The 57,671-nt window shown below is 64.2% G+C and carries 41 protein-coding genes (1 of these 41 running past the window's edge); 14 read left to right on the top strand and 27 right to left on the bottom strand.

The window, feature by feature from the left end; translation table 11 throughout:
* The 4 genes from VWZ81_RS09375 to VWZ81_RS09360 all read right to left on the bottom strand — a co-directional run.
* Positions 1-606, bottom strand: the 5' end (the start) of a protein-coding gene (locus VWZ81_RS09375; protein ID WP_340547847.1) for a hypothetical protein. The gene continues 693 nt to the left of window position 1, outside the view; the window shows 606 of its 1,299 coding nt (coding positions 1-606); it begins with the start codon at positions 604-606; the stop codon falls past the left edge of the window.
* A gap of 141 nt (positions 607-747) precedes the next feature.
* Positions 748-1,911, bottom strand: coding sequence for a UDP-galactopyranose mutase (gene glf / locus VWZ81_RS09370; protein WP_416535232.1), 1,164 nt, complete (start codon positions 1,909-1,911; stop codon positions 748-750).
* Positions 1,912-2,070: 159 nt separating this feature from the next.
* On the bottom strand, positions 2,071-2,727 hold the full coding sequence (locus tag VWZ81_RS09365; RefSeq protein WP_340547845.1) for an ABC transporter ATP-binding protein: 657 nt from the start codon (positions 2,725-2,727) through the stop codon (positions 2,071-2,073).
* Between the two features lie 17 nt (positions 2,728-2,744).
* Entirely contained in the window at positions 2,745-4,175 is a 1,431-nt protein-coding gene (locus VWZ81_RS09360) for a sugar transporter (protein WP_416537088.1), read from the bottom strand.
* A 116-nt stretch (positions 4,176-4,291) separates the two neighbouring features.
* Between VWZ81_RS09360 and VWZ81_RS09355 the strand changes: the two genes are divergently transcribed.
* A complete protein-coding gene (locus VWZ81_RS09355; RefSeq protein WP_416535230.1) occupies positions 4,292-5,200 on the top strand; it encodes an ABC transporter permease in 909 nt (302 codons plus the stop codon).
* 12 nt (positions 5,201-5,212) lie between these two features.
* On the opposite strand, the gene VWZ81_RS09350 is transcribed toward VWZ81_RS09355, so the two are convergent.
* Positions 5,213-6,253, bottom strand: a complete 1,041-nt coding sequence (locus VWZ81_RS09350) for a glycosyltransferase (protein ID WP_416542575.1) — start codon at positions 6,251-6,253, stop codon at positions 5,213-5,215.
* Positions 6,254-6,407: 154 nt separating this feature from the next.
* Between VWZ81_RS09350 and VWZ81_RS09345 the strand changes: the two genes are divergently transcribed.
* Both VWZ81_RS09345 and VWZ81_RS09340 read left to right on the top strand, forming a co-directional pair.
* Complete coding sequence (locus VWZ81_RS09345; protein WP_416542574.1) at positions 6,408-7,418, top strand: NAD-dependent epimerase/dehydratase family protein; 1,011 nt, start codon at positions 6,408-6,410, stop codon at positions 7,416-7,418.
* 334 nt (positions 7,419-7,752) lie between these two features.
* Entirely contained in the window at positions 7,753-9,057 is a 1,305-nt protein-coding gene (locus VWZ81_RS09340; RefSeq protein ID WP_260107657.1) for a UDP-glucose dehydrogenase family protein, read from the top strand.
* Positions 9,058-9,139: 82 nt separating this feature from the next.
* Here VWZ81_RS09340 and VWZ81_RS09335 read toward each other — a convergent pair whose 3' ends face one another.
* Together VWZ81_RS09335 and VWZ81_RS09330 are read right to left on the bottom strand one after the other, a co-directional pair.
* Positions 9,140-10,255: a ParB/RepB/Spo0J family partition protein gene (locus VWZ81_RS09335; RefSeq protein WP_416542573.1), complete on the bottom strand. Its 1,116-nt coding sequence runs from the start codon at positions 10,253-10,255 to the stop codon at positions 9,140-9,142.
* Positions 10,256-10,356: 101 nt separating this feature from the next.
* Positions 10,357-11,772, bottom strand: coding sequence for an AAA family ATPase (locus tag VWZ81_RS09330; RefSeq protein WP_340547839.1), 1,416 nt, complete (start codon positions 11,770-11,772; stop codon positions 10,357-10,359).
* Positions 11,773-12,269: 497 nt separating this feature from the next.
* On the opposite strand from VWZ81_RS09330, the gene VWZ81_RS09325 reads away from it, so the two are divergent.
* The gene (locus tag VWZ81_RS09325; RefSeq protein ID WP_340547838.1) at positions 12,270-13,286 is read left to right on the top strand and encodes a replication initiator protein A; all 1,017 of its coding nucleotides are present in this window, start codon (positions 12,270-12,272) and stop codon (positions 13,284-13,286) included.
* A 242-nt stretch (positions 13,287-13,528) separates the two neighbouring features.
* Here the strand turns inward: VWZ81_RS09325 and VWZ81_RS09320 are convergent, their stop codons facing one another.
* The 5 genes from VWZ81_RS09320 to VWZ81_RS09300 form a co-directional block, all read right to left on the bottom strand.
* Positions 13,529-14,932 carry an HlyD family type I secretion periplasmic adaptor subunit gene (locus VWZ81_RS09320; protein ID WP_416542572.1) on the bottom strand — a complete coding sequence of 468 codons (1,404 nt, stop codon included), beginning with the start codon at positions 14,930-14,932 and terminating at the stop codon, positions 13,529-13,531.
* On the bottom strand, positions 14,929-16,695 hold the full coding sequence (locus VWZ81_RS09315; protein WP_416542571.1) for a type I secretion system permease/ATPase: 1,767 nt from the start codon (positions 16,693-16,695) through the stop codon (positions 14,929-14,931). Before VWZ81_RS09315 ends, VWZ81_RS09320 begins: the two co-directional genes overlap by 4 nt.
* A gap of 162 nt (positions 16,696-16,857) precedes the next feature.
* Positions 16,858-19,182 (bottom strand): calcium-binding protein, encoded by a 2,325-nt coding sequence (locus VWZ81_RS09310; RefSeq protein ID WP_416542570.1) that lies wholly within the window; start codon positions 19,180-19,182, stop codon positions 16,858-16,860.
* A gap of 405 nt (positions 19,183-19,587) precedes the next feature.
* A complete protein-coding gene (locus VWZ81_RS09305; RefSeq protein WP_416542569.1) occupies positions 19,588-20,403 on the bottom strand; it encodes a hypothetical protein in 816 nt (271 codons plus the stop codon).
* Positions 20,400-21,593, bottom strand: a complete 1,194-nt coding sequence (locus VWZ81_RS09300; protein ID WP_416542568.1) for a helix-turn-helix transcriptional regulator — start codon at positions 21,591-21,593, stop codon at positions 20,400-20,402. The genes VWZ81_RS09305 and VWZ81_RS09300 overlap by 4 nt, the downstream gene beginning before the upstream one ends.
* A gap of 1,024 nt (positions 21,594-22,617) precedes the next feature.
* Here VWZ81_RS09300 and VWZ81_RS09295 point away from each other — a divergent pair.
* Complete coding sequence (locus VWZ81_RS09295; RefSeq protein WP_340547831.1) at positions 22,618-23,394, top strand: helix-turn-helix transcriptional regulator; 777 nt, start codon at positions 22,618-22,620, stop codon at positions 23,392-23,394.
* A 147-nt stretch (positions 23,395-23,541) separates the two neighbouring features.
* Here VWZ81_RS09295 and VWZ81_RS09290 read toward each other — a convergent pair whose 3' ends face one another.
* The gene (locus VWZ81_RS09290; RefSeq protein ID WP_340547830.1) at positions 23,542-24,786 is read right to left on the bottom strand and encodes a glycosyltransferase family 4 protein; all 1,245 of its coding nucleotides are present in this window, start codon (positions 24,784-24,786) and stop codon (positions 23,542-23,544) included.
* A 315-nt stretch (positions 24,787-25,101) separates the two neighbouring features.
* On the opposite strand from VWZ81_RS09290, the gene VWZ81_RS09285 reads away from it, so the two are divergent.
* The 5 genes from VWZ81_RS09285 to VWZ81_RS09265 all read left to right on the top strand — a co-directional run bounded on the left by VWZ81_RS09285 (position 25,102) and on the right by VWZ81_RS09265 (position 34,228).
* Positions 25,102-27,111 carry a polysaccharide pyruvyl transferase family protein gene (locus tag VWZ81_RS09285; protein ID WP_416542567.1) on the top strand — a complete coding sequence of 670 codons (2,010 nt, stop codon included), beginning with the start codon at positions 25,102-25,104 and terminating at the stop codon, positions 27,109-27,111.
* Between the two features lie 416 nt (positions 27,112-27,527).
* A complete protein-coding gene (locus tag VWZ81_RS09280; RefSeq protein WP_416542566.1) occupies positions 27,528-31,778 on the top strand; it encodes a non-ribosomal peptide synthetase in 4,251 nt (1,416 codons plus the stop codon).
* Positions 31,779-32,061: 283 nt separating this feature from the next.
* Positions 32,062-32,793: an amino acid ABC transporter substrate-binding protein gene (locus tag VWZ81_RS09275; RefSeq protein WP_374015690.1), complete on the top strand. Its 732-nt coding sequence runs from the start codon at positions 32,062-32,064 to the stop codon at positions 32,791-32,793.
* Between the two features lie 8 nt (positions 32,794-32,801).
* A complete protein-coding gene (locus VWZ81_RS09270; RefSeq protein WP_340547826.1) occupies positions 32,802-33,476 on the top strand; it encodes an amino acid ABC transporter permease in 675 nt (224 codons plus the stop codon).
* Complete coding sequence (locus VWZ81_RS09265) at positions 33,473-34,228, top strand: amino acid ABC transporter ATP-binding protein (protein ID WP_416542565.1); 756 nt, start codon at positions 33,473-33,475, stop codon at positions 34,226-34,228. The genes VWZ81_RS09270 and VWZ81_RS09265 overlap by 4 nt, the downstream gene beginning before the upstream one ends.
* 184 nt (positions 34,229-34,412) lie before the next feature.
* Here the strand turns inward: VWZ81_RS09265 and VWZ81_RS09260 are convergent, their stop codons facing one another.
* The 6 genes from VWZ81_RS09260 to VWZ81_RS09235 all read right to left on the bottom strand — a co-directional run bounded on the left by VWZ81_RS09260 (position 34,413) and on the right by VWZ81_RS09235 (position 42,033).
* Positions 34,413-34,619, bottom strand: a complete 207-nt coding sequence (locus VWZ81_RS09260; RefSeq protein ID WP_340547824.1) for a hypothetical protein — start codon at positions 34,617-34,619, stop codon at positions 34,413-34,415.
* Between the two features lie 181 nt (positions 34,620-34,800).
* Complete coding sequence (locus VWZ81_RS09255) at positions 34,801-35,538, bottom strand: YjbF family lipoprotein (protein WP_416542564.1); 738 nt, start codon at positions 35,536-35,538, stop codon at positions 34,801-34,803.
* Entirely contained in the window at positions 35,535-37,709 is a 2,175-nt protein-coding gene (locus VWZ81_RS09250) for a YjbH domain-containing protein (RefSeq protein WP_416535236.1), read from the bottom strand. Before VWZ81_RS09250 ends, VWZ81_RS09255 begins: the two co-directional genes overlap by 4 nt.
* A gap of 347 nt (positions 37,710-38,056) precedes the next feature.
* On the bottom strand, positions 38,057-39,931 hold the full coding sequence (locus tag VWZ81_RS09245; RefSeq protein ID WP_340547822.1) for a polysaccharide biosynthesis protein: 1,875 nt from the start codon (positions 39,929-39,931) through the stop codon (positions 38,057-38,059).
* Between the two features lie 513 nt (positions 39,932-40,444).
* Positions 40,445-41,056, bottom strand: a complete 612-nt coding sequence (locus tag VWZ81_RS09240) for a sugar transferase (RefSeq protein WP_416542563.1) — start codon at positions 41,054-41,056, stop codon at positions 40,445-40,447.
* Positions 41,053-42,033 (bottom strand): NAD-dependent epimerase/dehydratase family protein, encoded by a 981-nt coding sequence (locus VWZ81_RS09235; protein WP_416542562.1) that lies wholly within the window; start codon positions 42,031-42,033, stop codon positions 41,053-41,055. Before VWZ81_RS09235 ends, VWZ81_RS09240 begins: the two co-directional genes overlap by 4 nt.
* A 98-nt stretch (positions 42,034-42,131) precedes the next feature.
* Here VWZ81_RS09235 and VWZ81_RS09230 point away from each other — a divergent pair, with 98 nt between their 5' ends.
* On the top strand, positions 42,132-43,271 hold the full coding sequence (locus tag VWZ81_RS09230) for a polysaccharide biosynthesis/export family protein (RefSeq protein ID WP_416542561.1): 1,140 nt from the start codon (positions 42,132-42,134) through the stop codon (positions 43,269-43,271).
* Positions 43,272-43,487: 216 nt separating this feature from the next.
* On the opposite strand, the gene VWZ81_RS09225 is transcribed toward VWZ81_RS09230, so the two are convergent.
* The 5 genes from VWZ81_RS09225 to rfbC form a co-directional block, all read right to left on the bottom strand.
* Entirely contained in the window at positions 43,488-44,051 is a 564-nt protein-coding gene (locus VWZ81_RS09225) for a hypothetical protein (RefSeq protein ID WP_416542560.1), read from the bottom strand.
* A 212-nt stretch (positions 44,052-44,263) separates the two neighbouring features.
* Positions 44,264-45,136, bottom strand: a complete 873-nt coding sequence (rfbA, locus tag VWZ81_RS09220; RefSeq protein WP_340547817.1) for a glucose-1-phosphate thymidylyltransferase RfbA — start codon at positions 45,134-45,136, stop codon at positions 44,264-44,266.
* Positions 45,133-45,981 carry a dTDP-4-dehydrorhamnose reductase gene (rfbD, locus tag VWZ81_RS09215; protein ID WP_340547816.1) on the bottom strand — a complete coding sequence of 283 codons (849 nt, stop codon included), beginning with the start codon at positions 45,979-45,981 and terminating at the stop codon, positions 45,133-45,135. The genes rfbA and rfbD overlap by 4 nt, the downstream gene beginning before the upstream one ends.
* Before the next feature lie 265 nt (positions 45,982-46,246).
* Positions 46,247-47,299: a dTDP-glucose 4,6-dehydratase gene (gene rfbB, locus VWZ81_RS09210; protein ID WP_416542558.1), complete on the bottom strand. Its 1,053-nt coding sequence runs from the start codon at positions 47,297-47,299 to the stop codon at positions 46,247-46,249.
* Between the two features lie 3 nt (positions 47,300-47,302).
* On the bottom strand, positions 47,303-47,857 hold the full coding sequence (gene rfbC / locus VWZ81_RS09205; RefSeq protein ID WP_416535213.1) for a dTDP-4-dehydrorhamnose 3,5-epimerase: 555 nt from the start codon (positions 47,855-47,857) through the stop codon (positions 47,303-47,305).
* Between the two features lie 211 nt (positions 47,858-48,068).
* On the opposite strand from rfbC, the gene VWZ81_RS09200 reads away from it, so the two are divergent.
* Both VWZ81_RS09200 and VWZ81_RS09195 read left to right on the top strand, forming a co-directional pair.
* Positions 48,069-49,520, top strand: a complete 1,452-nt coding sequence (locus VWZ81_RS09200) for a M10 family metallopeptidase C-terminal domain-containing protein (RefSeq protein WP_416541044.1) — start codon at positions 48,069-48,071, stop codon at positions 49,518-49,520.
* A 425-nt stretch (positions 49,521-49,945) separates the two neighbouring features.
* A complete protein-coding gene (locus VWZ81_RS09195) occupies positions 49,946-51,292 on the top strand; it encodes a M10 family metallopeptidase (protein ID WP_416542557.1) in 1,347 nt (448 codons plus the stop codon).
* Positions 51,293-51,387: 95 nt separating this feature from the next.
* Here the strand turns inward: VWZ81_RS09195 and VWZ81_RS09190 are convergent, their stop codons facing one another.
* Positions 51,388-53,574, bottom strand: a complete 2,187-nt coding sequence (locus tag VWZ81_RS09190; protein ID WP_416542556.1) for a calcium-binding protein — start codon at positions 53,572-53,574, stop codon at positions 51,388-51,390.
* Positions 53,575-53,853: 279 nt separating this feature from the next.
* On the opposite strand from VWZ81_RS09190, the gene VWZ81_RS09185 reads away from it, so the two are divergent.
* The gene (locus VWZ81_RS09185) at positions 53,854-55,122 is read left to right on the top strand and encodes a DUF2793 domain-containing protein (RefSeq protein WP_340547857.1); all 1,269 of its coding nucleotides are present in this window, start codon (positions 53,854-53,856) and stop codon (positions 55,120-55,122) included.
* A gap of 16 nt (positions 55,123-55,138) precedes the next feature.
* On the opposite strand, the gene VWZ81_RS09180 is transcribed toward VWZ81_RS09185, so the two are convergent.
* Both VWZ81_RS09180 and fcl read right to left on the bottom strand, forming a co-directional pair.
* On the bottom strand, positions 55,139-56,560 hold the full coding sequence (locus VWZ81_RS09180) for a mannose-1-phosphate guanylyltransferase/mannose-6-phosphate isomerase (RefSeq protein ID WP_416542555.1): 1,422 nt from the start codon (positions 56,558-56,560) through the stop codon (positions 55,139-55,141).
* 126 nt (positions 56,561-56,686) lie between these two features.
* The coding region (fcl, locus tag VWZ81_RS09175; protein ID WP_416549205.1) for a GDP-L-fucose synthase at positions 56,687-57,671 on the bottom strand (985 nt) is incomplete at its 5' end.

The following is a 57,671-nucleotide window of genomic DNA, read 5'->3' as shown; positions in this document are numbered from 1 at the left end:
CTCGGCGAAATCATCCAGTACCGAACCGTTTTTCAGCTCCTTGCGGATCATCGGGCGCAGGGTGAACTCATCGCCGAACAGCGCCCGCCACTGGGCAAAGCGCGGCGCGTAATGGAACCGGCCATTTTGCAGATTGTGGTCAAAGAAGTCCTGCATGCTGTCGCGATACCAGCCGATCTTGATCTGCTCGGCATAGCTCGACAGGATCCGCTGCGCATGGGGGCGCACATAGGCCACGATATGGATGCGATCGGCGCAGCCGCGAAAGAAGGTCTCGACCAGATCGTGGAATTCCGGTGCCGGGATGTTTTCAAAGGCCTCGGCGGACAGCACCGCATAATCCGCATCCGAGGCCGCAATCTGGGCTGCCACCTCTTCCAGACCATCGCGATCCTCAAGATGCTTGGGCAGGGGGGTGCCCTTGCGATAGCTGGTGATGAACCCGGTCAGGTAATTATGGTTGAGCTTGGCCGGGTACAGCAGCTTGGCGTCATGCAGCTGAATGCTGCCAACAGCCAGCGCGTTCTGAATGGTGGTGGTCCCGGTCTTGTGGTCGCCGATGTGAATCACAAGCGTCTTGGGTCTGGCTCCGGTCTTGTCGCTCATCGGCTCCATCTCGTTTCTGCATCAGCCTTGTTTTCCAGCGCCCAAGCCCTACTCTAACATCCGGCACGGGTCCAGACCAAGCCGCCGCCCCGGCAGCGGCCCGCCCGGTCACATCCGCCTGTCACATCCGCTCCGATCCGCTCAGAGCGGCGCCACGAAGAACGCAGGCACCCGGGCGTTCTGCGCCTCAGCCGCCAGGAACCCGCGGGCGGTGTCCAGCGCCTCGCGGATGGTCACATCCATATCGAGATAGCGATAGGTGCCCAGACGGCCGACAAAGGTCACCCCTTGGGCCTGTTCCGCCAGCGCCACATAATCGCCCAGCAGCGCCTTCTCCTCGACCTGGCGGATCGGGTAATAGGGGATGTCCTCGGGCTCTGCGGCGCGGGAATATTCGCGGTAGCAGACCGAGCCGTCGTGGCTTTCCCAGGGCGCGAAATGCTTGTGCTCGGTGATGCGGGTATAGGGCACCTCTTCCTCGCCGTAGTTCATCACCGCGCAGCCCTGATAATCGCCCTGATGGGTGAAGCGTTCGAAATCCAGCGTCCGGTAGCCAAGCCGCCCCAGCTGGTAGTCGAAATACCCATCCAGCGGCCCGGAGTAGAACACATGGTCAAAATCTGCCGCCTGGGACTGATCAAAAACAGTCTCTAACTTGACCGTTATGCCCGGATGATCGAGGATTTTGGCGATCATCGCGGTATAGCCGTCCTCCGGCATGCCCTGATATTTGTGGAAGAAGTAATTGTCGTCGTAGTTGAACCGCACCGGCAGCCGCTTCAGGATCGAGGCCGGCAGCGCGCTTGGCGCCACGCCCCATTGCTTGATCGTATAGCCCTTGAAAAACGCCTCATAAAGATCGCGGCCGACAAAGCGCAGCGCCTGTTCCTCAAAGGTCTGCGGATCGGTGATGGAGGTATCGGCCTGTTCTTCGGTGATGAAATCATGCGCCTCTTCGGGGCGCAGGGTCTTGCCGAAGAACTGGTTGATCGTATGCAGGTTCACCGGCAGCGAGAACACGCCGCGCCGCCCCTCGGGGTCCAGGCTGGTGGTCTTCACCCGGTTCTTATAGGGCAGGAAACGCGCGAAACGGTTCACATAGTCCCAGACCTCGCCGTCATCGGTGTGAAAGATATGCGGCCCGTAGACATGCACCATGACGCCGGTCTCGGCGTCGCGCTCGGTATGGCAATTGCCGCCGATATGGCTGCGGCTGTCCATGACCGTGATCCTGTGGCCTGCCTCGGCCAGATGCCGTCCGATCACAGCACCCGAAAGCCCTGCGCCCACCATCAGTATATTCACCCCGGCACCCCGTCCTGTTTGCGTCCCCTGCCCTTTTTGTCAAACAATCCAGAGGCACACAAGGTTCGGTTTCCGCACAGGCGAAGAGCCGCATTTCCCTTTTGTTTCAGAATATTGCGACGACATAACCGCAGATCGGGCAGCGCCGCCAGACCGCCATCAGACCGCCATCAGGCGGTGATGCTCGGCAATGGCCTCATCCAGATCGCTGAAATAGCGCAGCCGACCATTGTCCAGAACCAGCCCCGCATTGCAGAACTGGCGCAGCTGGCGCATCGAATGATTGACCAGAATGGCGCTGGAGTGGCGCATCCGGTCGGTAAAGATATCGCGGCTCTTGCGCTTGAAGGCGGCATCGCCCACCGCCGTCACCTCATCCACCAGATAGGTGTCGAATTTGATCCCCATAGACGCACCAAAGGTCAGCCGCGCCCGCATCCCCGAGGAATAGCTGCGCATCGGCATATGGTAGAATTTGCCCAATTCGGCAAAATCCTCGACAAATGCCACCAGATCATCGGTATCGACCCCATAGATCCGGGCGATGAAACGGACGTTCTCCGCCCCGCTCAGATCGCCATGAAACGACGCCGCCAGCCCCACCGGCCAGGAGATCGACCCATCGGAGATGATCTCGCCATGATCCGGGCGCATGGTGCCCGCCACCAGCTGCAGCAGGGTGGATTTGCCCGCCCCGTTGCGCCCCAGAAGCGCCAGCGACCGGCCCGTCGGCAGCGTCAGGTTCAGATTGTCGATGACAACCCGCCGCTCCCCCTTGAGCCAGAAGCTCTTGGTCAGATTTTCAAACCGGATCACTGCCCTGCCCTCTCGCCTCAGCTGCGGTCGCGGATCGAATAATAGATCAGCGCCAGAATCGACCAGGTCAGCAGCAGGAACAGCCCGGCCAGGGCCGCCAGCACGGCGCGGCGCGGGTATTCCGGCTCCGTGGCGCGGGTGGGGTTGATATAGGTCGCCAGATAGCGGCTCTGACGGGCGGCATCATCGCGTGCCACCTCCAGCGCCGTCAGCGCGGCACGGTAGCTTTCCTCGGCATATTCGCGATCCACCGTCAGCCGTTCGAATTCGGCAATCAGCGACGGGTAATCCTCACCGACACCACCGGTGTCGGTATTGTCAGAGGTAAAGGTCTGCCGTTCGATATTGATGCGGTCGCGAATGACGTCGATGTGCTGCTGCGCCTTGGTCAGCCGCGGATCCGCCTCGCTGACCGTGCCCCGCAGAAGATCATATTGGATCAGCGCCTCGGCCAGCTGCTGCTGAAGGTTGTTCATCACCCCCATACGGCCCTGGATATCGGCCTCGGGATCGACGATCCGGGTGCGGGTGCGAAATTGGGTCAGCGCCTGACGCGCTTCCTTCAGCCGCTCCAGCGCCTCGTCCAGATCGGCGCGGGCATAGCGCATCGCATCGGCGCGCGCCTGTTCATTGAGCGCATTGATCCGGGTCTGGCTCTCGGCGACGATGGCTTTTGTGATCGCCTGCGCGGTTTCTGCGTCAAAGGCCAGCGCCTGCACCTCAATGAGCCCCGAGCCGCTGTCAAAGGAGATCCCGACAATGCGCTGCCAGTACCAGGTCAGATCCTCGATCGTCGCCTCCGGCCAGAGCGCAAAGGCCCAGTCGCGCGGCCAGAGCGCACTGTAATGCCCCTGCAGGTCCACCGCCGCATCGACCGCGGCCACCATTTCCTGGCTCTGGATGAATTCATAGAGGATGTCGCTGTCCGAGGCGCTGCTGTTGCCGGTAAATTGCGCCAGCCCGCCCAGAAGATCATTGGCGCCGCTGCTTTCCTGGCTGCGCACGGTAAAGCCTGCGGTGGAGGCATATTGATCCTCGGCAAAGGTCCAGAGATAGATCATCACCGCCAGGAGCGGCGCCAGCACCAAGGCCACAAAGCTGATCACCAGCCCCCAGTGGCGTTTTTTCATGCTGGCAGGCCGTGCCAGCGGATAGGCCGGGCGCTGCTCGGCCTCAGCGATACGCGCCTCCAGCTCGGCCACGGCGGCCTCGGCCTTGCGCGCCTTGCGCCGTACCCGTTTCAGCTGTTTGACCGGATCCGGCACCCGCTGGACAGGGGCGGCGGCCTCTGCTGCATCCGGGGCCGTGTCCGATGCTGTGGCAGCAGGAGAGGCCGCGGGTGTACCGGTTGCTGTGCTTGCTGCGGTATCTGCCGCAGCCGCCTCCTCTGATGTCGCCTCTTCTGAGGCGGGGCGTCCGGCCAGGGCCGACGGGGGCGTCTGTGTCATGATCAACCTGTCCTGGCCCAAAAGCACCCTGCCCCAAGCCGTTTGTCATTGTCTTTTGTTTCTCTCATAATACCGTTCGCGATCCGCGTTTCACAATGGGTATTCATGGGGTGTTCATGGCCAGCCTGTCTTCTTCTGCGCCCCCGGCTCAGCCCCGTCCGTTAAGCCCGCCAAAGACACAGGTTACGGCACAGGCTCCCGCCCAGACGCCGGCCCAGATCCCCACCAGCCCCGCCGCCAATCCGCATCGCCGCCACCGCCGCAGCATGGCGACGCTGCGCACCGTGGCCGCGCTGGTGCTGCGCGAGATGTCGACCCGCTACGGGCGCACCCCCGGTGGCTATCTCTGGGGGATCCTGGAGCCCCTGGCCGCGATCCTGTTCCTGTCGCTGGGCTTCTCGCTGGTGATCCGCACGCCGTCGCTCGGCACCAGTTTCCTGCTGTTTTACGCAACCGGATTCCTGCCATTTAACCTGTATCAGACTCTCTCCGGCACCGTTGCGCGGGCGCTTGCCTATTCCCGCCCCCTGCTGCGATACCCCGCTGTCACCTGGCTGGATGCGATCCTGGCACGGTTTGTGCTGAACAGCCTGACCAGCATTGTCATCACCACCCTGCTGATGACCGGTATCCTCGCGGTGATCGACAGCCGCACCGCCATCGACCTGCCCCCCCTGGTCGAAGCCATCGCCCTCGCCATGATCCTCGGGCTGGGGGTCGGCTGCATGAATGCGGTGCTGATGGGGCTGTTTCCCCTGTGGGATGTGGCCTGGTCGATCATCACCCGGCCGCTGTTCCTGGCCTCCGGCGTGATCTATATCTACGAGGACCTGCCGCCGGTGGCACAGGACATTCTGTGGTATAATCCGCTTCTGCATATCATCGGGCTGATGCGCACCGGATTTTATCCCACCTATAATGCCGATTACGTCAGCCATGCCTATGTGCTGCTGATCGGTATGACACTGACCGCCCTGGGCCTGATCCTGATGCGCCGCTATCACCGGGTGATCCTGAACCGCTGATCTGCGCCTTATTTATTCGCGAGCCTCTGCCAGCACCGCGGCATGGCGGCGCCCCAGACGCCGCAGCAGCCCGTCGCGCACCGCCAGCCAGGTGAGCCGCAGATAGGCGCGGCGCACGCCGGGGTGATGACGCACTTTCAGGATCCATTTCGGCAGGATCAGCAGCAGCACCGGCCAGAACAGCCAGCCCGCCGCCTGCCGATAAAGCAGCAGCAGATTGCGGTGGTGGTAATAGACCTTCCACAGCGGGCGAAAGCGCTGGCCGCTGTCGCCATTGCTGAAGGTGGAGAAATCATGCTCGAACCGCACATCGGCGGCAAAGCAGATGCGCCCGCCCGCCGCACTGAGCCCCAGCGTATAAAGCGCATCATCACCATAGATGAACAGGTCCGGATCCGGGTAGCCCACCCGCCGCACCGCCGCCGCCGAGATGAAAAACCCCACAAAAGACGTCACATCAATCGCGCTCAGCCCGCCGTCATAGGCGCTGCGCGGAATATGGAACCCATCGCGCCCTTTGCGCGCGGTGGACAGGAAATGCCCCAGGCTCCAGAACGGATTGCGCGAGGGGCGGTTCATCTCGCAGATCTCGCCGCTTGGGAAATAGACCGCCGCCGCCACCGCGTCCCAATGGGCCAGCTCACCGCTCTGCCCCATGGCGTGAAACGCCGCCAGCCCGCCGGGTTCCGGGCGGCCGTCATCATCCATCACCACCAGCCAGTCTGGTGTATGGGCCTCCATCGCGCGCTGCATCCCCAGGGCAAAGCCCCCGGCCCCGCCCTGATTGGTGGCACTGGTCACCACATCAACCCGCGAATGATCCGCGCCCCAGGTCGCCAGCCAGTCGCCGGTGCCATCGTCAGAGGCATTGTCCACCACCACCAGAGCGGCCAGCTCCGCGCCCGGGCTCTCCAGCAGCCGCGCCAATGTCACCTTGAGTTTCGCAAGCCGATTATAGGTGACCACCACCGCCACCAGACGTCCGGCACCAGCGGTAGCACCAGCGGCGGCCGCAGCCTGATGCGCGGGCTCGGGGATCAGGGTTTCAGTCACGGTGGCAAAGGCTCCTGTGGGCGGCGGCGGATCTGGTTCAGGGCGCAAAGCTCATAAATAGACCGTGCTGTCAATTCACCTGCCGGTCACAGGTCGCTTTCCCGCGCCACAGGAAGCATTTGACACCCCGCGTCCAAGCCGCCACCTAAGGGGCATGAAAACCGCTCTTATCACCGGATCGGCCGGCTTTATCGGCTATCACCTTGCAGACCGGCTGCTCGCCGCAGGCTGGCATGTCATTGGGCTGGATTGCCTCTCGCCCTATTACGACGTCACCCTGAAGGAGTGCCGCCATGCGCGGCTGGCGGACTACGCGGGCTTCACGCCAATCATTGGCAAGCTGGAAGATCCCGGCCGCCTGATGGGGCTGTTTGCCACCCATAAACCGGATGTGGTGATCCATCTCGCCGCCCAGGCCGGGGTGCGCCATTCCATCGATGCGCCGCGCGATTATCTTGAGGCCAATCTGATCGGCACCTTTGAACTGCTGGAGGCCGCCCGCGCCCATCCGCCCGCCCATATGCTGATCGCCTCCACCTCCTCGGCCTATGGCGCCAACACGCAGATGCCCTTTGATGAGCGCCAGCAGGCGGATCATCAGATGTCCTTTTATGCCGCCACCAAGAAGGCCGGCGAGACAATGGCGCATTCCTATGCCCATCTCTACGGGCTGCCGACCACGATGTTCAGGTTTTTCACCGTCTATGGGCCCTGGGGCCGGCCCGATATGGCGCTGTTCAAATTCACCAGGGCGATAGAGGCCGGTGAGGCGATCGATGTCTATAACCACGGCAGGATGAGCCGGGATTTCACCTATATCGACGATCTGGTTGCGGGCATCACCGGGCTGATCGACGCGGTGCCGGGGGATCAGCCGGTCTCGGAACAGGACAATCTCAGCCCTGTCGCCCCCTTCCGGGTGGTCAATATCGGCGCCTCCAGACCCACGCCGCTGATGGAGTATATCGCGGCGCTGGAAACCGCGCTGGGGATCACGGCCCGCAAAAACCTGATGGACATGCAGCCCGGCGATGTGCCTGCCACCTGGGCCGATACCAGCTTGCTGAGCCAGCTCACCGGATATGAACCGCAGGTCAGCGTCGCAGAAGGCGTCGCGCGGTTTGTGGCCTGGTACCGGGCGTATTACAGCGGCACCCAAGGCTGATCCGGGCAGGGCTGATCTGGCGCGACATGCGCTTCTGACCTGTCACCTTTCCCCAAATACTCGCGCCGCAGGCCTCCCGATTTCTGTAAAATCGGGATCAGGACATCCCCTCAAATTAGGTCAGCATAATTGACCAAATGTTTCGCGTGCGAAACATTTGGTCCGAACCGGACCTATTTCACTCCCCTCCCCATTGGGCCACTTCCGCACCCTGATCAGCCTGAGTCCTGACCAAAATTCCGGTTCCCGCTTCCCGCGCGCCCGTATATGTCTGATCCCCAACACTCCGCCCCTGCAAGCGGAGGATATGAGGCAACAGCAAAGGACCGCCCCCATGCGCATTGCAATGATTGGCACCGGATATGTCGGATTGGTCTCCGGCGTCTGTTTTTCCGACTTTGGCCATGATGTGATCTGTGTCGACAAGGATGCGGCCAAGATTGCGCGGCTGCAGGCCGGCGAGGTGCCGATCTACGAGCCGGGGCTGGAGGATCTGATGGCGCGCAATGTGGCTGCGGGCCGGCTGTCCTTTACCGATGATCTGGCCGCCGCCGTGGCCGAGGCCGAAGCGGTGTTCATAGCCGTTGGCACGCCCACGCGGCGCGGCGATGGCCATGCCGATCTCACCTATGTGATGGCCGCCAGCGAGGAGATCGCCGCCGCCCTTCAGGGCTATACCGTGGTGGTCACCAAATCGACCGTGCCCCTGGGCACCAACCGGCAGGTGAAACAGGTGATTGCCAAAGCCAATCCGGCGGCGGAATTTGACGTCGCCTCCAATCCGGAATTCCTGCGCGAAGGGGCGGCGATTGATGATTTCATGCGCCCCGACCGGGTGGTTGTCGGCGTGCAGAACGACCGCGCCGCCGAGGTCATGGCCGAGATCTACCGGCCGCTTTACCTGCGCGATTTCCCGATCCTCACCACCGATCTCGAAAGCGCCGAGATGATCAAATATGCCGCCAATGCGTTTCTCGCGACCAAGATCACCTTCATGAATGAAATCGCAGGCCTCTGTGAACGGGTGGGCGCCGATGTAAAGGAGGTCGCCCGTGGCATCGGGCTGGACGGGCGCATCGGCAATAAGTTTCTGCATGCCGGTCCCGGCTATGGCGGGTCGTGTTTCCCGAAGGACACCGCCGCGCTGGCGCGCATCGGGCAGGACCACGCCTATCCGATGCAGATCACCGAAACGGTGATGCGGGTCAATCAGGAGGTCAAGGCGCGGATGCTGGAGAAGCTGCGCGATGCCTGTGACGGCAGTTTCAACGGCAAGACCATCGCGGTGCTTGGCGTCACCTTCAAACCCAATACCGATGACATGCGCGAGGCCCCCAGCCTCACCATCGTGCCGGCCCTGATCGGCGGCGGCGCCAAGGTGCGGGTGGTGGACCCGCAGGGCGAGGCCGAAGGCCGCGATCTACTGCCCGGTGTCAAATGGGAAGACGATCCCTACAAGGCCGTGCGCAATGCCGATCTGGTGGTGCTGCTGACGGAATGGAATGAATTCCGCGCCCTCGACCTGAAGGCGCTGGGGCGCAAGATGGCGCAGCCCCGGATGGTGGATCTGCGCAATATCTACACCGCCAAAGCCGCCAAACGCGCCGGGTTCGAGACCTATATCGGGGTGGGCCGCTAAACCCACCCGGACATCGCCCCAAACACAAAAAGACCCTGATACAGCTGTATCAGGGTCTTTTCACATCATCCTCAGACTCTGTTCAGCGGTGGCGCAGCCAGGCCTTCAGATCCTCCATCAGGGTGCTGTCCACCGCTGTCCCGGTGAGTTCGATCCGCTGCTGGCCGGGGGTGAATCCCAGCCGCACGCCAGCGGCGGCCTGCACGCTCACCCGCTCATGTGCGCCGATGCTGTCCGCCGGATCCAGGCTGCGCACCCGTGGCACCGGAGAAGGACCCGGGGCAGAGGACGGAACCGGGGCAGGGGCCGCATCCGGCGGATCTGCCGGCGCGATCTCACTCCCCTCATGGGCCTCAAGCAGCTGGCTCAGCAGCGCCTGTTCCGCCTCCGCCGTGGGGCGGGTGGTGGCGCGCAGGGCCGCGACCACCGCATCGGCAAAGCCCGGATCCTGCACAAAGGCCCGCGCCAGCCCCAGCCCCAGTTTCTCGCGGATGGCGGTGGGAAACAGCAGCTCCTCATCCAGCGCCTCGACCAGGGTGACAAAGCTGCCGATCTTGGAGCGTTTGGCGCGGGTGGCATTGGCAAAGAGCGATTGCAGCGCGTATTTCTGGCTGCTGTAGACCCCTTCGCGCAGCGCCCGTACCGCAATGCGGGCGCGTTCGTAATGGGAGAGGTTCACCCGGATTTCGTTTTCCTCGACCATCGCCACATAGGCGCCCTCGGCCCCGTCGGGCTGGATCACCAGCGCCTTGATGGTGGCAAAGGCAGGATCATTGCTCTCGGCATATAGCCTGCGCATCGCGGTCAGACGGCGCCAGCCGGAGATCAGACCATGGGTCTTGCCCGCCGGGGCCTGCGCGCCCAGGGCGACCACCTCGATCGGGGTCTGCTGGCCACGGGCGCGCAGGGATCCGACCAGCGCCCCCATCTCTTCCTCGTCCTGCTCCAGCCGGTCGCGCACCAGATGGGTCTCGTCGATGGCGCCAAGCGCGATCTCCTCGATCATCAGCCCCTTGGCGCGGGCGGTCTCCAGCACCGCTGTCAGCTCCTGCAGCGCGCCCTCTGTGGCGGCTTCGGAGGCGACCTGCGCAATCGGCGGCGCTGACAGCGAACCGGGGCCGCCGAGGGCGGATTTGTTCTCAGGTGCCGTGCTGAGATAGGTCGGCTGTGCCGGTGAAAGCCGTTTGCGTTTTGCCATCTGCCTGTCCTCTTCCTGCGCCTGTTCTGATCCCTGCACGCCCTGTTTGCCCTTTGGGGGGTGCAGGGTCGCAGTATGAGGCGCTTTGCGTTTTTAGCCCGTTACTGCGCCGCGCGCTGCATCTGCAACTCATCCCGGCGCCAGACCGCCAGCAGGAGCCGCTTGAAGGCCGCATAGGTGGCGTCAAAGGTCTCGCGCCCCCTTGCGTAGGTCTCGCGGTTGAAATCGCGGTAATCGGCCTCGTAGATGCCATTGACCTGCTCGCCGGCCTGGCCGATCAGCGCGGTGTAATCCTGCCGGTGCGGCGACAGGGTGGGCCCCAGATAGGCCTGCATCAAGGCCGCCAGCTCGCCCTGCTGGGCGCCGTCATAGCGGGTGATCACCGTGCGCACCGCATCCCATTCAAAGGCAATCTCCGGCCGCCCCAGCGCGCGCGCCGCCAGATTCTCGCCCTCCTCGATGGAGGCGAAGGTGGAATGCAGCATATCGAAGAACCGCCCCGTACTGTCGAATTCCAGAAACGACGCGCCCATCGGCACCAGAAGGATATCCGCTGCCGACAGCCCGTTGATGGTGAGATAGCCAAGCGCCGGCGGCGTGTCGATGAAGATCACGTCGTATTGCTCCAGCACGCCATCAGCCTCCAGCCGCTCGGTGAGCGCATCCCAGAGCTTCCAGCTGCGCGCGGCCATCCGCCAGACCGGGATCTGGAACTCCGCCCAGTAGAGGTTCAGCTGCGCGCCGATCAGATCGATATTGGGCCAATGGGTAGGCTGGATCACATCCGCTGCCGTCATGCCCATCGCCGCCGACAGGCTGTCGTCCAGCGGCTGGGGCGCATCGCCGCGATCCAGACGGCGCTGGTTTTCCAGGCGCAGGTGATCGCCGTAATGGCGCGCCAGGAGCGGAAAGGCGGTCTGCCATTCATCCTCCACGCGGCCACCAAAGATCGAGGTCATCGAACCCTGGCTATCAAGATCGATCACCAGCACCTTGTAGCCATCCAGCGCCGCCGACATCGCCAGATGGGCCGCTGTGGAGGTCTTGCCGACGCCGCCCTTGAAGTTGGCCACGGCGACCATTTTGGCGGGCAGCCCTTCGGGGCGGTAGGGCTGGTAATCCTTCGCCTTGGATCCCTGGGCGGCAAAATGCGCGCGCAGGCGCAGCACCTCGTCGAGGGTGAACCATTTGGCGCCACCTTCGGTCTCGGAGCGGCCCTGCGGCAGATCTGGGTTGGCCTTCAGCACCCGGCGGAAATGGGCCTGGGCGACCGGGATCAGATAGCGGGTGATCTCCCAGGTGGAGAACAGGCGCAGCTCCTTGCGGCCCTCTTCGTTCATGCCCCGGCTGGAGAGATCGGCCCGGCCGCGCGCGCAGGCCTCGGCGATATCGGCAAAGCCGCCGGTGCTGGTGGGGGCCTCCAGATCGCCGAGGGCGGCGTCGGGGTCGATGTTGAAATAGGGGGGCAGCCCGGCCGCATTGCGGCCTGGATCTTTCTTCTGGATGTCTCGTGCCATTGCTCTCACGCCTCTGCCTGGGTCCGCCGGTGCAGGGAACCTGTAGGGCTCCCTGTTTGATGTGCGGCCTTTTGGAGATGATAGCATAAAACAGCGCACATGGAAGATATATGCGCATCTGTTTTGAATTTTCTAAGCAAATCCGGGAGTTGCGGTAAAAGAAACCGGCTGGATCCGGGGCGGGACCGGGGCAATTTCTGCCCTGTCGATTTTTTCTACCTGTTATAATTGAGTTATATATAAGTTAAGGCGCAACACCAGTGGCGGCAAAGCCCTTTTTTCATTGGCGTTTGGAGCCGATTTTCGGGCTGCTGCGATTCCGAAACCCCGAAAGACTGACTCTGAACCCCCGAACCAGTGACTCCGAACCCCCGTTGAGAAGTGGTGTGGATAACTTTAGGGTGGGCGTAATCAAAACCACGAAGACGCGAGTCACCCCGAAAGAGGCCATAAGGCCCGGATAAGCGGGGGGCGGGCAGAGCAGACGGGACAGCAATATGGCAGGCCAGATTTCGGGCCAGATGACCGCAGGGGGCAGCGCGGCGCAGGGGGGGGATTTCTTTCTCTGCGATATCTTCGATGCGATTCCGAAAAACGATCTCGCCTCGATGGAGCATCCGCTGTTCTCGCTCGGCACAAGACCGGACCGGCGCATCCTGAACTATGAACATAATGGTGCGGAGATCACCGTGGTGCCCTCGGTCAAAGGGCTGGCGACGATCCATGACAAGGACATCCTGATCTTCTGCATCAGCCAGCTGATGGCGGCGGTGAATGCCGGCCGGCAGGTCAGCCGCACGCTGCATCTCACCGCCCATGATCTGCTGGTGGCGACCAACCGCGAGACCTCGGGCGATGCCTACCGCCGCCTGCGCGAGGCGTTCGAGCGGCTGGCGGGCACCCGCATCACCACCAATATCGTCACCGGCGGGCAGGAGGTCACCAGCGGCTTTGGCCTGATCGAGAGCTGGGAGATCGTGCGCAAGGCGCGCGGCGGGCGGATGGTCAATGTGGTGGTGACGCTCAGCGAATGGATCTATCGCGCGGTGCTGTCGAAATCGGTGCTGACCCTCAGCCGCGATTACTTCCGTCTCCGCAAACCGCTGGAGCGGCGCATCTATGAGCTGGCGCGCAAACATTGCGGCCGCCAGGACAGCTGGCAGATCTCGGTGGAGACGCTGTTGAAGAAATCCGGCTCCGCCAGCCCGCGCCGGGTGTTCCGCAAGATGCTGCGCGACATGATCACCGCCCAGCCGCTGCCGGATTACGCGATGGAAGAGCTGCCGGGGGATCTGATCCGCTTTTCCCAGAAACATGCGGTGCTGGACAACAGCCAGCGCCCGCCGGTGCTGAGTGCGCGCGCGCTGGAACAGGCCCGCAGCCTGATCCCCGGCATTGACGTCTATGCGCTGGAGGCCGACTGGCGCGAAATGTGGGTGCGCTCCGGCGCGCCGCGGCTGCGCCGCCCCGATGCGGCCTTTCTGGGCTGGGTGAAGAAACGCGCCACGGAATAGGGCAGGGGAAAAGCCCCGTGTCAGAGACGGGTTTGCTTTTTGAAATAGGTCAGCATTATTGTCTAAATGTTTCGCACGCGAAACATTTGGGCCGAACCGGACCTAATTTGCACGACGGTGCCTGCCGGCGGTCTGCCCAGATAAAGACCCGCCCGGCCAGAGGCCGGACGGGCGAAAGGAAGTCTGATCAGGTCCCCCCCAGGTATGAAACGCCAGACGTCTTACCGGCCGCGCATCCCTGATCAGCCATTCCCCTCTCTCAACGCGTTCGACATGCTGCGCAGCACCGGGCTGAGCAGGTAATCCGCCAAGGTCTGCCGCCCGGTTTCGATCATCGCCTGGGCCGGCATGCCGGGCAGGGTCTTGACGTTGGGCAGCGCCGCCAGCTCTTCGGGCGGAATGCGGATGTGAACGCGGTAATAGGGAATGCCGCTGTTGAGATCGGCAATGCTGTCGGCCGCCACCATCACCACCTCGCCCCGGACCGGCGGGGTGGAGCGGAAACTATAGGCGGTGAGCTGCACGCGGGCCCGGCCACCGGTCACCACCTCGTCGATATCGGTGGGCGAGACGCGGGTCACGACAATCAGATCGCTGCCCGAGGGCACCAGCTCCAGCACATTCTGGCCCGGGTTCAGCACCTGGCCCAGCGTATTGATGGAGAGCTCCACCACCCGGCCGGCCTGCGGCGCGCGGATGGTCTGGCGTTCGATCACATCCTCCGCCGCATCCAGCCGCTGGCGCAGGTCCAGAATACGCTCCTGCACCAGCTGGGTTTCGCTGGAGATCCGGTTCACCGTGTCGCGGTGCACCTGCAGAATGCGCTCCTCGGTTTCGGCGACACGCTCCTGAAGGTTTTCGCTGTCGCTTTCCAGCGCGCCAAACGTGCCCATCAGCCCGGTTTCCTGCAACAGCCGGTCGCTGAGCCGGGTCTTGGGAACCAGGCCTTTTTCATAGAGCTTGTGCAGATCGGCGACCTCGCCCCTGATCAGGGTCAGCTGATCCTCGACCGCGGTCAGCCGCGCCTGCCGCCCGATGAGCTGTTTGCCCAGCTGGGCAATCCGGTCGCGCAGGATCTGCACCTGACCTTCATACAAGGCGCGGTTGCTGGCGAAGACATCGCGCTGCACCTCAAACAGCGAGACCAGCTCTGGATCCTCGGCAATCAGCTGGTCCAGCTCGGCCGGGATCTCGATCTGATCAGCCTGGGCCAGCTCCGCCTTAAGCCGCGCCTGCTGGGCCAGAAGACTGGCCATCTGGCTGGTCAGGATGGCGCGGTTGGCGCGCATCCGGCGCCCGTCCAGCACCGCGATCACATCGCCCTCGGCAACCATATCGCCCTCGGCCACATTGATCTCGCGGACGATGCCGCCCTCCAGATGCTGCACGCTGAGCCGGTCGCCATCCACGGTGAATTCCCCGGGGGCCACCACGGCGCTGGTCAGCTCGGCCCTGGTCGCCCAGAACACCAAACCGCCAAACAGGCCAAAGCCGCAGACCAGCATCCACAGCACCAATTGGCGCACGCGGGTTGGCGGGGTGCGGGGCAGGGTGAAGCCATCGGGCATCAGGTCCTGAAAGCCCCGGTTTATTTCAATCTCGCTGGCGGCGCGCGGGGCCAGCTCCCGGCTGTTGCTGCGGCTCATGACTGGGCTCCTTCTGCGGCGCTGGCCTCTGCATCGGTGTCCGTCCGGGCCGCCGCCCGGCGCGGTGCGAGATTGGTCACCTTGGGATCGCTCTGGGCCCGGCTCATCGGCTGGGCGGCGGCTTCGATGATCTGACGGGCCTCGCCAAAGCGGGCAATCCGCCCTTCCTGTATCAGGGCGGCATGGCTGACCCGCCGCAACAGGTTGAGCCGATGCGTCACCACCACCACGATGGCACCACGGGTGCAGACCTCCTCGATGGCGGCGGCCAGGGCCTCTTCGCCTTCGGGGTCGAGATTGGCATTGGGCTCATCCAGCACGATCAGCTTGCGATCGCCAAAGAAGGCGCGGGCCAGACCAATCCGCTGTCGCTGCCCTGCGGAGAGGAACCCGCCGCGCGGGCCGACTTCGGCGTTATAGCCGCCGGGCAGGGCCAGGATCAGCTCATGCACGCGGGCCAGTTTGGCGGCGGCCACCACATCAGAGGGTTTCGATGTCGGATCCATCATGGCGATATTCTCGGCCACGGTGCCGCGGAACAATTCCACCTGCTGCGGCAGAAAGCCGATATGGCGGCCGATCTGTTCGGGGTCCCAATCGGTGAGGGCGGCATCATCGATGCGCACATGGCCCCGCACCAGCGGTTGCAGCCCCACCAGCGCCCGCGCCAATGTGGTCTTGCCCGCGCCCGACGGGCCGATCAGCCCCAGCGCATGGCCCGGTTGCAGCGACAGGGTGATGTCGAGAAGCAGCGGATCCTGCCGCCCCGGCAGCACCACGGTGGCATTTTCCACCGACAGCCGCCCGGTGGGATCGGGCAGTTCCATCCGGTCGCTGGTGTCTTCGGCATGGGCCAGCAGGAGGTTCAGCCGTTCCATGGCGCTGCGGGCCTTGAGCAGGGCACGCCAGCCGGCGATGGATTGCTCCACCGGGGCGGCGGCCCGGCCCAGCAGGATCGAGGAGGCAATCATCAGCCCCGGTGTCAGCTGGTTGTTGATCACCAGCACCACGCCCACGCCAAGCACGGCGATCTGCAGACCCATGCGGGTGGCCTTGGCCAGCGAGGTCATCAGCGCCACCCGGTCGGTGACCAATGTGCCAAAGAGAATGGCGGTAAAGGCGCGCCCCCGCCAGCGGCCGATCTGGGCAGAGGTCTTGCCCATGGCGTGGATGATCTCGGCATTGACCATCATCTCCTCAACCGCGGCATTGGTTTCGCGGGCGGCCTCCTCGGAGGTCTTGCCGGGCGCGCGGGCAAAGACCTCGCTCAGCACGCCAAGCCCCAGCAGGATCAGCAGACCCACCACCGAGACCAGCCCCAGGATCGGGCTGAACAGAAAGATCAGCCCGATGAACAGCAGCGACCAGGGCGCATCCAGGAGCGCAATGAACACCGGGCTGGTGACAAAGCCGCGCAGATCCTGAATGTCGCGGATCGGTTCCGCCGTGCGCAGAGGCGCGGGCAGGTTGCCGCTGATCATCCCTTGCAGGACAACCGGGCTCAGCCGGGCCTCCAGCCGCGAGCCGAGGCGGGCGACGAGGCGCTGGCGAATGACATCAAAGAGAAAGAAGAACACCAGCGCGATTGCCGCGCCGGTGGTCAAAGCAATCAAGGTTGGCATGCTGCCCGAAGCCATGACCCGGGCAAACAGTTGCAACATGTACAGCGGCGCTGTCAGGACAAGCAGGTTAACAAAGATACTCGCTACAAAAATTGAGGTGATAACACCCCGCTGTCCGTCAAAGACCCGTTTCGTCTTCATACCCGTGACCCCCCGGTTGCACGATGTGAAGTTTCTGAAGCTGGCAGATCAGCGCCCTGGTCCAAGGTGGCAATCCTTGGCCGGGGACCAAATCGCTGTCCTGAACCAGGGCTAGACCCCCCCGGGTGGCGGCCGCCACCCGGGAGGATCATTCCTTATGGCTCAGAGCGTATGACCCCAGATGTTGTCATAGCTGTCGTCAAAGCCGTCATCGCTGGCCACGACCCGGATCGGCTCGTAGCTGCCGGCGTCGCCGGTGCCGACCGCATTGATGCCAACACCGCCAGAGGGCAGGGCGTCCTGTCCCAGGGAGGTGTAGCCATTGGCATTGGTCAGACCCTTGATGACCACGGTGGCGCCACCAACAGAAATGGTGGTGTCGGTGCCATCATCCGAAACACTGGCCACGCCATTCAGGGCGCCAAAGGCCGCCTCTGACGAGGTGCCTGCACCAGCGTCGATATTGGTGACGCGGAAGGCCAGCACATCGTGGTCCTCATCAATGTCAAAGTCATTGATGCAGTCGATGCCATCGCCGGAGCTGAAGGAAGCCCCGTCCCAGGTCAGGTCGATGATGAAGACATCCTTGCCGTTGCCACCGGTCAGATCGTCATCTCCCGCGCCACCTTTCAGGTAGTCGTTGAAGTTGCCGTCGCCGCCGTAGAGGGTGTCATTGCCTTCACCGCCATCCAGGAAGTCATGGCCACGGCCACCGTCCAGATCGTCATTGCCAACTTCGCCATAGAGGCAGTCGTTGCCATTGTCGCCGTTCAGGTCATCGCCACCGTTGCCGCCCAGAAGGACGTCATCGCCGTCGCCGCCATTCAGTTCGTCGGCACGGTTGTCGCCCATCAGCAGATCGTCGCCATCATCGCCGTTGACGGTGTCTTCGCCGTCGCCGCCGCTCATGACGTCATTGCCGGTGCCGCCATGCATCAGGTCATTGCCATGACCGCCATACATGGTGTCATTGCCGGCATCACCATAGAGCGTATCGGCGTGATTGTTGCCGTAGATCAGGTCATCGCCATCGCCACCTTTGACGGTGTCGTTGCCGGCGTTGCCGAACAGCACGTCATCACCGACATTGCCGTGGACGCAGTCGTCGCCTTCGTTGCCATAGAGGGTGTCATTGCCCTGGTTGCCATAAAGACGATCCCGGCCGATACCCCCATATCCGAGGTCGAAACCACGGCCGCCGATGATGACGTCATTGCCCTCTTCGCCGAACATGGTGTCATGGCCGGAGCCACCGCGGATGCGGTCATTGCCGGCTTCGCCACCGTCCTGCGGTGTGTAGCAGTCCGGGCAGTCGACGGGACGCAGATCGGTTTCATCGCTGGTATGCGCTGAGGCCTCGACCGATGTTTTGGGGTCGTCGTCGCAGCAATCCCAATCGATGTCGCCATAGCCCTTGACCCGGGCATGGTCACCAAAGATCAAATCGCCCTGGGCACCGCCTTCGAGCACGTCATTGTTGCTGCCGCCGCGGAGAGTGTCCTTGCCGGCATCGCCATTGACGTCGTCACGGCCTTCGCCACCATCCATCAGGTCACGGCCGCGGCCGCCCTGCATCAGATCGTCGCCGGTTTCGCCGAACATGGTGTCCATGCCACCCTGACCATCCATGGTGTCATGGCCATCGCCACCCAGCATGCAGTCATTGCCGTCTTCATTGGGGCCTTTGCCAACCGGACCGCTGTCAGAGCCAAAGTCGAGATCGTCGCCCTGGGACTGACGTTCGTCGCCGAACATCTCGTCATCGCCGGAGCCGCCGATCACCAGGTCGTCGCCCAGACCACCGGCCATACGGTCGTCGCCGCCCTGACCGTTCATCCGGTCATTGCCGCCGCGGCCATACATGGTGTCGTCGCCGTCATAGATGGATTCGCCAGCGCGGCCGCCGCGGTCACCCCACATGCAGTCGTCGCCGCCTTCGCCGTCCATGCAGTCGTCGCCCAGATCCCCATAGAGGTAATCGCCGGCGTCGCCGGAGCCATCGCCCTTGCCGCCTTCATCCCCAAAGATCTGGTCGTCGCCATTGCCGCCAAAGACCGTATCCTGATCCTTGCCGCCCAGCAGCGAGTCATTGCCGTTTTCGCCATCGATGTAATCGCAGCCATCGCCGCCATCGATCCAGTCGTTGCCGTCGCGGGTCACGTTGGTGCCATTGCCCCCGTAAAGGGTATCATTGCCACCATCACCATTGATGGCGTCATTGCCGCCGCGGCCTTCGATATAGTCCTGGCCGGACTGACCATCGAGCCGGTTGTTGCGCTCGTTGCCATAGACCGCATCATTGCCGCCGCCAGCTGCGGCGTTGTCGCCGGCATCATGGTCGTTCAGATTGATGACATTGCCATCGCGACCGCCACGTTCCGTGGTGCCATCATTGTAATTGGGACTGAATTTATTGTCCTCGTCAAAGATGATCTCGCAGTCTGGATTGCACTCTTCCCATGGTGAGCCTTCGTCTGGTCTACCCATCTTAAACATCCTCCTAATTAATATACCGGGAGTGTGATGCGCCCCCCGACGCGACCCCCTTTAGAAATCTGGCCAGGGGAAATTGGGTGTGGGACCTGACCAGTACCAAAAGACCGCTTGGGTCTCTGATGGTGATTGCATCGCAAATCGGGTGGGGTGGATGCCCCCAAATGGGGACAAATTTTCCTCAAATTGTCGATTTCCGGGGGTGCGGCATCAGATGCCCGGCGGGCTCTTCTGCGAGATATGTGGGACAGGCACCAAAGCCGTCCGACGCATCTTTTCCGGGCCGGGGATTTGGGACAGCAGTCCGGCCCGGAGGGATGTCGCACCCCCGAAAGAGAAAGACTCTTTATCCTTTGTTAGAGTCTATTATTTGCAGATATCGCCAGGCCGTCTCCCTGCTTATTGGCCCGGATCTTCTCTGGTTGTTTCAACAAAACGGACAAGGCTGGCCCAATGGATCTGCGCCTCGCTCCAGGCCGTGCCGGCAGCGGCGGAAATCCGGCTGTGATAGAGCGTGCCCGCCGCCAGCCCGAGCGCCAGGATCAGCGCAAGATATCCGCCCTGGCCAAGCCCGCGTGCCAGCCGCTGCCGCAGGCTGCGGCGGTGGGCGGAGCTGTCGGCCAGCACCCTGGCAAAACTGTTGCGCAGCACCGGCTCCAGCTCGATCCGCAGCGCCCCTTCCATCCGGTTCACCGCCTCCTCCAGCGTGTCGATGCGCGCGCTCAGCGCCTTGCGATCCGCCTCGGCCTTCCGGGTGTAGATCTCACCCAGCCCGTCGTTGAGGGTGGCGAACATCGCCGTGATCCGCTTGTGCAGCTCGATGAGATCGCCGCGCCCGGCCAGAGGCTGGGGGCCGCCGCGCAGATGGGCGGCCAGCTGGTCCAGATCCGCCGGGGCGAGCCTGTGGGCGGCGGCCTCCGATGTGGCTTCTGCATGGGCCGGCTCCCCGTCGGGGCGCGGCTTGTCGGTGTTCTGCGTGGTCTGATCCGTGGTGCTCTCCATCTCGATATCTGATGCCGGCTCGGCTGCGGTTTCTGATCCGGCTGCCGACTTGGCCTTGCCGGTGTTTCTGGTCGCATCCGTGGTCGATCCTGTGGCGGGGTCTGCCGCGCGGCGGTCCTGGGCGGCCAGGGCTGCGGCGCCGATCGAGGCCGCGGTTGGCGCGACCGGTGCGGGTGGCCCCTGGGTGAGGCTTTCATGGGTTACCTTGTTCATGACGCTCTCCCCAGAGAGGCCTGCCAGGTCAGCCGCTGCGCCATTTCCGTGCGCCCGGCCACCTCAAGCTTGGACATCACCCGCTTGGCATAGGTGTTGAAGGTCTGTTCCTTGATGCCCGCAATATGCGCAGCCTCGCGGTTGGACAGCCCCAGCTGGATCAGCGCCGCAACCCGGGCCTCGCAGGGCGACAACCCCATTTTCTGCGCCAGCATCTCGATCCGCTGCTGATCGGGCTGGCGCGGCAGGATCGCCACCACCAGCGCCCGCCGGGTGTCGGCACAGAGATAGCAGGTCAGCGAGACCGGCAGCCGCATTCCCGAGCTGGCATCCTGCAGAAACAGGATCAGCTCCTGGCTGGCCCCGCCGCCGGGCACATGGGATCCGGCGGCTGCTTGGGTCGGGGTGCGCGCGCATTCCTGCACGGCTGCGTAAAACGCCCGGGTTTCCCGGCTGTTGGCACAGCGCAGCACGCCGTCGCTGTTGCACAGCAGATTGCCTGCCGCCAGCATGTCGCAGCCGGCCCCATTGCAATCCAGCAGTCGGCCCGAGCTGTCCAGCACCAGAACCGCGCTGTCGCTTTTGGTGGAAATTGTCCAGAGCATCGCTTCGGAGGTTTCGGAGGCCTCCAGGGCCAGCTCCGGCGCCGGTGTGCCGGCGAGCATCTCGCGCAGCGCATCCTCGCGGGTGAGCGGCCAGATGGCAGGCAGGATATCGGCGCAATGGCTGTCATGCTGGCTGCCTTCCAGATGCAGCGCGACCCGGTCTTCGCTGCCATCGGCAAAACGGCAGGCAAACACCACCCAGCGGCCAGACCTGTGGCCAGAGCCATCCGCACGCAGGGCAGCGGGATCCAGCCAGTCGGGCCAGGCGTTGGGATGGCTCTGCGGATCATGCAGCTGGGTGCAATGGATCAGCGGCCCGCTGCGCAGCAGGGAGCGAAGATCCTCCCTGGGCGGTTTCGGCCGCGACCCGGCTGCGGATCGTGATGCGGATCCGGCACCGCTGGCCCCGTCGCTGCTGGCCCCGTCGCCGCTGGTCACAAGACATGTGGTCACCAGCAGACGGGCAGGCCCGGTGCAGTCGATCTCGGCAATGGCGGTGGTGGTGATGGATGAAACTTGTCTTTGAAACGATCGCGCAAAAGCGATCTCGCCCGTGTGGATCACGGCGCCCCCGAACACATTCATATTGCCCCCCGGCATATCAAAACGAATATGTCCCAGCCTAGCATATCACCGGTGCCGTCAAATTGTGCAGAGGGCGTACCCCTTCGGATGTGACGATTCGCTGTTGGTTTGGGCTGTCCTTGCGATCAACCAACGGGCGAACCCACAGAGGGTTGAGTTTTAATCAATATCTGGTGTGGTGACGCAGGGTAAGCCACAAGTCACGGCGAAGAGCCAATTCGGTATCTTCCATAATATTATTATTTTTCAAATGATTATATATTGGCAAAGATCCGCCGCCTGAGTGAAGGGCTCAAGGAGAACTACCTCGGAGGGGGTAAGGATCCGGGCGGGGGCGCAACAAAGGAAGGGTGATTCCATCTCCTGCGGTAGGATTCGCGAAGATTGAACACCATTAGGTTGTAGAAACCGGCCCGAGGCGGATCATAATTAAGGAATTCGCACATCTTTGGATTTGCCCGCCCTGAGGATATTCTTGTTGATAAAACAAAAGCCTATATCGAAAACAATACTTTAGGCTTTGGTTCTGGTGGCGCCAACATTTCGCCAATGGGTAAGTTTTTTGACAAAAACGGATGGATTCGGGCTATTTTGGAGTGCCGCATAGCGGTGCAGCGCTGATACGGGCTGCAATTTGGAGGCAGGGGGGCGTGATATTTGGCCCCGGCATTTTAGGGGGCTGGCCTGGAGGAGGCCCGCCTGAACAGCAGGCCCTGTGAAACTTCCCCGTGATAGGGGGGGCTGCAGCGGGGAGCTGAGAGATGGCCTGCGGGCAGGCGGCTGAGGCGTTCCCTTGGTCGGCCGGGTCGCAATGCGGCGCTCATCTGATCGAAAGGACAAAAACACAAGACATAAGACAACACCGGGGTGCCATCTGTGACGGGGGTCGCAACAGCACCGCGAGGGCCAGGGCGGGGTGTTCCAAACCCGCAGAAAAGCCCGGTGACCTCCCTGTTCCGGAGATCATTCATTGAGACCATCTGATCGTGTTTGGATCAGTTTTTTAAGAGTATGGGGGTATATCATGCCTGTTCATATTGTGGGCGAAAGTCGCTTGTTACGCGACATGTTCCTCGCCATTTGCCAGAGCAACGACTACCAGATCGGCACCTGCTGCGATGAGCTTTCGACGCTCTCCGGGCTGGGGGTGGATGATCTGGTTTTATATTACAGCCATGAAACCGGACCGGAGCTGGTGGAGGAATTGCGCCAGTTCAAAGAGGGCAATGACGCCTCTCTGCTGATCCTGATCATGGGGCGCGAATGTTCCACCAGCATGCAGAATGCGCTCAGCGCCTATGCCGAGGCGGTGATCCCGCAACGCAAATCGGCCGAGGCGCTGATTGCGGCGCTGCGGGTGGTGCAAAGCGGCTATCGGATCGTGCCATCGGATATTTCCGCGGCGCTGCGGGCGGCGGATGTGACCACATCCAGCGGCGACCAGGCGGCGGAAACCCTCGGCGCCTCTGCGGATTTTGCGGCGGTGACCCTGGACGGTCGGGTCAATGGGAGCCTGTCTGAGGCAGGCTCTAACAAGGGGAAACCCAACGGTGTTCCGGCCGATCCCCTGCCAGTGGACCTGCGCCGGATGCCGGCCTCGGCTGCGGCGCGCGGGCTGTCGGGACGCGAATGGCTGATCCTGACCAAGCTGATCGACGGCGCCACCAATAAATCCATCGCCAATGAGCTGGGCATCTGCGAGGCCACGGTGAAGGTGCATCTGCGCACCTGTTTTCGCAAGGTCGGTGCCAAGAACCGCACCCAGGCCGCGATCTGGGCGTCGGAGCAATTCCTGTCCTGATCCCACCATCTGGTGGGCCGGGCAGGTCGGGGCTGCGTCGGCCATGGATCCATGCTGGGGGGCTGGATCCCGGGTCGACGCAGATCATCCCCGGATACTCTGCTGCGGACCGAACTGTTACAGACTGGGCGGTTGCCGGCCCGGGTGTCAGATCTTCAGCTGTTTGCCCGCAGGCAGCAGCGCGTTGATCTGGCGGGCGTGCTCGGGCATGCAGCGGGTCAGGAAATCGTAGGTTTCCACCACATGGGCGCGGGCATTGGGGCCGAGATGGGCATAGGCGCCGGGATTGGCCAGCACATCCACCACCTGATCGGCCAGCGCGCCGGGATCAAAGAAATCCACCAGCATGCCGGTCTCATTATGGGTCACCGCCTCGCGCACCGGTTCCACATCGGCGGCGACGACAGTGGCCTGCATCGACATCGATTCCAGCAACGACCAGCTGAGCACAAAGGGCATGGTCAGATAGATGTGGCAGCGGCTGATGCGGATGATCTTGCACAGATCGCTGTAAGGCACCCGGCCGAGGAAATGCACCCGGCTCCAGTCGACGCTGTCGCCCAGCTCATCCTCCATCTCGCCGCGCAGCCCTGCGGGATGGGTGCTTTCGCGCCCATAGGAGGTCTCATTGCCGCCGATCATCAGGATCCGCGCATTGGGGCGTTCCGACAGGATCTTGGGCAGGGCGCGCATCATCACGTGAAAACCACGGGCGCGTTCCATATTGCGGGCGATATAGGTGATCACCTCATCGTCGCGGCTGAGCGGCCGGGGTAGGCGGCCGAGGCCGATGCTGGCCTGTGGGTCCGGCTGCAGCCGGTCGGTGCGGATGCCGTCATGGCTGACGTAGATCTTGTCGTGAAAGCTCTTGGGGAAGCGGTCGCGCTGCCAGTAGGTCGGGCTGTGGCCCAGATCGACCACCTCGATATTGGCAAAGGGCACGGTGTTGCGGGCATGGGCAAAGAACCCTGCGTGTTCGCCGGGGGGATTTTCCGGGTCAAAGCCAACCAGCCCGCCAGTGGTGCGGTAGAAATATTCAAAGAAGCCGATGATCGGCACATCCGGCCAGACCTCTTTCATGAAGGTCAGCTCCCCCCAGCCAGTGTGGCCGATGATGATATCGGGCTTGAAGCCTTCCCTGGCCTCCAGCTGGCGCGCGGCGAGGGCGGCGCCAATGCCATTGCCGGCTGCCGCCTCCCAGTCCTTGGACAGCCCGTAGGCATCGGCGGCAGGCTGGTGATGGCTGCTGTAGGTTGCGGTGGTGACCCCGGGCAGCTTCACATCATTCCGCTGGGTCAAAAACACGATCTCATGCTCGCCCTGATCGGCCAGCCACTGGATCATCTCCCGGTACTGGCCGGGCATGTTCTGGTGCACAAAGAGAAATTTCATCCCCTATCCATGCCGCGAGAGGGCGGCAGGCGCAACCCTTTCGGCGGGGCGCGGGCGGGGAGATCTGGCCGGGCGTCCAGTACGTCCAGGCGCGCGGGTGCGCGGGGCGCCCCCATGGGCAGGGTTTCACCACCAGGGGCCTCTGCCGGGTTTTCCGGGCTTGTCCCCAGAGGTCATGGCGCTAACATGCGCGCAACGCAGCAATCCCGGGGGCTGCGGCCGCCGGAGACGCCAAAGCGCGGTTGCCGATCCCCTATTTTCAATAGGCCATACCATCCGTTTGTGGAGGCTATGGCGAGTAACATCTGGTGATATATGAGAATCCTTTTCCACGCTCCCGTGCTTTCGGTCCACCGTCCGGATCCGGCACTCTCCAGTATCCTGGGGGTGCCGCCGACGGTGACGGACACATTGTTCGGTCTGAAACCGGCGCATCGGCTGACCGGGAATCGCGGCAATATCATCCATGCCGAAGCCCCGGCGCGCAGCCTGCGCAAGGACCCGGATGGGTCGGCGGTGGGCAATATCGCCAATCTGCAGAAGAACCTCGGTGAGGGCTATGCCGAGACCATCGCCGAGCATTTCGACATGATCGTGGTGTCACTGGCCAATTTCATCCGCCCCAATCACGATGGTATCCGGCTGTTTACCGCGCTGGAGGCGCTGGATGGGCGGGTGCCTTTTGTGGTGCTGGGGGCCGGGATGCAGGGCAGCCATGCGTTTGAGGACCTGCTGCCGGGCAACCGCGATCTTCTGGCGCTGCTCAATGAACGGGCCAATCTGTTTGGGGTGCGCGGCACCCAGACGGCAGAGTGGCTGGCCAACAACGGGCTGGAGAACACCACCGTGCTGGGCTGCCCCAGTCTCTATGTCTATCCGCAGTCGATCATGGCCATCGACGGGGCCGCGGCCCAGGCCAAGGGGCGTCAGGCCAATGTGATGACCGCAGGCCATTTCTCCATGCGCGACGGCGCCATCGTTGAACGCGGCACCGAACTGGCCAAGGCGTTCGACAAGATCGACGCCTCTTATGTGTTCCAGGATGAGATCTTTGCCTATGGTAAATTCATCACGGACCGGTTTGGCTATAATGAGGGCAATAATATTGCCCAGCCCGAGATGCTCAATCGCTGGCTGAGCCGCAAATGCGGCCATAAGGTCGATTTCAACCGCTATTATTACTTCTCCGAGGCTGGCGCCTGGCGGCAGGCGGCGATGCTGCATGATGTCTATATCGGCGACCGGTTCCACGGTGGCGTGGCGGCCCTGCAGGCGGGTCAGCCGGCGATTTTCCTCAAGCATGACAACCGGGTGGCCGAGCTGACCGAACATTTCGGCCTGCCGGCGCTGAACACGCAGAAATTCATGCGCAAGGGGCTGAAGGCGACGCTGGATGAATATCTGTCGCCCGAGATGCTGGACACGATGAAGGCGACCTATCGCCAGCGGCATGCCGAATATGTGGCGGCGCTGGCCGAACACGGGCTGGAGGTCGACACCATCGTGCCCGACGAGCCGCAGCCGGTGCCTGCGGTGGACCGGCAAGGCCATCTGGGCGCCATCCGCAGCCAGAAGGCCCCCGAAGAAGCGCTGCCAGAGGGGCTGTGGCCCACCACCACGCTGACCCCGTCTTATGCCATGCGGCGGCTGCATCCGGAGGGCGCGCGGGAGCTGGTTGTCACCTTTGAAGGGGCAGGCCAGGCGCTGGACCGCAAGGATCCCTTGCGTCCGGGCTTTGGCGAGCGTTTCCTGATCAAATCCGGCTATGCGGTGCTGTCGGTCTTGCCGCATCAGCAGAACTGGTACCGTCCGCTGGATCTGGAACAGTATTTCCGGGCACCGGACACCCGCGCCTGGATGGCTGGGTTTGACAAGGTGCATGTGCTGGGCTCCGGTATGGGGGCCTTTGGCGCCATGGCCTTTGCCGACCTGATCGGCGCGAAAAACGTGGTGGCGCTGCAGCCGATCACCACCCTGGCCGAGGATCTGATCCCCGGAGAGACCCGTTTCCCGGCGGCGCGCAAGCTGGACTGGAGCAGTGGCTACCGCGATGGCTGCAGCGGCTGTGACCGGGCGGCCCGGATCTATGCCATCCACGGCGATCATCCGCTGGATCTGGCTCATGTGGAGCGGCTGCGCGCGGCGGCCGGATCGCGGCTGATCAACGCCGAGCTGTCCCATGACAGCAAGCGCCCGGTGACCCCTTTGCTGCGCGCCAAGCGCCGTCTGCCCCGGACCGTGCTGACCTGCCTGCGCGGCGGCGACGCGGCGGCGCTGGAGCAGGTGCTGGGGGAGCTGGTTGCCCAGAAAACCCCGGCGGAATGATCCGCTGCTGCTGGTGTCATGTCGAACCCAGATACAAAGGCCGCCTGACAGGCGGCCTTTGTCACATCTGCCCGCTGAATATATCGCCGCGACGCGGTGAATGTGCAGTAATTTAACATAAGATTGATTAAGGAGCTTTTTTACACCCGGAGCACATTCCGAACTGGGGTGCGACAAATTCCCTATCTTGCCGGATCAGACGGAGATGTGATCGTGGCCGGGTGGTGTTTTATTGTTCGTCTGCCGTTTGATCTGGTAGCCTTTGGTCCTGCGGTCGGCATCATCGGAAGCCGGGCCGGAAGGGCCGCAGACAGGTGGATGTTAAGAGTGACGTGATACCCAGACCACCTGGGCGCGGCACAGGATCGAAAGTATGGCGCGGGTTGGCCCAGGCCCGATGCCAGGTAGGGGGCATCATGACCGGTACTTCACAGGCAGCTAAGCCTGGCTCGACATCTGCGATGGGCGAGACGGATCTTCAGGCAGCGTCTGTGGTGGACGGGGCGCGGGATATCCCCCTGACGCCGATGCAGCAGGGGCTGCTTTATGAAAGCGCGGCTGCCGGCCGACCTTGGGTCAATCTGGAACAGATCGTGGTGCATCTGGACGCCGAGGCGCCCGCGCCCGAGGCGCTGCAGGCGGCCTGGCAGCAGGTCTGCGCCCGCCATCCGGTGCTGCGCAGCGCGGTGCTGTGGCAGGGCCGCCCGCAGCCGGTGCTGCAGGTGGCGCCGGTGGCCGTGGCCGCGGCGCAGGTCACGGTGGAGACCGAGGACTGGCAGGGGCTGGGGGCGGAGGATCAGACCGCCCGGCTGGAACGGTTCCTGGCCGAGGATCGCAACCGGGGCTGCGCGCTGGAGCAGGCGGTGTCCTGGCGGGTGCTGCTGGCGCGGCTGGGGCCGGAGCGGTCGGTGATGGTCTGGACCATCCACCACGTGCTGGTCGATGGCCGCAGCATGGCGGTGGTGCTGGAGGATGTCTTTGCGGCGCTGAGCGCGGGCGATCTGCCTGCCGAGACCGCGCCGGTGACCGGTTTTGACGCCTTCAGCCCGGCCGTGGCGGAGGTCTCGGGGCGGGCGGAAAGCCGGGCGTTTTTCCAGGATCACCTCAAGGGGTTCGAAACCCCCAATCAGATTGCCCGGCTGGCGGATCTGCCGGCCGACACACCGCAGGACAGCCCCGGGCGCAAGCGGATCCTGCAGCGACATCTGCCGGCCGAGCTGCGCCGCGCCCTCATGCAGCGCGCAGGCGCGGTCACGGCGACAGAGGGCGGCGGCGCGGCCACCCTGGCCAATATGGTCCATGCCGCCTGGGGGCTTCTGGTGGCGCGCTGGAGCGGGCGGGAAACGGCGCTCTTCGGGGTCACCCGATCGGGGCGCTATCTTCTGGAGGGCTGCGGGCGCACGGTGGGCTGCCTGATCAATACGGTGCCGCTGTATCTGCATCTGTCGGGGGGCGAGACGGTTGACGGGCTGCTGGCGCGCCTGCGCCGCGATGCGGTGGCGCTGCGCGATCATGAACATGCCGCGCTGGCGGATATGCGCGACTGGTGCGGGCTGCCGGGCAGCGTGCCGCTGTTTGACAGCATGGTGATGTTCGAACGCGACAGTCTGAACGAGCGGATGCGCAGTCTCGGCGGCGCCGATCCGCAGACCCCCTGGCGGCACCGCCGGGTGGAACTTCGCGAAGAGGGCGCGATGCCGCTGACCCTGGCGGTCTATGGCGATGAACAGCCGCTGCTGATGCTGGAATATGATCCCGAGGTGCTGCCGGGCACACAGGTGGAGCGGATGCTGGATCACCTGTGCCAGCTGTTGCAGAGCCTCGCCACAGCGCCCGCGGGCATGGCCCTGCGCGATCTGGGGATGCTGCCGGAGGCGGAGGTCACGCAGCTGGTGCGACAGGGCCGCCCGGATCCGGCGCTGGCGCAGAGGCTGGCGCAGGATATGGCAGCGGCCCCGCCCTGTATGGCAACCCGGCTGGAGGCCACGGCGGCGCGGGCGCCTGAGGCCCCGGCCCTGCAGATGGCCCCGGACGGGGCGCTGCTGAGCCATGGAGATCTGCAGGCCCGCGCCGATCAACTGGCGGGGGTTCTGCAGGCGCAGGGGGCGGAGGCCGGCGATATCATTGCCATCTGCCTGCCGCGCAGCCCGGAGTTCATCATTGCGATGCTGGCGGTGCTGAAGGTTGGCGCCGCCTTCCTGCCGGTGGACCCCACCTACCCGGCGGCGGTGATGGCCCATATGCTGGAGGACAGCGGCACCCGGCTGGGCATCGGCGGGCCGGATCATGGCACCGTTTCAGGCTCTGACATGGGTGAATCCGCCGATCAGGCTCCTCAACATGAGACGGCGCTGACCTCAAACGGGCTGGTCTGGATCCCGCCCGGGGCCGGGCAGGCGCAGCCCCGATCCGCAGCGCCGATCCGCCCCGCGCCGGATCCGGCGCGGCTGGCCTATGTGATCTATACCTCCGGGTCCACCGGCAAACCCAAGGGGGTGCGGGTGCCGATGCGGGCGCTTCTGGCCCATGCCAGCGCCATCACCGCCGCCTTTGACCTCCAGGCCAGCGACCGGATGCTGCAATTTGCCAGCCTGTCCTTTGATGTCGCCATCGAGGAGGTGCTGCCCAGCCTCCTGGCCGGCGCCTGCGTGGTGCTGCGCGCGCCCGATATGATCGGCGCGCCGGGGCTGTTTCTGGACCGGGTGGCGGCGCTGGAGCTGACGGTGCTGAACCTGCCGACCGCCTTCTGGCATGTGCTGTGCGATGTGATGGCCGACAGTGGCCGCAGCCTGCCGCCCTCGGTGCGGCTGGTGATCGTCGGCGGGGAGCAGGTCAGCCCGCAGGCGCTGGCGCGCTGGCAGCAGCTGGCGCCGGGGGTGCGCTGGCTCAATGGCTACGGGCCGACGGAAACCACCATCACCTGCACGCTGCATGATCCGGGCGGCCCGGTTGATGCGGAGGAGGATGTGCCCATCGGCCGCCCCACCGCCCATGCCCGCGCCTATGTGCTGGCCGCTGATGGCAGCCTGGCCCCCGCAGGGGTGGCCGGGGATCTGTGGATTGGCGGCCTGGCGGTGAGCGATGGTTATATCGGCCGCCCCGAGGACACCGCGCAGGCGTTCCGGCCCGACCCCTTTGCAGCAGAGCGCGCGGCGGCGCGGATCTATCGCACCGGGGATCGCGCTGCCTGGCGGGGGGATGGCACGCTGGCCTTTCTCGGGCGGCAGGACCGGCAGGTCAAGCTGCGCGGCTTTCGCATTGATCTGCGCCATGTCGAACAGGTGCTGGAGCGCGCCTGTCCCGGGGTGCAGGCGCTGGCGGCGGTCCGGGGCAAGGATGGGCCTGCGGCGCAGCTCTGCTGCTGGGTCCGGGGCGTGGCGCAGACGGGCGATGGCCAATGGGATCTCGGCCCGTTGCAGCAGGTGGTGCAGCGCGATCTGCCCGCCCATATGCGTCCGGCGCTGGTGGCGCTGGCAGAGTTTCCACGCACCGCAGGGGGCAAGATCGACATGGCCGCCCTGCCCGCCCCGGAGCAGGCCGCAGGGGCGCTCGGTCTGCGTCTGCGGCGGGACGCTGGAGCGGCGGTTGACACCTCTGCCCCGCCCTCGCCGCTGGCCCGGCAGCTGACGGAGATGATGGCCGATATCCTGGGCCAGCCCGATCTGGCGGCGGATGACAGTTTTTATGACCGCGGCGGCCATTCGCTGCTGGCGATGCGGCTGATTGGCCGGATCGAGGCGGATCTGGGCCAGCGGCTGAGCCTGGCGGCGCTGCATCTGACCCCCAGCCCCCGCGCCCTGGCGGCGGCGCTGGAGTCGGAGCAGAACGGGGAACAGACCGGCGCGAGGGAAACACCGGAAGGCCGCAGCCTGCCCGATCATCTGGTGATCATCCAGGATGGCGCGGCGCGGCCGCCGCTGTTTGGCGTGCATGTGCTGGGCCGCAACGAGGAATTCTATCGCCCGCTGGCCCGTGCCCTTGGCCCCGACCAGCCGGTCTACGGGCTGAGCATCGGCCTGCTGGATGATGACACCCCCACCGGGGTGCGGACCACCGCCAAGATGTATCTGGACGAGATCCAGACCCATTACCCCAGCGGGGTTGTGCATCTGGCGGCGGTGTCTCTGGGCAGTTATTTCGCCTTTGAACTGGCGCGTCAGCTGCTGGCGGCGGGACGCGAGCTGGGGCTGGTGGCGCTGTTTGATGCCGAAGGGCCGGCCGGGCGCAGCCGGGTACAGGGCCGGGCCAGGCTGGGCGCCCATCTGCAGCTGCTCCGGCGCATGGGGCCTGCCTATCTGCGCCATATCGTCGGTAATCGGATTGATCTGCTGCGCAATGCCGTTGAGCGGCGGCGGCTGGAGCAAACCGGCGGTGGTGGAGAACTGACGATCGACGCGCTGATCGCGGCAAACCAGCAGTCGGTGGAACATTACGCGCCGGAGCCGCTGGCCACGCCGCTGACCGTGTTCCGGGCCGGCGACGATCTTTTTGACAGCTCCGAAGGGCTGGCCCAGGGGCTGGGCTGGGCGCCGGTGGCCGAGGCCGGGTTTGAGCTGATCGAGGTGCCGGGATCACATCTGTCGATCCTGCAGCCACCCAATGTGCAGCAGCTGGCCCGCCACATGGCGCGCCTAATGGCGCATTCGGCGGATGGGAAAACCGGCTGATCCCGCTCAGATCCGGGTGCATTCCGGCCCGGATCGGAACAAACCCGAGAAAATCGACCCAACAAGGGAACAAGTTCCCGCTTTGCGGCGTCTGTCCCGTAGGCTGGTTCTCTGCCTGCCGTCTGGCTGCGAACAGGCGGGCTTATTTGTCATTTCCGGGCCTGCGACATCTTGGTCCCCGGCCGCAGGGGGATTAGGTCGGGGCCGAACTCAAAAGGATTCCCTTGTCATGATGAAACCATTTGTCCGGCTTGCCCGCACTGCGGCCATCGCCGTGAGCCTGATGTCCGCCTCCTCAGCCCTTGCCTCCGACACGCTGCGGGTGGGCATGTCGGGCGGCTATTTCCCCTTTACCTTCGTGCGGCAGGATGTGCTGCAGGGGTTTGAAGTGGATGTGATGAATGCGGTGGCCGAGGAAACCGGCCTTGAGGTGGAATTTGTCACCATGTCCTTCTCCGGGCTGATCGGCGCGCTGGATGCCGGGCGTATCGACACCATCGCCAACCAGATCACCATCACGCCCGAGCGCAGCGCCAAATTCGCCTTTACCCAAGCCTATGTCATTGATGGCGCCCAGGTGGTGGTGAAACGCGGTAATGAGGACAGTATCGCAGGCCCTGCTGATCTGGCGGGCAAGACCGTGGCGGTGAACCTCGGCTCCAACTTCGAGGCGCTGCTGCGCAACCTGCCGGAGGCCGACAAGATCGAGATCAAGACCTATGAGGCCAATATCGCCCAGGATACAGCACTGGGGCGGGTCGATGCCTTTGTGATGGACCGGGTGTCCTCGGCCCAGCTGATCCAGGAAAGCCCGCTGCCGCTGGCGCTGGCCGGCGCGCCCTTCTCCGAGATCCGCAATGCCCTGCCGTTCCGTCAGGACGAGGCGGGGCTGGCGCTGCGCGACCGTGTGGATGCGGCGCTGACCCGGCTGCGCGACAGCGGCAGGCTGGCCGAGATCTCGCAGACATGGTTCGGCACCGATATCACGGTTGCCACCGCAGCGGTCGAGAAGTGAGCCGGTAAATGCAGGGGTTGGACCTCGCCTATATGCTGGGGCTGGTGCCGGTGCTGCTGAGCTATGTGCCGCTGACGCTGTTCATGGCGGTGGTGGCCATGGCGCTGGCACTGGTGCTCGCGTCCCTCTTGGCGGTGGAACGGGTGCTGCGGATCCCGGTGCTGGACCAGCTGGTGGTGCTGTTCATCAGCTTCTTTCGCGGCACGCCGCTTCTGGTGCAGCTGTTCCTGTTCTACTACGGGCTGCCGCAGGTATTGTCGGTGCTGACCCAGATTGACGGGGTCACCGCGGCAATCATGGGGCTGACCCTGCATTTTGCTGCCTATATGGCCGAAAGCATCCGCGCCGCCATCCTTGGCGTCGATCGCAGCCAATGGGAGGCGGCGCAGTCGATCGGCATGACCCGCGGCCAGATGATGCGCCGTATCGTGCTGCCGCAGGCGGCCCGGATCGCGGCGCCGACGCTGGTCAATTACTTCATCGACATGATCAAGGGCACTTCGCTTGCCTTTACGCTGGGGGTCACTGAAATGATGGGGGCGACCCAGAAAGAGGCCGCAGGCAGTTTCCTCTATTTCGAGGCCTTCCTGGTGGTGGCGGTGATCTACTGGATTCTGGTGGAGGCGCTGTCGCTGGCGCAGCGGCTCTTGGAGACCCATCTGAACAAGGCCTATGCACGATGAGCGATGCAAGATCCGACACCGCGATTTCCATCACCGGGCTGCGCAAGACATTTGGTGACAGCGTGGTGCTGGATGGCATCGATCTGACCATCCAGCCCGGCGAGCGTATTGTCATCATCGGCCCGTCGGGCACCGGCAAATCGACGCTGCTGCGCTGCCTGAATTTCCTCGATGCCCCCGATGCCGGTCTGATCCGCATCGGCGATCTGGCGGTGGATGCCGCCCGCGCCAGCAAGGGCGATATCCTGGCCCTGCGCCGGCGCACGGGGTTCGTGTTTCAGAACTATGCGCTGTTTGCCAATAAGACGGCGGCGGAAAACATCATGGAGGCGCTGGTCACCGTTCAGAAGCAGCCCCGCGACACAGCCCGCGCCCGCGCGCTGGAGATCCTGGCGGAGACCGGTCTGGCGGAGAAGGCCGATGCCTATCCCGCCAGCCTGTCGGGCGGCCAGCAGCAGCGCGTCGGCATTGGCCGCGCGATGGCGCTGGGGGCCGAGCTGATGCTGTTTGACGAGCCGACCTCGGCGCTGGATCCCGAATGGGTGGGCGAGGTGCTGGCGCTGATGCGCAAGGTCGCCGAAGAGCGCCAGACCATGCTGATCGTCACCCATGAGATGCAGTTTGCCCGTGAGATCGCCGATCGCGTGGTCTTCATGGAAGGTGGGCGGATTGTCGAACAGGGCCCGCCGGCGCAGATCTTTGACGCGCCACAGGATCCGCGCACAAGGGCCTTTCTGCGCCGGGTGGGGTGACGCCCGCCGTCGGAGACATCAATCGCAGACGATCCAGACGCAAAAAGCGGGCCACTGGCCCGCTTTTTTCCATCGCGAAGATGGGTATTCCTGAGACGCTGTCAGCCTGGGATCCACACCCTGCCCTGCTCAGGCGCGCCGAGCGGAGGTCAGATCCTGCCGCACCCCATCAGATCGCAAGCGATCAGTTGGTGGTGGTGGTGGTGCTGGTTTCGTCGTCGTCGTTCAGGATCACACCCAGAATGACCGCAGCGGCAACGCCGCCTGCAATCAGAGTGCCCTGCTCAAGACCGGTACCGCCGAGCAGGGTCGGGGTGCCTTCTTCCTGAGCGGAGGCGGTGGTGGTTGCGGCCAGGGTGGCCAGGGCGAGTGCTGCGAAGAACTTGTTCATAATCCAAAACTCCTTTGGAGACCGTTGAGCTGAGAGTAGGTGAGTTACCCTTTGAATTCAACGCAGCTTTTAGCAGCAATATCCCGGGGACTGGAATTTTTTTTCCGACGTTGCCGAGATATCGCTCATTTTGGCGGATATGGCTCCAAACCGCCTGTTTTTCATAGCCTCCGGGGCCGGATCAGCCGCCGGTGGTCAGCTGACGGATGCGCAGATAGCCGACATTGGGACCGGCCCATTGGCGTGATTGCCAGACCCGGCCGCTGCGCGAATCTACCCAGTAGTCATTGACGATCTCGCCGCCGCGCCCCGGCTGGCTGGGCTGGCAGCGTTCCTCGATGTGGCGGGTCGGGTAGCGCAGCTCCACGATGACAACCGGATCAGCCCCGAGATCGCGGCGGCTGCAGAGCATGTCGAGTTGCCAGGCGTCATTGTCGAGCCCGCGGATATGATAGCGCCGGGCGCCGCTGCGCAGAGGTCCACCGGTCTCCCCCGCCACCAGGGCGGAGCTGGACAGGATGTCATTGCCAAGGTTGCGGGTGGCCACCAGAACGCCGTTGCGCAGGGTCAGGCTGATATTATCCTCGGTGCGCCAGACCGCCACCGTGCCGGGGCTGTCATCGCGGCGCAGCTGCTGGCGCGACAGATAGGCAAAGACGCCGTTTTTCTCGATGGTGACCTCGATATAGGGGTCCTTGATCTCATCCAGACCGGCGCGGGTCAGCGGCGGGCGCGCGGCCGGATCCGCCCGGCCCCCGGACAGCCGGGCGCCAACCCGGTCCGACAGGTTGCGCAACAGTTCGACCTGCAGGGGCGGCGCGTCCGGTCCGCGGCTGCAGGCGGTCAGCGCCAGCAGCCCCAGCAGGGCGACAAACGGGGCCAGACGCCCCCGGGGGTGACCCGTTGCAGACATCTTCATTCCCAGATCCTCGCCCGTTGCCGGGTCAGCTGCGCGCGGTGGGCCTCGCGGATTTGTCCATAAAGCCGGTCGGGGACATGCACCCGCTGGCCACCATCCCGCTGGGTCGGGCGCACCACCATGCCAAATGTATTGCGGCTGGGTTTGCCCAGAAGCCAGTCCAGCGGGATGCTGAAGCGGAAGCCCTTGTCAAAGGAGCCTTCGCCAAAATCCTCGGAGGAGACATCGGTGAGGGTAAAGAAGCCGCCGACCCGCCAGCCATTGGCAAATTCGCGGTCCAGGCTGAAGGTGGCGCCATAATCGCCGGCCAGATAGCGCCCGGCATCCACCTGCACATGGTAGCCTTTGTCGAGCTGGTAATAGGCCGAGGCATGGCCGGTGAAGGTCTTGTAATCGCGAAACGACAGCCGCTGATCGTAATCGCGCTGCACCACGTAGTTGGTCTCAATCCCAAGCGCCAGACGGCTGGAGACCGGTTTCCACAGCAGCTCTCCCGAGACGCCGCCAAACATGCTTTCAAACAGGCCGACGGTGCTGCGGGCATAGAGATCCCGCCCCATCTGCCATTGCTTCGTGACATAGAGGTTTTTCAGCGTGGTGCCGAATTGGGCATATTCCCTCGCATCTGTCCGCACCCGTGGCAGCACCGAATTGGAGGCGCGCCCGTCTGCCACATTGCCCCAGACCCGCTGGCGGAGGGTGCCCGCGATGCGCCAGCCCGGGGCGGGCGCATAAGAGGCCTTCAGATCCACCCCCACATCCAGCCGGAACGGCAGATCCGGGTCAAAATAGGACGGCGCGGTATAGGGGCTGATGGAGGTGGAAAACGCCGGGTAGAGATCCTGCGCGACCAGCGCCTCCCCGGCCAGCGGGCCTGCCTCCTGCAGGCCGGTCACCGCCCAGAGCGCCTCGGTGGCGTCGGGGTGATGTTCCAGCGCCTCCAGATCGCTGCGCCGGATCACCACCTGCGACAGCGCCAGCCCACCGCGCATCGGCACGATTTTCAGCGTCTCCACCGAGGGCGGCAGCAGCCGTGCCATGGCGCGGGCGGCGCGGCCGATGGCCAGGGTCTGGGCGCGGTAGCGGGGATTGCGATAGCGCAGCTCGGCCTCGGTGCCATCTGCGGGCAGGGTCAGCGCCTCAAGAATGAGCCCATCCTGTTGCAGCGCCGCGCTCATCAGATCCCGCAGGGTGGTCTTGGCGCGGGTGCTCCGGGCCCAGTCGCGGCTCCAATGGGCCTCCTCGGTGGCCCAGCTGCTGCGCGGCGCCACCGGCACCGGCGCGCTCACCCGCATCGGCTGGGGGGGGTGTTTCGGATTGAGCTGGATCTGCGCGGTCACCCCCAGTTCCGAGCCATAGAGGTAATAGGCCCCCAGCCGCAGCCCCGGTCTGGCCTGGTATTCGGCGCCGAAGCTGAAGGAGGATTTGCGCTCAAACACATTCGGAGCGCCGGTCTCCAGCACATAGGCATCGGAGGAATATTCCGCCTTCAGCCCCCAGCGGTCATTGGGCAGCCATTCGATACCTGCAAAAGGCGCCATCTCGCCGCGAAACCACTGGTCATAGGACAGTTCACCGCCGGTACTGCCGGCCGTGAACCCCGGTCTGCTGCCGGCCAGGCTGCCGATGGATCCGCTGGTGCCCAGGCGTCCCCAGCCCAGACCGGCGGTCAGCTTCAGCCGCCCGGCCCCGCTGCGATGGCTGAGGGCGGGGGTGTCAAAATTCTTGGTGGCGACGATATATTCGCCGGCATAAATCCCGGTGCCGGCAAAATCCTGCAGGCCCAGGGTCACGGCCGGACGATAGCGCCCCTCGCGCAGCAGCCGCAGCCGCACGTCAAAGCCGCGGTCATAATAGGTGGAGAAGCCGGCAATCTGCGCGCCATTGGTCTGGATGCCATTGTAGCGGAACGCGGCGCTGAGCCAGGGCGTGGCCTGAAAGGTCAGATTGTAGCGGGCCTGACCGCCAAACCAGGAATAGGTGGCGGCAAACTGCCCGTCCGGCAGCATTTCGGCGCTTGGCATGTCCACCAGACCGGGGGAGCCGTAGAAATTGAGGCTGGGGGCGGGCAGCGGTTTGAAGCGCGGGGCCTCCGGCTTGGGCGCGGTGAGCGCATCCTGCGCCTGTGCGGCCCCTGCACCCAGACCCGGACTGAGACCCAGCACAGCCACACAGGCAGAGGGCAGAAGCACCGAAGCGCGGAGAGATCGAAGAGCAAAGATCACGGGCGGGCTGCCTTGTTGTCTGGTCGGGGCTTCGGAGGGTCCGAGAATCGGCGGGCCGATCCGCAGCTCTGCGCCCCGGGGGCGCGGTTGGCCCGGTTAGACCACAAAAGCCGCAGGCGGATCAACGATCTGGCCAGCGCCGACCCCTGCCGGAGATCGACCTGTGACCGGCAAACTATAGTGTCTGCGCATTCCTCCCGATGACCGCTCCCCAGTTCCCGCCCCCAGTTGCCATCCCCGGTTGTCGGCGCTGTCCGTCAGCGCGACGGGCGATGTGACAGGACACCGGGTCGTCAGGAGGTCTTGCGCGCCTCTTCGGGGGTGCGGTAGCCCTCGACCCAGCGTTTGATCAGCGCCCGGGCCGCGCCTTCGTCTCCTGCTGCCACTGCCTGGCGCAATCCGCGGATCAGCGCGGCGACCTCGATTTCCGACAGCACCGCCTCGCGGGCGCAGAAGATCTTCTGATGGCGGGTGGTGATCAGGTCCGAACTCAGCGTCAGCTCTTCCTGCATCTTTTCGCCGGGGCGCAGCCCGATGATCTCGATGGCGATATCGCCGTCGGGATCCTCATCGTCGCGCACCGAATAGCCGGCACTTTCGATGACCTGACGGGCCAGCTGCAGGATCGAGATCGGCTCGCCCATGTCGAGCACAAAGACCTCGCCGCCAAGCGCCTCGGCGCCGGCCTGAAGCACCAGCTGCACCGCCTCGCGGATGGTCATGAAATAGCGTTTGACGCGCGGATCGGTGACGGTGACCGGCCCGCCGCGGCTGATCTGCTCCTGAAACAGCGGCACCACCGACCCCGAGGAGCCGAGCACATTGCCAAAGCGCACCATGGTGAAGATGGTGCCGGGATTGCGGGTGGCCAGATCCTGCACCACCAGTTCCGCCATCCGCTTGGAGGCGCCCATCACATTGGTCGGGCGCACCGCCTTGTCCGAGGAAATCAGGATAAAGCGTTCCACCCCGCTGCGCGCCGCCGCGCGGGCCAGGGTTTGCGTGCCAAAGACATTATTGGCCAGACCGGGCAGCGGGTTGGCCTCCACCAGCGGCACATGTTTATAGGCCGCCGCATGCAGCACCACCTGCACGCCGTGATCGGCCAGCACCATGCGCACCTGGCGCGGATCGGTGACCGAGCCCAGCACCGGCACCAGGTCGATACCGGTGCCTTCCAGCTGCTGCTCCAGCTCCTGATGGATGGTGTAAAGCGCCAGTTCCGACAGCTCGTAGAGCACCAGTTTGCGCGGCCGGCAGGCCAGCACCTGACGGCAGAGTTCGGAGCCGATGGACCCGCCGGCGCCGGAGACCAGCACCACCCGGTTCTGATAGGACCCGCTGGCCTCCTGCAGGGGCACATCGCGGGTGGCCCGACCGAGGAAATTCTGCGGCGCGACGGGTGTCAGCTTGTCCACCAGTGCCTCTTCGCCGATGAGCTGGGCAAAGGAGGGCAGCGCCTGTACCTCCAGCCCGATCCGCTGCAGGCGTTGGATGATCTGGGCCTGTTTCGGCTGGCTCTGCGAGGGCATCGCCAGCAGCACCCGTTTGACCTGGCGGGCCTCGGCCAGCTCGGCGATGCGGGCGGGCGGGAACACCGGCAGCCCCACCAGCGTCACCCCCTGCAGCGAGGTATTGTCATCGACAAAGGCGACAGGATCAATGCCGTCATGGGCCTTCAGCGCCTGGGCCAGCTGGGCGCCGGTGGTGCCGGCCCCGTAGATCAGCACCCGGCAGCGCGGCTGGGCGCGCCGGTAGATCGCCACCACCACCTGATAGAGCAGCGCCCGCGCGGCCAGCAGGCAGAGAAAATAGGTGGTGGCAAAAACCACATGGGTGCCGGGCGGCAGATCCGGGCCAAACAGCAGCGTCAGCCCCGCCGTGGCTGCGGCGGTGATCGAGGCCAGCAGCGCGGTCAGCCCGACGGCATGGCGCTCATAGGCGTTGAGCTGCACCTTGGGCAGCCCCAGCCACAGCGCCACCGCCGCCGCCAGCGCCAGCACATAGGGCAGCACCGGCAGCATGGCCGCCAAGGTGGCCAGCGCCGATCCCGGCAGCGGCAGCACCAGAAAGGTCAGGAACAGCGCCAGCGGGATCAGGGTGAGATCAATGGTGAGAAAGATATAGGATTTCTGTTTGCGTGACAGCGCACTGATCAGATTGAACATCCCTGGCCGTCCCCGCTTCCAGTCCCCGGTGGCCGCCTGCAGTCCGGGGCGGCCCGTCGATATGTCCCGATGTCGCGCCGAAGTCACTCCGATGCACATCGTTTCAAATGTGTTTTTATCAATCCCCGCAGCAGGTCCCCGGACCCTCATGCGCTGGGTGGGTCTCTCTGGCTGCGGGCCTATGTTTCTTTGGTCCAACCTTCGGGCCCTGTCCAGGAAATCCAGCCTGAAACATCCAAAGGTCATCCGGAGATCACTTTAGACCCATTTAGGGGCTAATACAAAACCGCAACCAGCAAAAAAGCGCCGCCTGCCGGTGATTTGCCCGGTGATTTGCCCGTTTTGCCGCGCCGGTGACCTGCCCCGAGCCTTGATGCCGGTTCTGAAGGCCCCGGTGCCGCCGGAGTGGCGGAGGTGGCGGGTCCCCTGCCGCTCCGGGGGGGCGATATGGGCCCGTCCGGCGGGAAACGGCCGCTCCGGGGGGCGAATCATCGGATCCCCGCAGACCTGTTCTCAGCCGCGCCGGAACAGGTTGCCGATGGTTTGAAACACCAGGTCAAAATCGTAGCATATGCTCTGGTGGCGCTGGTAGATCAGGTCCAGCCGCGCCTTCATCGGCACGCAGAGGCGGGAATAGACCTGATCGGTTTCCTCGGCGGTGGTGCAGCGCGCCAGCAGGGCGGCCTCATGCCGGTGATAGGTGATCGAGGCCAGGCCGGTGACGCCGGGGCGCGATTTCAGCACCCGGGCATAGAGGTCGGGGTTGGCCTCGACATATTGGCGCAGCGGCGGGCGCGGCCCGACAAAGGAGAGATCCCCCTTGAGGATGTTCCACAGCTGCGGAAACTCATCCAGCCGCCGGGCGCGCAGCCAGGCGCCTGTTTTGGTGATGCGGGCCGATTTGTCGCCGCCGGAGACGCCGGTATCCTGGTCCACCACCTGCATGGTGCGCAGTTTCCACAAGGCAAAGGGCTGATCGACGCCCTTCATCCGCTCGGCCACATAAAACAGCGGGCGGCCTTCCTTCAGCAGCAGCCAGGCCATCAGCGCCAGCAGCACCGGACCCAGCACCACCACCAGAAGGCTGGCAAAGAAGAGATCAAAGAGGCGTTTGCGCCAGGTCATATGCGGGGATCCTTATCGGAAACGGAAGGGGACAACAGGCCCAGTCCGCGCGCCTCGGCCACCAGATCAGCCGCTGTGGCAACAGGCAGGCAAGCTGGCAGATCTGCGGCGGGTGCAGGCTCTGGCGTCAAAAGCCCGATCAGCCGGCTGACGTCAAGCTGCACCTCGGCAATGGCGTGACCCGGCGCGGGCCTGCGGGCAAACTCCAGCCCCGCCGCCTGCAACAGATCGCCCATTGCCACCAGCCCGGGCTGGGCGATGTTCAGCACCTGTGGCAGCGCCGGGCTGGCGATCAGGGCGGCCAGCACCTCGGCCAGGGTCCGCGGGCCGATATAGCTGCGCCGCGGCGTCTGCCCATCGGCAAATTGATCCAGGCAGAACCCGGCCCGCCAGCCACCAAGAATGGCATCAAAGCCGGCAATATTGCCAATCCTGAGCAGGGTGACATCCAGCCCCAGCTCTGTGGCGCGGGTGCTGCTGGCCTGTTCCATCTCGGCCTTGGCGACGCCATAGGGGGCCAGCGGCGCCAGCGGGGTGTCTTCCCGCAGCGGGCCGGGGGTCGCGCCATAGACCGCCGCCGAAGAGGCCAGCAGCACCCGTGGCGCCCCTGCCCCTGCTCCTGCGTCGCGCGCCCGCGCGGAGGCCTCCAGCGCAGCCAGCGCCAGGTCGCGATGCTGCACCAGCTGGCCCGCCCTCAGATCGCCGCCCGCCGTGCCGCCGGGCACCGGCCCCGCCAGGCAGAGGATCGCCGCACAGCCCACCGCCGCCTGCAGCAGCGCTTCGGGCTCTGCCAGCGGCTCGAAAACATGCCAGCCCCGGCCGTCGGGACCGGTCCCGACAGGCGGGCGGCGGCGCTGCCAGCGCAGCCCCTGCTCCGGCCCGCTCCACTGGCTGCGCAGGAGCCCGCCGATCCGCCCCGAGGCGCCCATGATCAATACCGGAGCCAATGCGGGGATCAATATGGGTGGAAAACGCATCAGCCCCCCTGTTACCGTTGCCCTTGCGGTTGACGCAGTCTGCATGCCCAGTATCTTGCGGAGAACAAAAATCAAGCCGTTTTCGGACAAGGACTCTCATGCGCCGCCTCACCCTCCTGCTTGCCACTCTTGGCCTTGCCCTGTTGCCGGCCGCCTGTGGCCGCCTGCCCGGTGGCGCTCCCGCCAGCGAAGAGATCCTGAAAACCGCCGATGATGCGGATGCCGATTTTGCCCTTTATCCGGTGACCCGCGCCTTTCTGCCCACCGTGGCGCATTGGCCCGAAACCGGACCGCAAAGCGGCGGCGGCCAGAGCGGCAAGCGCCCGCTGAAATGGATCGGCGCCACCCGAGGCGCCAAGACCCAGATCATCCAGCCCGGCGACCTGCTGACCCTGCGGATCTGGGACAGCAGCGACAATTCCCTGCTGACCTCGCCTGAAGAGAAAATGGTGCAGCTGCAGGATGTGACGGTGGCGGCCAATGGCAGCATCTTCATGCCCTATGTGGGCAATGTGAACGTCAACGGGCTGACCCCGGATCTGGCCCGTGAAAAACTGCAGCGCGAGCTGGAAACCATTGTTCCCTCGGCCCAGCTGCAGCTCGATATGACCGAAGGCCGCAGCAATTCGGTGGATCTGGTCAGCGGCGTCACCACCCCCGGCACCTACCCGATGCCCGATCGCAATTACACGGTGATGGGGCTGATCGCGGCCGGCGGTGGCATCAGTGCCAGCCTCAACAACCCGCAGATCCGCCTGGTGCGCGGCAGCAGCATCTATGGCACCTCGGTGGAGGCCCTGCTCAATGATCCGCGCCGCGACACGCTGCTGCGCGGCGGTGACCGGGTGTTTGTGGAAGAGGATGCGCGCTATTTCCTGTCCTTTGGCGCCACCGGCCGTGAGGATCTGCACACATTCACCAAGGATCAGATGTCGGCGATGGATGCGATGTCGGTTGCCGGCGGGTTTCAGGACAGCCGCGCCGATCCGCAGGGCCTGCTGGTGCTGCGCGAATACCCCGACAGTGCGCTTGCCCCCGGTCAGCGCGGCCCGCGCCAGGCGCGGGTGGTCTTTACCCTTGATCTCACATCGGCCGACGGGTTGTTCTCGGCCCGCCGCTTCCAGATCAATTCCGGCGACCTGCTGATCGCCACCGAGGCACCAGTGAACGACGCGCTGACCATCTCCAATATCATCGGCAATTTCTTCGGCGTCTTCAGCCGCGCCGGGGTGCTCTGATCCGGATAAGATTCTTGTATGAAACGGTTTATTGCCATCAATAGTGTAAGAGCCAGTACGTTTTTGAGGCACTAAAACTGACAGACCCACCATCACAGCCTCAAGTGTCTGTGGTCGTGTTTTGACGATACTTCTTAATTTTCAAAGGGTGCAGTCAGTTTGACTGCACCCTTTTGTATTTTACCCAACAAAGATCACCGAATGTGATCTGTACCATTACTTCTCTCCGTTTTTTGCTGCTACAGGCAATATGACGAAAGCATCTTGGTCCGTAGCAAATAAATCTGCTGATATAAGGACGTTCAATCCCTGATTTGACGCGCAGAGAAGAGATTTTCCTATTTCGAGCGTTTTAAGGGGGGGATAATCTTGAAGGAAAAATCCTCTGTACAAAGTGTACATTTTCATTTCACCTTCACATGTTGATAAAGAGGTCTGTTCGGCAGATGGCTTGGCGCAAGCTTCCTTGGCCTCACAATTTTCTAAAACCCACATAGAAGACAGAAATTTCTCCACGAAAATCGGTTGAATTTCTCTCTCCTCCAAAATTAGATTACTAATTATAGAAGGTTCGTGCTCAATTGATAACACCAAGAATTCTAAAGCCTCTTCAAGAGAAACCTTTAATTCGCTGCAAATATACTTAGCCTCACGTTCTCCTGTTGAGAAGATCTTACACCCTGTAGAGGCTTGAGGGCTTAGTTGAGTTTGGGCGTCGACACATGTCGTAAAAAATATTGACACAAAAGCACATACCAAGATTTTGAAAGTTGCATTCATTATGCTACGAACCTTAAAATTATAGCGATACGATATCGCTGTGCTCGCCATCTGTTCTCTTAGAGATGTAACTGAAGCCAAGGCGGCAGGTCCAGAGGCAAACAAGTTATCTAAGCAGATTCACAACTGATCGAATATACTCAAGCGAGAGCAACCGGACAGCTGATCCGGCTGCTGCGCCCGGCCTGAGGCAGAGCCGTGTCGCGCTCTGATCAGTCCAGCAGCCGTTCCAGATAGGCACCATAGGCGTTTTTGGCGAACATCTCGGCGCGGGTGCGCAGCTGGTCGGCGCTGATCCAGCCCGCCTCATAGGCGATTTCCTCGGGGCAGCCGGTCTGCAACCCCTGACGTTCCTGCAGGGTGCGCACGAAATTGCCCGCATCCAGCAGCGAGCCATGGGTGCCGGTGTCCAGCCAGGCATAGCCGCGGCCCATGGTCTCCACCCGGAGGGCGCCTTCGTCCAGATACATCTGCAACAGATCGGTGATCTCCAGCTCGCCGCGCGGGCTGGGGGTGACCTGCCGCGCCCGCTGCGGCGCGCTGCCGTCCAGGAAATACAGCCCCGTCACCGCATAGTTCGACGGCGGCACGGCGGGTTTTTCGATGATCTCGCGGGCGCGGCCCTCGGCGTCGAAATCCACCACGCCATAGCGTTCGGGATCGGCCACGTGATAGCCAAAGACGGTGCCGCCGCTGGTCTGCGCATCCGCCGCCGCCAGCAGTTTCGGCAGGCCATGGCCAAAGAACACATTGTCCCCCAGCACCAGCGCCGAGGGGGCGCCGGCCAGGAACTCTTCGGCCAGCACAAAGGCCTGTGCCAGACCGTCCGGGCTGGGTTGCTCCACATAGGTGAGATGAACGCCCCACTGGCTGCCATCGCCCAGAAGCCGGGTGAATTGATCCTGATCCTGCGGCGTGGTGATCACGCAGATCTCGCGGATGCCCGCCAGCATCAAGACCGACAGGGGATAATAAATCATCGGCTTGTCATAGAGCGGCAAGAGCTGTTTGCTGACCGCCATGGTGATCGGATAAAGCCGCGTGCCCGAGCCACCGGCCAGAATGATACCCTTACGTGCTGTCATGCCTGCGCTCCCAGATCCTTCAGAATATCCCTCAGCCCGGCCCGCCAATCCGGGCGTGTGATGCCAAAGACCTTCTCCAGCGTGCTGCAATCCAGCCGTGAGTTCAACGGTCGCCGCGCCGGGGTCGGATAGGCCGTACTGGGAATTTCCGCCACCGCACAGGGGAGTTTCGCCTCGGCGAAAATCTCGGTGGCGACCCCGGCCCAGCTGGTCTCGGGCTGGCCTGCAAAATGATAGGTGCCGGATTTTTCCGGCGCCGTCATCAGCTGGCGGGCGATCTCCACGCAGGCCGCCGCAATGGCCCGGGCCGGGGTCGGCGCGCCGATCTGGTCGGCCACCACACGCATCCGGTCGCGGTCCTGGCCGAGCCGCAGCATGGTCTTGACGAAATTGCTGCCATGGGCCGAGACCACCCAGGAGGTGCGCAGGATCACATAAGCCCCCCCGGCCAGGCGCACGGCGGCCTCCCCGGCCTGTTTGGACCGCCCATAGGCATTGACCGGCGCCACCGGCTCATCCGGGTGCCAGGGGCTGCTGCCCTTGCCGTCGAAAACATAATCGGTGGAGAGGGTGACAAAGGGAATGCCCAGCATGGCGCAGGTCTCGGCCATGACGCCGGGGGTGCTGCCATTGATCACCGTGGCCAGGTCCTCTTCCGCCTCGGCCCGGTCCACAACCGTATAGGCCGCCGCATTGATCACCGCGGCAGGGGCATGGGCGCGGATCATCTCGGCGCAGGCCGCAGGATCCGTGAGATCCGCCTGATCGCGGCCGAGGCAGAGAATATCATCATGCGCCGCCAGTTCCCGCGCCACCTGGCCGGTCTTGCCAAAAACGAGGATCATATACGGCTTCCTTTATGACATAGATACAAGGCTGTAGCCCAGATAGCCAGTTCCGGAACAAAGGTCCAATGCAGCAGAAAAGGACAAAACCCAATGAGGCTGGCTGGCTGGCACATAGCCCGATGGCAGATGCGCTGTCAGCATCAGGACATCGGCCCCATAGAGGAAACTGCCCGGCAGCATGCCGGGCGCGCCTGACCTTCCCCCCGGGAAGGCGCCTTGCACCTTCCCAAGGTCAGACTCGCCCTTTGTGGCCTATCTGCCGTCACTTTCCCGTCCCCAACCGCTGGCCGACCCCGTCGCGGCTTTGCAGCGCGCGCCACCAGGCCTCATTGTCGAGATACCATTGCACCGTGCGCGCCAGCCCTTCCTCCACGGTGACGCTGGGCCGCCAGCCCAGTTCATCGCGGATACGGGAGGGGTCGATGGCATAGCGGGCATCATGGCCCGGCCGGTCCGTCACAAATGTGATCTGGTCCTTGTAAGATCCCCCGTCATCCCGGGGCCGTTTCTCGTCGAGGATCGCACAGAGCGTCTCGACCAGCTCCAGATTGCTGCGCTCATTCTCGCCGCCGATATTGTAGCTGCGCCCCACGCGCCCCTCGGACACCACCAAGAGCAGCGCATCGGCGTGATCTTCCACATAAAGCCAGTCGCGCACATTGGAGCCATCGCCATAGATCGGCAGCGGCCTGCCTGCCAGCGCATTGAGGATCACCACCGGGATCAGCTTTTCGGGGAAATGAAAGGGACCGTAGTTGTTCGAACAATTGGTCAGCACCACCGGCAGCCCATAGGTCTCATGCCAGGCGCGCACCAGATGGTCGCTGGCGGCTTTGCTCGCGGAATAGGGCGAGCGCGGATCATAGCCGGTCTCTTCGGTGAACAGCACATCAGGGTCGGCAGGCAGGCTGCCATAGACCTCATCGGTGGAGATGTGATGGAACCGGAAGGCCTCCGGGCGGCCCGCCTCGCTCCAGTATTTCCGCGCCGCTTCCAGCATCTGATAGGTGCCGGTGATATTGGTCTCGATGAAATCCCCGGGGCCGTCGATGGAGCGGTCGACATGGGATTCCGCGGCCAGATGCATCACCACATCCGGGTGATGTCGGGCAAAAACAGTGTCTAATGCGGCGCGATCACGGATATCGACCTGCTCAAAGGCATAAAGCGGGCTCTGCGCCACAGCCGCCACATTGTCCAGACAGGCGGCATAGGTCAGCGCATCGAGGTTCACCACCTGATGGCCGCGCGCCACCGCCAGTCGGACGACGGCCGAGCCGATGAAACCCGCCCCACCTGTCACCAAAATCTTCATCTCTTATCCTTCCCACACGAAGGGGCTGTCGAAATCCTCAAACCGGGGCGCCCTGGCGTCCTTGTCGGACAGGACCGGGCTGCCGTCAAACCCCCAGGTGATGCCGCAGCTGTCCCAGGCCACCCCGCCGTCACACTCCGGCGCGTAGTAATCATTGCATTTATACAGCACCTCGGTGTGCGGCAGGCGGGTGATGAACCCATGCAGGAACCCGGCCGGGATCAGCAGCTGGCGCCCGTTTTCCGCCGACAGCTCCACCCCGGTCCAGCGCCCATAGGTGGGCGAGCCCTTGCGGATATCCACCGCCACATCAAACAGCGCCCCCTGGCCGCAGCGCACCAGCTTGGCCTGGGCATGGGGCGGCGCCTGGAAATGCAGCCCGCGCAGGGTGCCCGGCTCCATCGACAGCGAATGATTGTCCTGCACAAAATCGAAATTGAGCCCCGCCTCGGCCATCCGCGCCCGGTTCCAGCATTCGGAGAAAAACCCCCGTGCATCGCCAAACCGCGCCGGTGTCAGGATCTTCACCCCCGGCAGGTCCGTGTCCTCAATCTGCATGTCCTCTCCCCCCGATCTGCTGCCGTGGTCCTGTCCTCTGTCCTAACGCCCAGACGCCGGTGATGCCAAGGGAAAGGCACATATTGTGGTCCCAACCCACTCTGCGGCTGCCTGACAGCGGGGCCATATGGGATTTCATGAACAATTAAAGGTTTGGACACAGCGCTCTGCTAGGCTCCCCGGAAACGGGCTCATAGCAGGCAGGGATGATATGCCGATATATCAGGATTACCGCGCAGTTTTGATAGATGACGCCACCGGCTGGCATGATGGCTCCGGCGTCATTCGCTATCAGTTCATCACCTCGGTGCCGGATTATTACGACTATGACCCGATCTGGGGAGATTATGACGTCGGCGGGGAATACCTGCCCGAGGGGGCGACGGTGAACATGGACCCCGCCGAACGGCAGATGATGTTGCAGGCGGTCGCAGCCTGGAACGAAGTGGCCAATCTCAACCTGATGCCCGCCGAGGGCGGGATGGCGGATCTGACCTTTGCCAGTGCCCATTTCGCCGATGACGGGCTGTTCGGCTTCATTTCCGATTTTCCCGAACCGGCTGATCTGGGCCGTACCCCGTCGCTGGCCGGGGATCTCTGGATCAACAACAGCAACCCCGATCAATATGTGCCAAACATCGGACCCATACTGGGGCATACCAGCTGGAACACCTATCTGCATGAGCTGGGCCATGCGCTGGGGCTGCGTCATCCCAATGAGCAGCCCGACAACCCCGACACCAGCGGCCAGTTCACGGTGATGTCCTATGTCGCCCATCCGGGCGAGGCGGATCTGAGCTATAACGCGCAGGGCTGGGCGCTGACCCCGATGCTCTGGGACATGCAGGCGCTGCAGGCGCTTTATGGCGCCAATACAAACACCCGCACCGATGCCACCAGCTATTTCGGGGTCGGCGACGGGCGTGGCGGCCAGGCCTATCAATACGGGGCGGATGAGATGACGCTGCGCGGTGCGGATGGGGTGGCGCGCAATGTCAGCCTGACCATCTGGGATGCCGGCGGCGCGGATCTGATCGACGCCTCCGATCTTGGCAGCAACAGCCGGATCGACCTGCGCCCGGGGCAGTATTCCACCATCGGCAGCCTTGAGAACAATGTCGCCATGGCCGCCGCGGTCCGGGTAGACGGGCGCACCGTCAACCTGATCGAGGACGCCTGGGGCGGGGTCGGCAATGACCATCTGATCGGCAATGGCGCCGCCAATACGCTGGTCGGCAACGCCGGGCGTGACACGCTGGCCGGGGCACGCAACAGCGATGTGCTGATCGGCGGGCAGGGCAGCGACCGGCTGCAGGGCGGCAAAGGCCATGACCTGCTGGAGGGCGGGCGCGGACGCGACACGCTGAAAGGCGGCGCCGGGCAGGATACGCTGGAGGGCGGCGGCGGCAATGACCGCATGGCCGGGGGACGGGGCGCGGATGTCTTTGTGTTCTCACGAGGGGCCGATGTGGTGATTGATTTTCAGGGCAACGACCGGATCGACATGGCTGCCGCCACCGGGGTGCTGGATTTTGCCGATCTGCGCGAGGATCACCTTGAGGAAGACGGCGCGAATCTGGTGATCCGGGATCAGGACGGCCAGTCCCTGACCCTGCTCAACACGGCATTCGGTGATCTTGCGGCGGATGATTTCCTGTTCTGAGGGCGCCTCGGACCGCCGCCTTCAGCACCGATCCCTCTATCGCCAGACCTTCTGTCAGAAGATGAAAGCATCAGCCGGCAGGCCCCTGTCCTCAATCTGCAGGGATGCGCTCTGCTGGGCTCCCCTGCGCGCACGCTGCCAGAGCGCGCTTCTCTTATAATCTGCCCTCCCCTCAGTGTCCCGGATATCCCACGGTGGAGGGACAAAGAGGCGGATTTCTGACGCCTCTGTTCCAGGTGCGGATCTCTGCCCGCCATGGGTACCGCCGCGCGGCCGTCCTTGCGGGGTGCTGCACCGTGCCCCTTTCCCCTGAGTGACCCAAGGGAATGCCGCCTCTGGCAAAAAATCTACTATTGCGCGATCTTTATCTACAATATGCACGTTTAACGTGAGTCTTGTTTCATTACAGATGGAAAGCAGATCCCATGCCGTTATATCAGGATTACCGCGCCCTTTTGGTCAGCAACACCGATGGCTGGCACGACGGGGATGACACGATCTCTTATGGCTTTGTGAGCCAGGTGCCAGGCTATTACCCCTATGACCCGGCCTTTGACGACTATGCTGTCAGGGCAGGCTATATCCCGGCCAGCGCCTCTGTTGCGATGGATGCGCGGCAACAGGCGCTGATGCTACAGTCAGTGGCAGCCTGGAACGAGGTCGCCAATGTCAATCTCACCCCTGCCGGACCCGGGGATGTGCTGGATATCGCCTTTGCCAGCTACGGGTTTGACAACACCGGTCTCTTTGGCTTTGTCGCCAATTTTCCCGATGCAGATGATCTGGGCACGGAGGCCTCTATGGCCGGGGATCTCTGGATCAACAACAGCAACCCCGATCAATATGTGCCAAACATCGGACCCATACTGGGGCATACCAGCTGGAACACCTATCTGCATGAGCTGGGCCATGCGCTGGGGCTGCGTCATCCCAATGAGCAGCCTGACAACCCCGACACCAGCGGCCAGTTCACGGTGATGTCCTATGTCGCCCATCCGGGCGAGGCGGATCTGAGCTATGACGCGCAGGGCTGGGCGCTGACCCCGATGCTCTGGGACATGCAGGCGCTGCAGGCGCTTTACGGCGCCAATACAAGCACCCGCACCGATGCCACCAGCTATTTCGGGGCCGGCGACGGGCGTGGCGGCCAGGCCTATCAATACGGGGCGGATGAGATGACGCTGCGTGGTGCGGATGGGGTGGCGCGCAATGTCAGCCTGACCATCTGGGATGCCGGCGGCGCGGATCTGATCGACGCCTCCGATCTTGGCAGCAACAGCCGGATCGACCTGCGCCCGGGGCAGTATTCCACCATCGGCAGCCTTGAGAACAATGTCGCCATGGCCGCCGCGGTCCAGGTAGACGGGCGCACCGTCAACCTGATCGAGGACGCCTGGGGCGGGGCTGGCAATGACCTGCTGATCGGCAATGAGGCCGCCAATACGCTGGTCGGCAACGCCGGGCGTGACACGCTGAAAGGCGGCGCCGGGCAGGACAGGCTGGAGGGCGGCGAAGGCAATGACCGCATGGCAGGAGGCCAGGGCGCCGATGTCTTTGTGTTTTCGCAAGGGGCCGATGTGGTGATTGATTTTCAGGCCGAAGATCGCATCGACATGTCCGCCGCCACCGGGGTGCTGGATTTTGCCGATCTGCGCGAGGATCACCTCGAGATCCGCAACGCCGATCTGGTGATCCGGGATGACAACGGCTGGTCCCTGACCCTGCAGAACACCGCGTTCGAAGATCTCAGGGCGGATGATATCCTGTTCTGAGGGCCCGGCCCGTCAAGCTCTGAGCAGGTTCCGGGCACGTCCGGGAACCTGCTCTTGGAGCGGCCCTCTGCCTATTTCCGACAGCCGATAGCGGATCAGAAGATAAAGTCATCCGCCGTCAGGTCTGCGGCGATCTGATCGAGCAGCAGGATCTCCCCCGCCCCGGTCTGGATCAGCGTATCCTCGCCCTGCTGCTGCAGGCGCAGATCCCCCAGATCCTCGGCGATGCCCGCCCGCGCCAGACGTCCAAGGTGGATCACATCCACTCCTTGCGTGAAATCGCGGATCCGGTCGCTGCCGTGGCCCGCCCCAAAGACAAAGACATCGGCACCCTGGCCGCCCACCAGAAGATCATTGCCGCCGCCGCCATCCAGCGTGTCATTGCCCTTCTGGCCAAACAGCTTGTCCCGGCCGCTCTGGCCCAGCAGCCGGTCGCCCTGGGCACCGCCGCGCAACAGGTCATTGTGGCCGCCGCCGCGCAGCAGATCCGCATCGGATCCGCCCAGCAGCCGGTCGCCGCCGCGTCCGCCATCCAGCGTGTCACGGCCGGCCCCGCCCACCAGAAGATCGCGCGCGCCCTGCCCCAGCAGCACGTCATTGCCCGCCTCGCCGCGCAAACGGTCGCCGCCCTGACCGCCCAGCAGCCGGTCATGGCCCGCATCGCCCCAGAGACTGTCGCGCCCGTCGCCACCCAGCAGCGTGTCATTGCCCCCCAGCCCGTTGATCTGATCGCCGACGCTGCGCGCAGCAATCCGGTCGGCGCCGCCGCTGCCATAGCGCATCGGATCCGGTGCCTCTGCGGGGGGCAGCATCCGGTCGGCAAAGACAAACCCCCCGGCAAAAAGATCCGCCGCATCCAGACTGCCGCCATCGGCGCTTTGCACCACAACCTCGGTGCGGCTGCCATCCGCTGCCTGATGGGTGATCACGGCGCCATCGCTGCGGCTGCGGATCTGCAGCCCATCCAGGCTGCGCAGCCCGTCAAACCCCGACAGATCCAGACTGTCCTGCCCGGTCTCGAAATCACTGATGCGCAGGCTGCCACTGCGCCCCTCCTCGGCCGGGCGCAGCACGAAGACATCCGCCCCCGCGCCGCCGCTCAGCACTGCACCGATGCCGCCCGCCAGCACATCCGCCGCGCCGGTGCCGCTGATCCGGCCGCCGACAGTGGTGATCACATCGCCCAGCTCTGCCAGCGGCAGGGTGAACAGCGACAGCCCCTCGGCCGTGCCGGAGCTGGCAAAGATCTGCAGATCCCCCCCGATCACCGCCGCCGCCAGCGCGGTGACATTCTCCAGCCCCAGCCCGGCCTCGCCGGCATTGCTGGCATGGGCGAGGCTCGTGACATGCACCAGCTGGCCCTCCGGCAGGATCCGAAACAGCGCCAGCCCGTCGTCGCTGCCCGCCGCCAGCACCAGCATCTCGCCGGCGACCTCGACCACCTCCAGCGCGGTGACCCCGCCAAAACGGGTGGCGGCGGTGTCCAGCACATGATCGCTCAGGCTCATCTGACCATCGCGCCCCAGCGCAATCAGGCTGAGCGAGCCGCTGCCCGCCGCCGCCAGCACCGCCCAGCTGCTGCCAAAGGCGGAGAAGCTCTCCACCGCGGTCGGTTCGGCCAGCCCCAGCCCATCCGCCGCGCCAAGGCTGTCGGCCACCTGCAAAGCGCCGCTCTGCGGATCGATCCGGTAGCTCAGCAGCCCCTGTTCAATCCGGTCGGCCAGCAACAGCAGCTGCGCGCCGCCGCCCAGGTCCGCCAGCTCCAGCGCCACCGCGCCGGGGCGGTCATAGGCCGCCGCGCCGCCCGCCTTGGCCACCTCCGCGCCGCCCGCCCCCAGCTGCCAGCCGCTCAGCCGGCCATTGGCCAGCCCGTAGACCACCGATCCCCCGCTGCCCAGGCTGCCAACCACCGTGGCGTCCAGCCCCGCAGCCCCCGCCCCCGGCAGGCTGTCCTGCTGCTGCGCCGACAGCTGGCCATTGCCGCCGATCTGATGAAACGCCAGGGCGCTGCGGGTGCTGCCCTCGACCAGCAAACGCGTCTCGCCGCCGATCTCGGCCAGGGTCGCCTCGCCCCCCGCCAGCCCCAGCGCGCGATGATAGACCGTATCGCGCAGAACCGGCGTGCCGCCTCCCAGGCTGTAGCTGGCAATGCCGCCATTCAGCCCGCTGACCGCAAACAGCTGCACCGCGCCATTGGTGCCCTGATGGATTTCCAGATCGCGCAGATCGCTGTCCAGCAGCAGATCATTGGCTCCGAACCGTCCTGCAAATCGTAGATCCATCTGTGTTGCTCCCGCGCTACCTGATCACCAGACCCGCCGGAGCTGCATTTCCGGGGGCAGGATCAGCCTCACGGGGAGAGGCGGCGGCAGAGCGGACGGGAATGGGGCAGAAACGCGGCTATTGTTTACATATTGAAGACAATCCCCACGGTCAGGCGCGGAGGAAACAGTCGCCCCCCCCGCAAAAGGGGTGTTGCAGAGCGGGCGCACGCCCCCTTAGGGGCCGGGTGATCCGACTGGGGCATTCTGGCGCCATCCCCGCGATCAGGAGCCGCCAGAATGCCAGACATCACCCCAGACACCCTGCCCCAGACCACCCCTCTTCTTGCCCTGCCCTATCTGATGCCCGCCCAGGCGCAGAAACATGTGACCCATAACGAGGCGCTGCGCATGCTGGATGCGCTGGTGCAGCTGCGGCTGGAGGCCATTGACGCCACCACCCCGCCCGCAACCCCGGCCGAAGGTGCGGCCTATGGGCTGGCCGACAGCCCGGCCGATGCCTGGGCCGGTCAGGGCGGGCGGCTGGCGATCTGGCAGGATGCCGCCTGGCAGTTCCTGACGCCGCAGCCCGGCTGGCGCGCCTGGGTGCCGGCGGATCAGGCGCTGCGGGTCTGGGATGGCACCCAATGGCAGCTGCCGCCACTGAGCGGCGACCGGCTCGACCGGCTGGGCATTGCCACCGATGCCGATGCCACCAACCGCCTGTCCCTGCGCAGCCCCGCCAGCCTGCTCAGCCATGATGGCGGCGGCCATCAGCTGAAGATCAACAAGGCCTCGGGCAGCGATACCGCCAGCCTGCTGTTTCAGTCGAACTGGACAGGCCATGCCGAGATGGGGCTGGCGGGCAATACCGATTTCACCGTGAAACTCTCTCCCGATGGCAGCAATTGGGAGGCCGCCATGGTGCTGAAATCCGCCAATGGACGTGCCGGCTTTGGCACCTATGATCCCGGTGCCCGTCTGGAGATCAGCGGCGATGACAGCACGCTTCTGGCGCTGACCGCGACGGGCAGTTCGCAGGATTATCTGACCGCCGGCGATGGCAGCGGCGCGATGTTCCGCCTGGCCCAGAATGGCAATGGCTATTGCGATGGCGCCTGGACCGGCGGTGGCGCGGATTATGCGGAATTCTTCGAATGGGAGGATGGCAACCCGGACGGAGAAGACCGGCGCGGCCTCGCGGTGGTGATGGCGGGTGACCGGATCCGCGCCGCAAGCCCCGGCGAGACGCCGATCGGGGTGATTTCCACAACCCCGTCGATCCTCGGCAATGACGACGGCGGGCGCTGGCAGGGTCGCAGCCTGCGCGATGGCTTTGGCGCCATGCTGCGCGATGCCGGCGGCGCGCCCTGCCTCAACCCGGCCTATGACCCCACCCGCCCCTATCGCAGCCGCGCCGAACGCGCGGAATGGGCCATGGTCGGGCTTCTGGGCCGGCTGCGCCTGCGCACAGGCCAGCCCACCGATCCCCGCTGGATCCGCCTGCGCGCCCTGCCCGCCAGCCAGGACACCCCCGCCGAAGGGCTGGAGGAATGGCTGATCCGTTAGCCAGGGCAGGCGGTTGTCACTTGCGGGCGTAGATATCCTCGTAGCGGATGATGTCATCCTCGCCGAGATAGCTGCCGGTCTGCACCTCGATGAGGACCATCGGCACCTTGCCGGGGTTCTCCATCCGGTGCACCGCGCCCAGGGGAATATAGACCGACTGGTTTTCGCTCACCAGCTGTACCCTGTCATCCACCGTCACCTTGGCGGTGCCTTCGACCACGATCCAATGTTCCGAACGGTGGTGATGGCTCTGCAGGCTGAGCGCCGCGCCGGGGTGGACATGGATGCGTTTCACCTGGAACCGTTCGCCCACCACCAGGCTCTCAAACCAGCCCCAGGGCCGGTGATCCTTGGGGAAGGCCTCGGCCTGGCGGGCGGATTTCGCCTTCAGCGCGCTGACCGCCTGTTTGACGTCCTGCGCGCGGGAGGCATGCGCGACAAGCACCGCATCGGGCATTGCCACGGCAATCACGTCTTTCAGCCCGATGCCGACAACCTCCAGCCCGTCATCCTCCGAGCGCAGCAGGCTGTTGCTGCACTCAATGGCGGTGGCGCGGCCCTGGGTGACAATGCCATCGCCATCCGGCCCGCTTTCGCGCCAGACCGCATCCCAGCCCCCCAGATCGGACCAGCCGCCCGCATAGGGCACCACGGCGAGATTCTCTGCCCGCTCCATCACCGCATAGTCGATGGAGATATCCGCGGCCCCGTCCCAGGCCGCCGGGTCCAGCCGCAGAAAGCCCAGATCCGGCTCCCCCTGATCCACGGCGCCCTGCACCGGCGCCATCAGATCCGGCGCATGGGTCTCAAAGGCGGCGATGATCGCCTTCACCGAGAACAGGAAGATGCCTGCGTTCCACAGGAACTGACCGGAGGCCAGCATATCCTCGGCGGTGGCCAGATCCGGTTTCTCGACAAAGCGTTTCAGGCCGATCACCTTGGGGCTGAAATCACCGGGATCGCCATCCAGTTCGAGATAGCCATAGCCGGTCTCGGCCCGGTCCGGTTTGATCCCGAAGGTGACCAGCTGGCCTGCCCGCGCCGCCGGTTCCGCCGCCGCCACCGCCGCACGAAAGGCCGCCGCATCGGGCACCACATGATCCGAGGGCGCCACCAGCATCAGCCCGTCAGGATCGCGCGCCCGCAGCCAGAGGGCCGCCGCCAGCACCGCAGGCGCGGTGTTGCGTCCCGCCGGTTCGATCAGGATGGCGCCCGGATCAATGCCCGCCTCGGCCAGCTGTTCGGTGACAATAAAGCGGAAATCGGAATTGGTCAGCACCATCGGAGCCGCAAACCCCTCGCCCGACAGGCGCAGGGCGGAGGCCTGAAACAGCGTGGTCTCCCCGACCAGGGGCACAAATTGCTTTGGGTAGCTTTTGCGCGACAGCGGCCACAGCCGTGTGCCCGAGCCGCCGCACAGAAGAATGGGGGTGATCATGAGCTGTCCCTTTCCGACCGGTCTGCGGGTCTTAGTCTGACCTGTTTGAGGCAAATGTCTGCCCATTTTTCAGGCCATCTCCCTGTCTTTTCTGGGCCTTTTTTGCGGCGATGGCCAGCGGGCTGGTCATTTGCTGCGCAACCGCTCCGGATCCTGCTGCAGATACCACGCATAGGTCTGGGCAATCCCGTCGCGCAGCGCAATCTCGGCCTGCCAGCCCAGCCGGGCCAGCCGCGAGACATCCATCAGCTTGCGCGGGGTGCCGTCGGGCTGCTCCGGGTTGGTCCGGATCTCGCCGTCAAAGCCCACCACCCCGGCCACCATCTCGGCCAGCTCCAGGATCGAGATATCCTGCCCGCAGCCGACGTTGATATGGCTCAGCATCGGGCTGGTTTCGCGCTGGTAGGTCGCCGGGTCCAGATCCAGCACAAACAGCGAGGCCGCCGCCATGTCATCCACATGCAGGAATTCGCGCCGCGGCGTGCCGGTGCCCCAGATCGTCACATGATCCTCGCCCGCCCGCACCGCCGCATCAAAACGGCGAATGAGCGCCGGCAGAACATGGCTGTTTTCGGGGTGGAAATTGTCGCCCGGCCCATAAAGATTGGTCGGCATCACCGAGCGGTAGTCGCGGCCATATTGGCGGTTGTAACTTTCGCAGAGCTTGATGCCCGCGATCTTGGCAATGGCATAGGGCTCATTGGTGGCCTCCAGCCGATCCGTCAGCAGCGCCGCTTCGGCCATCGGCTGGGGGGCATGTTTGGGATAGATGCAGCTGGATCCCAGCTGCAACAGCCGCTCAACCCCATGCTGATGGGCGGCATGGATCACATTGCATTCGATCATCAGGTTTTCATAAATGAAATCCGCCGGATAGGTGTTATTGGCATGGATGCCGCCCACTTTGGCCGCCGCCAGCACCACCTGATCGGGGCGTTCTGCGGCAAAAAAAGCCTGCACCATGGCCTGATCGGTCAGATCCAGCTCGGCGCTGGTCCGGGTGATCAGCTGGATGTCGTCTCCGGCCGCGCGGCGCGCCTGCAAGCGGCGCAGGATGGCGCCCCCCACCATGCCACGATGGCCGGCCACATAGATTTTCACAGCGCTGGTG

This window comes from Phaeobacter sp. JH20_34, from assembly GCF_048056095.1.
GTDB classification, from domain to species: domain Bacteria; phylum Pseudomonadota; class Alphaproteobacteria; order Rhodobacterales; family Rhodobacteraceae; genus Phaeobacter; species Phaeobacter bryozoorum.
The sequence above is the reverse complement of the archived record's forward strand: the minus strand, read 5'-3'. Positions and strand labels throughout refer to the sequence as shown.

What these genes read in the sequence shown, in the direction of transcription:
- VWZ81_RS09360 (WP_416537088.1), bottom strand. Translation starts at nt 4,175, where the DNA reads ATGACACAGACGCCCCCGTCGGCCCTGGCCGGACGCCCCGCCTCAGAA.
- VWZ81_RS09355 (WP_416535230.1), top strand. Translation starts at nt 4,292, where the DNA reads ATGGCCAGCCTGTCTTCTTCTGCGCCCCCGGCTCAGCCCCGTCCGTTA.
- VWZ81_RS09345 (WP_416542574.1), top strand. Translation starts at nt 6,408, where the DNA reads ATGAAAACCGCTCTTATCACCGGATCGGCCGGCTTTATCGGCTATCAC.
- VWZ81_RS09340 (WP_260107657.1), top strand. Translation starts at nt 7,753, where the DNA reads ATGCGCATTGCAATGATTGGCACCGGATATGTCGGATTGGTCTCCGGC.
- VWZ81_RS09335 (WP_416542573.1), bottom strand. Translation starts at nt 10,255, where the DNA reads ATGGCAAAACGCAAACGGCTTTCACCGGCACAGCCGACCTATCTCAGC.
- VWZ81_RS09330 (WP_340547839.1), bottom strand. Translation starts at nt 11,772, where the DNA reads ATGGCACGAGACATCCAGAAGAAAGATCCAGGCCGCAATGCGGCCGGG.
- VWZ81_RS09325 (WP_340547838.1), top strand. Translation starts at nt 12,270, where the DNA reads ATGGCAGGCCAGATTTCGGGCCAGATGACCGCAGGGGGCAGCGCGGCG.
- VWZ81_RS09320 (WP_416542572.1), bottom strand. Translation starts at nt 14,932, where the DNA reads ATGAGCCGCAGCAACAGCCGGGAGCTGGCCCCGCGCGCCGCCAGCGAG.
- VWZ81_RS09315 (WP_416542571.1), bottom strand. Translation starts at nt 16,695, where the DNA reads ATGAAGACGAAACGGGTCTTTGACGGACAGCGGGGTGTTATCACCTCA.
- VWZ81_RS09310 (WP_416542570.1), bottom strand. Translation starts at nt 19,182, where the DNA reads ATGGGTAGACCAGACGAAGGCTCACCATGGGAAGAGTGCAATCCAGAC.
- VWZ81_RS09305 (WP_416542569.1), bottom strand. Translation starts at nt 20,403, where the DNA reads ATGAACAAGGTAACCCATGAAAGCCTCACCCAGGGGCCACCCGCACCG.
- VWZ81_RS09300 (WP_416542568.1), bottom strand. Translation starts at nt 21,593, where the DNA reads ATGAATGTGTTCGGGGGCGCCGTGATCCACACGGGCGAGATCGCTTTT.
- VWZ81_RS09295 (WP_340547831.1), top strand. Translation starts at nt 22,618, where the DNA reads ATGCCTGTTCATATTGTGGGCGAAAGTCGCTTGTTACGCGACATGTTC.
- VWZ81_RS09290 (WP_340547830.1), bottom strand. Translation starts at nt 24,786, where the DNA reads ATGAAATTTCTCTTTGTGCACCAGAACATGCCCGGCCAGTACCGGGAG.
- VWZ81_RS09285 (WP_416542567.1), top strand. Translation starts at nt 25,102, where the DNA reads ATGAGAATCCTTTTCCACGCTCCCGTGCTTTCGGTCCACCGTCCGGAT.
- VWZ81_RS09280 (WP_416542566.1), top strand. Translation starts at nt 27,528, where the DNA reads ATGACCGGTACTTCACAGGCAGCTAAGCCTGGCTCGACATCTGCGATG.
- VWZ81_RS09275 (WP_374015690.1), top strand. Translation starts at nt 32,062, where the DNA reads ATGTCCGCCTCCTCAGCCCTTGCCTCCGACACGCTGCGGGTGGGCATG.
- VWZ81_RS09270 (WP_340547826.1), top strand. Translation starts at nt 32,802, where the DNA reads ATGCAGGGGTTGGACCTCGCCTATATGCTGGGGCTGGTGCCGGTGCTG.
- VWZ81_RS09265 (WP_416542565.1), top strand. Translation starts at nt 33,473, where the DNA reads ATGAGCGATGCAAGATCCGACACCGCGATTTCCATCACCGGGCTGCGC.
- VWZ81_RS09260 (WP_340547824.1), bottom strand. Translation starts at nt 34,619, where the DNA reads ATGAACAAGTTCTTCGCAGCACTCGCCCTGGCCACCCTGGCCGCAACC.
- VWZ81_RS09255 (WP_416542564.1), bottom strand. Translation starts at nt 35,538, where the DNA reads ATGAAGATGTCTGCAACGGGTCACCCCCGGGGGCGTCTGGCCCCGTTT.
- VWZ81_RS09245 (WP_340547822.1), bottom strand. Translation starts at nt 39,931, where the DNA reads ATGTTCAATCTGATCAGTGCGCTGTCACGCAAACAGAAATCCTATATC.
- VWZ81_RS09240 (WP_416542563.1), bottom strand. Translation starts at nt 41,056, where the DNA reads ATGACCTGGCGCAAACGCCTCTTTGATCTCTTCTTTGCCAGCCTTCTG.
- VWZ81_RS09235 (WP_416542562.1), bottom strand. Translation starts at nt 42,033, where the DNA reads ATGCGTTTTCCACCCATATTGATCCCCGCATTGGCTCCGGTATTGATC.
- VWZ81_RS09230 (WP_416542561.1), top strand. Translation starts at nt 42,132, where the DNA reads ATGCGCCGCCTCACCCTCCTGCTTGCCACTCTTGGCCTTGCCCTGTTG.
- VWZ81_RS09225 (WP_416542560.1), bottom strand. Translation starts at nt 44,051, where the DNA reads ATGAATGCAACTTTCAAAATCTTGGTATGTGCTTTTGTGTCAATATTT.
- rfbA (WP_340547817.1), bottom strand. Translation starts at nt 45,136, where the DNA reads ATGACAGCACGTAAGGGTATCATTCTGGCCGGTGGCTCGGGCACGCGG.
- rfbD (WP_340547816.1), bottom strand. Translation starts at nt 45,981, where the DNA reads ATGATCCTCGTTTTTGGCAAGACCGGCCAGGTGGCGCGGGAACTGGCG.
- rfbB (WP_416542558.1), bottom strand. Translation starts at nt 47,299, where the DNA reads ATGAAGATTTTGGTGACAGGTGGGGCGGGTTTCATCGGCTCGGCCGTC.
- rfbC (WP_416535213.1), bottom strand. Translation starts at nt 47,857, where the DNA reads ATGCAGATTGAGGACACGGACCTGCCGGGGGTGAAGATCCTGACACCG.
- VWZ81_RS09200 (WP_416541044.1), top strand. Translation starts at nt 48,069, where the DNA reads ATGCCGATATATCAGGATTACCGCGCAGTTTTGATAGATGACGCCACC.
- VWZ81_RS09195 (WP_416542557.1), top strand. Translation starts at nt 49,946, where the DNA reads ATGCCGTTATATCAGGATTACCGCGCCCTTTTGGTCAGCAACACCGAT.
- VWZ81_RS09190 (WP_416542556.1), bottom strand. Translation starts at nt 53,574, where the DNA reads ATGGATCTACGATTTGCAGGACGGTTCGGAGCCAATGATCTGCTGCTG.
- VWZ81_RS09185 (WP_340547857.1), top strand. Translation starts at nt 53,854, where the DNA reads ATGCCAGACATCACCCCAGACACCCTGCCCCAGACCACCCCTCTTCTT.
- VWZ81_RS09180 (WP_416542555.1), bottom strand. Translation starts at nt 56,560, where the DNA reads ATGATCACCCCCATTCTTCTGTGCGGCGGCTCGGGCACACGGCTGTGG.